Origin of the sequence: Archangium lipolyticum, assembly GCF_024623785.1 — a bacterium.
GTDB lineage: Bacteria > Myxococcota > Myxococcia > Myxococcales > Myxococcaceae > Archangium > Archangium lipolyticum.
Map to the genome: position 1 here is coordinate 171,487 of NZ_JANKBZ010000011.1, position 57,671 is coordinate 229,157.

Annotated in this window: 37 protein-coding genes (2 of these 37 only partly in view); 12 read left to right on the forward strand and 25 right to left on the reverse strand. The window is 70.0% G+C overall.

The features are described from left to right. The 11 genes from NR810_RS24110 to NR810_RS24165 all read right to left on the reverse strand — a co-directional run. On the reverse strand, positions 1 to 966 hold the 5' end (the start) of the coding sequence (locus NR810_RS24110; RefSeq protein WP_257455709.1) for an Ig-like domain-containing protein. 1,182 nt of this gene lie to the left of the window's left edge; 966 of the gene's 2,148 nt are visible here — the first part of the coding sequence; the start codon lies at positions 964 to 966; the stop codon falls past the left edge of the window. Between the two features lie 228 nt (positions 967 to 1,194). Further along, on the reverse strand, positions 1,195 to 2,307 hold the full coding sequence (locus tag NR810_RS24115) for an NAD(P)/FAD-dependent oxidoreductase (RefSeq protein WP_257455710.1): 1,113 nt from the start codon (positions 2,305 to 2,307) through the stop codon (positions 1,195 to 1,197). Then, entirely contained in the window at positions 2,304 to 4,595 is a 2,292-nt protein-coding gene (locus NR810_RS24120; RefSeq protein WP_257455711.1) for a lantibiotic dehydratase family protein, read from the reverse strand. Before NR810_RS24120 ends, NR810_RS24115 begins: the two co-directional genes overlap by 4 nt. After that, positions 4,592 to 6,100 carry a hypothetical protein gene (locus NR810_RS24125; protein ID WP_257455712.1) on the reverse strand — a complete coding sequence of 503 codons (1,509 nt, stop codon included), beginning with the start codon at positions 6,098 to 6,100 and terminating at the stop codon, positions 4,592 to 4,594. Before NR810_RS24125 ends, NR810_RS24120 begins: the two co-directional genes overlap by 4 nt. Beyond that, positions 6,097 to 8,406 carry a lantibiotic dehydratase gene (locus NR810_RS52200; protein WP_306818465.1) on the reverse strand — a complete coding sequence of 770 codons (2,310 nt, stop codon included), beginning with the start codon at positions 8,404 to 8,406 and terminating at the stop codon, positions 6,097 to 6,099. The genes NR810_RS24125 and NR810_RS52200 overlap by 4 nt, the downstream gene beginning before the upstream one ends. Positions 8,407 to 8,451: 45 nt before the next feature. Then, complete coding sequence (locus NR810_RS24140) at positions 8,452 to 11,691, reverse strand: serine/threonine protein kinase (protein WP_257455713.1); 3,240 nt, start codon at positions 11,689 to 11,691, stop codon at positions 8,452 to 8,454. 11 nt (positions 11,692 to 11,702) lie between these two features. Further along, positions 11,703 to 12,560, reverse strand: coding sequence for a hypothetical protein (locus NR810_RS24145; RefSeq protein ID WP_257455714.1), 858 nt, complete (start codon positions 12,558 to 12,560; stop codon positions 11,703 to 11,705). A gap of 16 nt (positions 12,561 to 12,576) precedes the next feature. Continuing rightward, the gene (locus tag NR810_RS24150) at positions 12,577 to 14,844 is read right to left on the reverse strand and encodes a TonB-dependent receptor plug domain-containing protein (RefSeq protein WP_257455715.1); all 2,268 of its coding nucleotides are present in this window, start codon (positions 14,842 to 14,844) and stop codon (positions 12,577 to 12,579) included. Positions 14,845 to 15,013: 169 nt separating this feature from the next. Next, entirely contained in the window at positions 15,014 to 15,919 is a 906-nt protein-coding gene (locus tag NR810_RS24155) for a phosphate/phosphite/phosphonate ABC transporter substrate-binding protein (RefSeq protein ID WP_257455716.1), read from the reverse strand. Further along, complete coding sequence (locus NR810_RS24160) at positions 15,916 to 18,447, reverse strand: tetratricopeptide repeat protein (RefSeq protein WP_257455718.1); 2,532 nt, start codon at positions 18,445 to 18,447, stop codon at positions 15,916 to 15,918. The genes NR810_RS24155 and NR810_RS24160 overlap by 4 nt, the downstream gene beginning before the upstream one ends. 5 nt (positions 18,448 to 18,452) lie before the next feature. Then, positions 18,453 to 20,063: a SpoIIE family protein phosphatase gene (locus NR810_RS24165; protein WP_257455878.1), complete on the reverse strand. Its 1,611-nt coding sequence runs from the start codon at positions 20,061 to 20,063 to the stop codon at positions 18,453 to 18,455. A 608-nt stretch (positions 20,064 to 20,671) separates the two neighbouring features. On the opposite strand from NR810_RS24165, the gene NR810_RS24170 reads away from it, so the two are divergent. The 3 genes from NR810_RS24170 to NR810_RS24180 all read left to right on the forward strand — a co-directional run bounded on the left by NR810_RS24170 (position 20,672) and on the right by NR810_RS24180 (position 23,338). After that, complete coding sequence (locus tag NR810_RS24170; protein ID WP_407653824.1) at positions 20,672 to 21,679, forward strand: thiamine pyrophosphate-dependent dehydrogenase E1 component subunit alpha; 1,008 nt, start codon at positions 20,672 to 20,674, stop codon at positions 21,677 to 21,679. A 3-nt stretch (positions 21,680 to 21,682) separates the two neighbouring features. Then, positions 21,683 to 22,738 carry an alpha-ketoacid dehydrogenase subunit beta gene (locus NR810_RS24175; RefSeq protein WP_257455720.1) on the forward strand — a complete coding sequence of 352 codons (1,056 nt, stop codon included), beginning with the start codon at positions 21,683 to 21,685 and terminating at the stop codon, positions 22,736 to 22,738. Between the two features lie 108 nt (positions 22,739 to 22,846). After that, positions 22,847 to 23,338: a GNAT family N-acetyltransferase gene (locus NR810_RS24180; RefSeq protein WP_257455722.1), complete on the forward strand. Its 492-nt coding sequence runs from the start codon at positions 22,847 to 22,849 to the stop codon at positions 23,336 to 23,338. A gap of 26 nt (positions 23,339 to 23,364) precedes the next feature. Here NR810_RS24180 and NR810_RS24185 read toward each other — a convergent pair whose 3' ends face one another. After that, complete coding sequence (locus NR810_RS24185) at positions 23,365 to 23,721, reverse strand: TIGR02266 family protein (protein WP_257455724.1); 357 nt, start codon at positions 23,719 to 23,721, stop codon at positions 23,365 to 23,367. 175 nt (positions 23,722 to 23,896) lie between these two features. Between NR810_RS24185 and NR810_RS24190 the strand changes: the two genes are divergently transcribed. Further along, on the forward strand, positions 23,897 to 24,799 hold the full coding sequence (locus NR810_RS24190) for a hypothetical protein (RefSeq protein WP_257455725.1): 903 nt from the start codon (positions 23,897 to 23,899) through the stop codon (positions 24,797 to 24,799). 277 nt (positions 24,800 to 25,076) lie between these two features. Then, on the forward strand, positions 25,077 to 26,147 hold the full coding sequence (locus NR810_RS24195) for a TauD/TfdA family dioxygenase (protein ID WP_257455728.1): 1,071 nt from the start codon (positions 25,077 to 25,079) through the stop codon (positions 26,145 to 26,147). Positions 26,148 to 26,154: 7 nt separating this feature from the next. Here NR810_RS24195 and NR810_RS24200 read toward each other — a convergent pair whose 3' ends face one another. The 3 genes from NR810_RS24200 to NR810_RS24210 form a co-directional block, all read right to left on the reverse strand. Further along, a complete protein-coding gene (locus NR810_RS24200; protein WP_257455729.1) occupies positions 26,155 to 27,051 on the reverse strand; it encodes a Uma2 family endonuclease in 897 nt (298 codons plus the stop codon). A gap of 97 nt (positions 27,052 to 27,148) precedes the next feature. Then, on the reverse strand, positions 27,149 to 29,821 hold the full coding sequence (locus NR810_RS24205) for a phosphoenolpyruvate carboxylase (protein WP_257455730.1): 2,673 nt from the start codon (positions 29,819 to 29,821) through the stop codon (positions 27,149 to 27,151). A 49-nt stretch (positions 29,822 to 29,870) separates the two neighbouring features. After that, a complete protein-coding gene (locus NR810_RS24210) occupies positions 29,871 to 32,429 on the reverse strand; it encodes a DEAD/DEAH box helicase (protein WP_257455732.1) in 2,559 nt (852 codons plus the stop codon). 161 nt (positions 32,430 to 32,590) lie between these two features. Between NR810_RS24210 and NR810_RS24215 the strand changes: the two genes are divergently transcribed. Beyond that, positions 32,591 to 33,955 carry a UbiA family prenyltransferase gene (locus tag NR810_RS24215; RefSeq protein ID WP_257455733.1) on the forward strand — a complete coding sequence of 455 codons (1,365 nt, stop codon included), beginning with the start codon at positions 32,591 to 32,593 and terminating at the stop codon, positions 33,953 to 33,955. Positions 33,956 to 34,167: 212 nt separating this feature from the next. Then, positions 34,168 to 34,800: a DUF2378 family protein gene (locus NR810_RS24220; protein WP_257455734.1), complete on the forward strand. Its 633-nt coding sequence runs from the start codon at positions 34,168 to 34,170 to the stop codon at positions 34,798 to 34,800. Positions 34,801 to 34,866: 66 nt separating this feature from the next. Here the strand turns inward: NR810_RS24220 and NR810_RS24225 are convergent, their stop codons facing one another. The 3 genes from NR810_RS24225 to NR810_RS24235 form a co-directional block, all read right to left on the reverse strand. After that, positions 34,867 to 35,715 carry a tRNA (5-methylaminomethyl-2-thiouridine)(34)-methyltransferase MnmD gene (locus NR810_RS24225; RefSeq protein ID WP_257455735.1) on the reverse strand — a complete coding sequence of 283 codons (849 nt, stop codon included), beginning with the start codon at positions 35,713 to 35,715 and terminating at the stop codon, positions 34,867 to 34,869. A 4-nt stretch (positions 35,716 to 35,719) separates the two neighbouring features. Continuing rightward, the gene (gene tgt / locus NR810_RS24230; protein ID WP_257455736.1) at positions 35,720 to 36,898 is read right to left on the reverse strand and encodes a tRNA guanosine(34) transglycosylase Tgt; all 1,179 of its coding nucleotides are present in this window, start codon (positions 36,896 to 36,898) and stop codon (positions 35,720 to 35,722) included. A gap of 229 nt (positions 36,899 to 37,127) precedes the next feature. Further along, entirely contained in the window at positions 37,128 to 41,093 is a 3,966-nt protein-coding gene (locus NR810_RS24235) for a bifunctional serine/threonine-protein kinase/formylglycine-generating enzyme family protein (protein WP_257455737.1), read from the reverse strand. A 99-nt stretch (positions 41,094 to 41,192) separates the two neighbouring features. Between NR810_RS24235 and NR810_RS24240 the strand changes: the two genes are divergently transcribed. After that, positions 41,193 to 42,119, forward strand: coding sequence for a sigma-70 family RNA polymerase sigma factor (locus NR810_RS24240; RefSeq protein ID WP_326522517.1), 927 nt, complete (start codon positions 41,193 to 41,195; stop codon positions 42,117 to 42,119). 26 nt (positions 42,120 to 42,145) lie between these two features. Here NR810_RS24240 and NR810_RS24245 read toward each other — a convergent pair whose 3' ends face one another. Together NR810_RS24245 and NR810_RS24250 are read right to left on the reverse strand one after the other, a co-directional pair. Beyond that, positions 42,146 to 43,180, reverse strand: coding sequence for an ADYC domain-containing protein (locus NR810_RS24245; protein ID WP_257455880.1), 1,035 nt, complete (start codon positions 43,178 to 43,180; stop codon positions 42,146 to 42,148). Positions 43,181 to 43,293: 113 nt separating this feature from the next. Beyond that, positions 43,294 to 44,811 (reverse strand): alkaline phosphatase D family protein, encoded by a 1,518-nt coding sequence (locus NR810_RS24250; protein WP_257455739.1) that lies wholly within the window; start codon positions 44,809 to 44,811, stop codon positions 43,294 to 43,296. On the opposite strand from NR810_RS24250, the gene NR810_RS24255 reads away from it, so the two are divergent. Both NR810_RS24255 and NR810_RS24260 read left to right on the forward strand, forming a co-directional pair. Continuing rightward, on the forward strand, positions 44,786 to 45,301 hold the full coding sequence (locus NR810_RS24255; RefSeq protein ID WP_257455740.1) for a hypothetical protein: 516 nt from the start codon (positions 44,786 to 44,788) through the stop codon (positions 45,299 to 45,301). The two genes, NR810_RS24250 and NR810_RS24255, sit on opposite strands and share 26 nt — an antisense overlap. A gap of 226 nt (positions 45,302 to 45,527) precedes the next feature. Continuing rightward, the gene (locus tag NR810_RS24260; RefSeq protein ID WP_257455742.1) at positions 45,528 to 47,126 is read left to right on the forward strand and encodes an ABC-F family ATP-binding cassette domain-containing protein; all 1,599 of its coding nucleotides are present in this window, start codon (positions 45,528 to 45,530) and stop codon (positions 47,124 to 47,126) included. Between the two features lie 49 nt (positions 47,127 to 47,175). On the opposite strand, the gene NR810_RS24265 is transcribed toward NR810_RS24260, so the two are convergent. The 5 genes from NR810_RS24265 to rfbA form a co-directional block, all read right to left on the reverse strand. After that, entirely contained in the window at positions 47,176 to 49,392 is a 2,217-nt protein-coding gene (locus tag NR810_RS24265) for a LamG domain-containing protein (protein WP_257455743.1), read from the reverse strand. 141 nt (positions 49,393 to 49,533) lie between these two features. Beyond that, complete coding sequence (locus tag NR810_RS24270) at positions 49,534 to 50,574, reverse strand: YihY/virulence factor BrkB family protein (protein WP_257455744.1); 1,041 nt, start codon at positions 50,572 to 50,574, stop codon at positions 49,534 to 49,536. 117 nt (positions 50,575 to 50,691) lie between these two features. Beyond that, a complete protein-coding gene (locus NR810_RS24275) occupies positions 50,692 to 51,804 on the reverse strand; it encodes an alpha/beta fold hydrolase (RefSeq protein WP_257455745.1) in 1,113 nt (370 codons plus the stop codon). Positions 51,805 to 51,926: 122 nt separating this feature from the next. Further along, positions 51,927 to 52,478, reverse strand: a complete 552-nt coding sequence (rfbC, locus tag NR810_RS24280) for a dTDP-4-dehydrorhamnose 3,5-epimerase (protein WP_257455746.1) — start codon at positions 52,476 to 52,478, stop codon at positions 51,927 to 51,929. Continuing rightward, a complete protein-coding gene (gene rfbA / locus NR810_RS24285) occupies positions 52,475 to 53,356 on the reverse strand; it encodes a glucose-1-phosphate thymidylyltransferase RfbA (protein WP_257455747.1) in 882 nt (293 codons plus the stop codon). The genes rfbC and rfbA overlap by 4 nt, the downstream gene beginning before the upstream one ends. 311 nt (positions 53,357 to 53,667) lie before the next feature. On the opposite strand from rfbA, the gene NR810_RS24290 reads away from it, so the two are divergent. Together NR810_RS24290 and NR810_RS24295 are read left to right on the forward strand one after the other, a co-directional pair. Further along, positions 53,668 to 56,394: a glycosyltransferase gene (locus tag NR810_RS24290; protein ID WP_257455748.1), complete on the forward strand. Its 2,727-nt coding sequence runs from the start codon at positions 53,668 to 53,670 to the stop codon at positions 56,392 to 56,394. 5 nt (positions 56,395 to 56,399) lie between these two features. Then, positions 56,400 to 57,671 carry the 5' portion of a glucosyltransferase domain-containing protein gene (locus NR810_RS24295; RefSeq protein WP_257455749.1) on the forward strand. Its footprint extends 279 nt past the window's final position, so 1,272 of the gene's 1,551 nt are visible here — the first part of the coding sequence; its start codon is at positions 56,400 to 56,402; the stop codon falls past the right edge of the window.

Sequence of the window (57,671 nt, forward strand, 5' to 3'; positions counted from 1 at the left end):
GCCCGCCAGGTCCGTCAGGGGCGCCGTGTCCATCCCCAGGGAGATGGTGACCGTACTCGGGACGGGCAGCGGCTCCGTCGGAGTCAGGGTCAGCGTCTTCCCATCCGTGGAGAGAGCGAGCGTCTTGGCGACGTTCGTCCCCCCCGCCCTCACCAGAATCGAGGAGTCGGTCACCGACGACGCCTTCAGCGCCTCGGAGAAGGTCACCTGGAACGCCTGGCGGGCGGAGACATTGTTGCTTCCAGCCTCCGGCGTACGCGTCTGCGCGACGGGCGCCGTGCGATCCACCGTGACGGTGATGGCCGGGCTCGTGAACGACGCGCCACCGCGGGTCGCACGTGCGGTGAGCTGATGGCTGCCCTCGGACTCCTGGGTCGTATCCCAGGTGTACTGGTACGGAGACCCGGTGAGCCGCGCCAGAACGGTCGCTCCCTTCAGCAACTCGACGAAATCCGCCGTCCCGCCCTCCACCGCCACCCGCAGCTGAACCGAGTCCTTCACGTACGCCTGTCCCTGGCTCGGGCTCTCCCACTTCACCAGGAGGTCTCCCTGCCGCACCACCGTGAGCGACACCGTGGTTTCCCGGGACAGCGAGCCAGCGGCCGCGCGCACCGTGAGCGTCGTGGTCCCGGGCGCCGCGTTCGCATCGACACTCACCGTCAGGGAGCCACTCGAGCTACCGGAGGCAATGGTGGCGGGCTGCGCCGAGATGCCCGCCGGGGGATTGACGAGGCTGACCGATACGTCGTCGCTGAAGCCATCCGTCCGGGAGAGGGAGAGTGGGAAGGTATGGCTGCCGCCCTGGAAGACGCTGGCCTGGGTGGACCCGGAGATGCTCAGCGAGAACCCTCCCTGAGGGTCAACGGTCCCCGAGTCGGGCTGCTGCCCATCGACATCGGGGACGTTGATGCAACCGAAGCAGGACAACAACACCACTGGAACGAGAAATTTGGTTCGTAGGGGCATGGTGCGCGGGCGGTGCATGGGGTGAGCCAGCGATTCAGCGCTGGAAGCCTGGATAGGGTTCCCTTGTGAATTCAGGAACTTCCAAGCCGCCCTCATGGCAGGGCGTTCCGTACCACGTCCTCGCTTCCGTCCAGGCGCATCCGCCTCGCTGGACGAACGTCCACGCAGCGAGACAGAAATGTCCGGCACACGGGACGCACCTGGAACAGGCGCGCCGACCCGGAAACCTCACGCGGATGGGCGCTCCGAGGCCGATGCGAGCACACGCGCCGGCTCGAAGGCGGCGGCCACTTCGCTGTGCCCGTGCTCGATGAGCTCGGCCACGGCGCGGCCCGTGAGCGCGCTCGTGAGGATGCCCTGCCCCGCGTGCCCGCTCGCGATCAGCACCGAGCTCGTCCCCGGATAGCGGCCGATGAGGGGCTTGCCCCCCGGCGTCACCGAGCGCAGTCCCGCCCAGGCCCGGACGAAGCGCGCCTCGCGCAGCCTCGGCGCCAGCTTCGCCACTGTCGCCCCCAGGTGCATCAATCCCGTGGGCGTCACGTGGCACGCGAAGCCCGCGTCCTCCTCCGTGGCTCCCACGACGATCTCCCCCGTGCGCCAGGGCGCCAGGTACGTGGGCCCCGACACCACCCGCGTCAGCCGCACTTCCGGGTGGAAGATCGTCAGCATCTGCCCTCGCACGGGTTTCACCGGCAACGCCGGCAGCCCGGCGATTCCCCCGGACCATGCCCCCGCGCACACCACCAGCATCCCGGCCCGGAGCGTCTCGTGCTCCGTCCGCACCTCGACGCCCCCGTCCACCTCGGCCACCGAGCGAGCGCTCTCGCCCAGGCGCACCCGCGCGCCCTTCCGGTGCACGTCGTGCAACAGCGCGTTGAGGTAGGCCTCCGTGTCCACCATGTAGCCCTGCTCGGTGACGAAGGCTCCGAGGATCGGCGTCCCCTCCAGCGCGGGCTCCAGCTCCACCACGTGCGCCGCGTCCGTCCACGTCCCCAGCCACTCGGGATGGCTCGCGGCCTTCTGACCGAGCGCGTCCCGGCCCTTCGCGTCCATCGCCACCCGGAGCACGCCCTGGCCGCGGCGCAGGTGCGGGCCTTCACCCAGTGAGGCGAGCTCCTCGGTCAGCGCACCGTGCGCCGCCCGCGTGAAGGCGAGCATGTCCGGATCGTCCAGCAGCCGCACCGAGGGAATCGCCACCCCCGCCGCCGCTCGCGAGCCCTGCCCTCCCGGCTCCACCGGGTCCAACACCGTCACCCGAGCCCCGAGCGCCGCCACCCGGCGCGCCACCGACAGGCCCATCACTCCCGCCCCGAGGACGAGGATGTCCTGGCTCCCACTCATCGGTCCGCCTCGCTCCAGCGCACCGCCTGCATCCGCATCTCGCAGGTGTAGCGGCCCCGCTCGTCCTTCAGCCACAGCTGCTCCGGTGCCGGGTACATCTCCTCCACCGAGAGCTGCTCCGCCGCTCGCGACAGGTACAGCAGCAGCTCCAGCGCGAACGGAGATGCCGTGTCGATCAGGTACGGCTTGCGCTCCGTGGTGCTGCGCATGAACACGAAGCGTGGCCAACCACTCGCGCGGCGCTCGCGCTCCACCGCCAGCAGCAGGTCCATCCCGCTCACCTGCGAAAACGTGGTGGTCGGCAGCTCCCACCGCTCGCGCTGATACACCGCGCCGCCGATGCTCAGCCTCGGCAGGTGGCGGCCGTGGGTGCGCAGCTTCGCGTGCAGCACCTGCGGGTGCGCCAACGCCGCGAACGGCGGGTACGTGTTGAAGTCGTCCAGCGGCATGTACAGCGAGAGCCTCTGCCCCTCACCGTCCACCAACACCGGGCCCTCCCGCGTGGGCAGCACCTTCACCTCGTGCGGCTTCAGCGCCCCCTGCTCCACGTCCAGCACGTCCGACACCGAGTACACCAGCCTCCGCCCAGGGTAGACGTAGAACCCCTTGTTGCGCCGGCGGATCGCGAGCCCCACCAGCCCTCGTGCCGCGGGCTCACGCTCCAACCACTGGCCGGCCACCGACTCGTAGCGCGCCCGGTCCGGATAGAAGGCGCTCAGCCAGCTCCACAGCATCAGGTGGTGGTGCACGCGGGCGCACATCACCTCGTAACCGTTCCCCGTCGCCGCGAGGCACACGTCCGGCAGCGCGTAACGGCCTCCCGGCTTTGAGGTGCCCAGGAAGTCCTCTGGCAGCGTCCGGGCCCGCGACATGTCCTCGTCGAGCAGGATCGGCGGCACCGGCGCGAAGCGGCTCCCCGCCACCTGGTCCGGACGCAGCCGCACCGCGTACTCCAGGAAGTCCAACGGGCGCTCCTCGGAGCCCAGTGCGTCGCGCACCTGCTCGCGGTAGCTGCCCTGCACCCGGTCTCCGTAGGCCGCCGAGAGCTCCAGTCCTCCCGACAGCTTCGCCGCCATCTCCTCGCTGAAGCGCCGGCCCAGCTTCAACCGGAAGGGCGAGGAGGCCTCCTCGTAGAGGATGAGCCGGTCCGAATACACCTGTCCCTCTCCCCGGCGCGCGGGCTTGCCCGTGTACTCGGTGAAGCGCGTCTCCAACGTCTGCAACAGCTCCCGGCGGCGTGCCAGCCCCGCCCCCTCGAACCCGGCGCGCAGCCGCTCCAGCTCGTCCAGCCGCGACAGCCAGCGCTCCCGGGTCTCGGACGCGGGCAACGCCACCACCGCCTCGCGCAGGCTCTCGAGCGTGGCGAAGTCGTTGGCCACGAAGGGCAGCCCCAGCAGCACCACCGCCGACTTCACCAGCGGCACCACCCACCGCTCCACCGTCTCCACCGGCACGCCCAGCTCGCGCGCGGCCGCGTCCAGCGTCGGCGCCGTGGGCAGCACCCCGAGCAGCCGCTCCGCCTCCGGCGACAGCGCCACCTCCAGCTTCAGCGGCGCACAGCCCGCCCGGCCCGCCTCCACCTTGAAGATCGGATTGATCCGCAGCGGCAGGTGCGGGCGCACCGCGCGCTCCCGGCCCACCGCCCGCGCCAGCTCGGTGACCGCCCAGAACGTGAGGAAGGTGCGCCGCCGCGTACTCCCGCTCGGCACCACGCGCACGTCCGTGCCGTCCTCGCCGTCGCACTCGCCGTAGGAGATGGGACCGAAGAAGCTCGTCGTCTCGTTCTTCGCGCAGAAGCGTTGCAGGTACGTGTAGACCTGCCGCTCCACCCGGCGCGCCTCCGAGTTGTCCGGCCGCGCTTCCCCCTCCAGGTAGCGCGACCAGACGTTCTCGTACATCGCCGGGTTGGAGAAGAAGACGGCCTCCTGGATGGCGGGCTCCGCCGCTCGCTCGCGCAGGCGCCTCCGCAGTTCCTGCCGCTCTCCGGTATACCGGGCCGACAGCGCCGCCCGGCGCGAGCGGTAGCGCTCCAGCGCCTGCTGGCACCCGGGCCCGTACTTCGGCTTGAGGGAGGGCTCCCTGCCCCGCTCCAACGCCTCGCGGGCCGAGCGCGCCGCGTCCTCGCCCCCCGCGCCGCGCACCGCCTCCACCAGGGCCCGCTCGTCCTCCAACAGCACCGCCACCTCGGACCGCAGCGACTCCGAGAAGCCCAGGCCCTCCAACCAGTCGAATGGGAAGCCCGCGTGACGAAGTACGAAGACGTCGCCCAGCGTCCAGCGCCCGCTCATGCCTGTACCCTCTCGAGGACCGCCCGGCCCACCAGCGTCTCTTCCACCCTGGCGCGCTGTGACTCCGGCAACGTCGCGAAGAGCTCTCCCGCCGTCACCGGGTGCTCGGCCCCGACGATCACCGGCACCAGCCGCGCGTCCACCGCCAGCACCCCTCCCGTGCGCAGGTTCGCCGCGTACCAGGACAGCTTCGCCACTCCGTCCAGCGTCGCCGGCAGTTGCACCAGCGCGCAGTCTCCATCCAGCCGCAACCGGTCTCCTCCGGAGGACAGGGTCCTCGGTGGGTGGAGCGAGGCCCAGGCCACCCGGCCAGGACTGAGCGGCGCACGTTGCAGCAGCTGCCCCGCCAGCGAGCCCATCAGCTCCGGGAGCCGGTCGCGAGGCACCGTCCCGGGGGCCTCGAAGGGCACGGTGCGCGCCAGATCCCAGCCCTCGGGCGATGGGAGGAAGCGCACCGGCACGCCCGCGAAGTCCTCGCCGGGACGCCCGCGCGTCCAGTGGAACCGCCTCACGCCCGAGACCCAATCGAACAAGGGCCGCTGGCCGAGCAGTTCGAGGGTCCGCTCGTGCGCGGGCTCGTCCACGCCGGGAGCCCCCACCCACCACTCCGCCACCACGCGCACTCCAGCGGAGCGCAGGCGCTCCACCGCGGCGGCCAGCGCCTCCAGCGGCACGTACCCACCATCGGTCCCCAGCACCCCGCGCTCGTCCACCGCGCAGAAGCCCACCACCACCGTGAGGCAGCCACTCGCCACGAGCAGCTCCGGCTCGAGCAGTGCCCTCAGCGCCACGTGGCCCGCCCAGGGCCCACCATCCGCGGGCGGACGCGCGTCCTCGGGGCACCAGGTGAGCGGCTCCCGTGCATCCAGATCCAATGACGCCACCCGCCAGCGCAGGGGCACCACGTCCTCGGGGAAGGAGGCCCGCTGGAAGGCAGGGAGCGTGGACAGCACGGCGCGGTGGGCGCTCGCGAACGGGCCCGCCACCTCCAGCGGTACCGAGGCCGGGCAGGCCCCCGCCAGCTTCACCGCCGCCGGGAGTTGCAGATCCTTCTCCAGCCACAGCCTCACCCGCTCCGCGGCCGAGAGGAAATCCGACGCATGGGCCAGATCCTCGTCGAAGATCGCGGATTGCTGGACGTTGCGCAGCACGTCCACCACGCGCTGGGTGGTGCCGCCCTCCAGCTCGATGTCATCCAGCCGCAGGCGCACGCCCGACGGGGGGCCGGAGAGCGCCGTCAACATCGCGCCCAGGGCCCGCAGGGGCCGGTGCGCATCCGCTCCACTGCGCTTCAGCAACACGCGCGCGGCGCGCAGGAGCAACAACTCCCGCATCGTCTGGGGGGTGGCGACAGCGCGCTCCCGGGCCTGCACCGCTCGCGAGAGCGTCTCCGGGGCCAGCACGCGCTGGCAGAAGGTACGTGCCACGTCGATCACGCACCAACCCTCGGGCGCGTCCGGCACGCACGTCACGTCACGGTGGGGAGGCAGGACGAGCAGCTTCATCCGCGCGCCTCCGTTCCCCAGAGGAAACAGCAACGCAGCTCCGCCGTGTGCCGCCCGCCGGCCGCGTCCAGCCACAGCTGTCCGGGAGCCGGAAGCATCTCCGAGACCATGACTTCCCCCTTTTGCTCGAGCAGGTTGACGAAGACGCGCAGCAGCGCCGGGCTCCGCACGTCGATGAGCACCGGCTTTCGCTCGCCCGGGAACTTCGCGAACACGTGGTCCGGCAGTCCCCTTCGCGCCCAGATGCCCACCGCCGTCTGGAGCCGGGCCCGGTCATCCTTGCACGCGAGGAGCGCGTCCCGGTCCTCCGCCTCCAGCCGCCACTGCTCGCGCTGAAGCACCGCGCCGCCCAGCACCACCCGGGGCGTGTGCGCGCCCAGGGACACCCGCAGGGGACGGATGCGCGGCAGGGCGAAGGCCGTCTGCACCAGGCTCTCCATCTCACCATTGTAGAGGCACACCTCCGAGCCCAGCCGCGTGGACAACAGCCGCGCCGTGCGCCCGTCGCTCTCCACCTGGAGGTCATCGAAGGGCAACCGCCACCCCGAGGCCCGGGCGCTCACTCCGCCCAGCTCCACCACGGGCCCGGGGAACTCCGAGGGCAGCAGTCCGGTGCGCCGCGAGGCCAGCACGGTGACGAACGGCACCGGCCGCCGCAGCGCACCGAGGGCCCGCACCATCTCGCTCTCCACCCGCCTCCGCTCCTCGTGGAACTGCAGCGCCCAGCCCCACACCAGGGCCGTGTCGTGCACGTCCCCCACCACCAGCTCGTAATCGCCGCGGCTCCAGGCCTCCACGTCCGAGGCCCCGATGAGCAGATCGATCGACGTGACGATCGGCAGGTCCACGTCCTCACGAGGCGTGGGGAGCGCCGAGGGCTCCAACTCCACGCGGGAGGCCGCCGGATCGGGGAGCGCCGCCGCGAGCGCCGCGGCCACCGTGGTGTCGTATGGCAGCGGCCGATCTCCGTACGCCGCCACCACCTTCCAGAACGGCACCGTGCGCGCCCCCACCAGGGCCGCCACGGCCGCCCGGGCCGCCTCACGCGTGCGCAGCGCCGCCTCGGCCATCAACCCGAGCGCTGGCTCCAGCTTCCGCGTCAGCTCCCGTGCACGCTCGCCGCCCACCGTGAGGCGCAGGTCTCCGCCGCACTCCTCCCGCATCGGAAGGCGGTCCTGGTAGAAGTTGTGGCTGTCCCCGCTCGACGCCGGAGCCGGTGGCGCCACGCTCCAGCGCTCCCGGGCGCGCTTCGCCATCTCCTCGTTGAGCGCCATCTTGCCCGCCGCGTCCGCCGCGCCGTAGCGGGCCATCAGCCGCAGCAGGCCCTCCAGCTCCCGCAGATGGTCGCGAGCCACCGGGCCGGGAATCCCGGCGAGGCGCTCGGTCAGGTCCTCCAGCGGGTGGTGCGAGGCCGCGGGCACCTCGAGCTGGTGGGTGAGCAGGTTGCGTTGGAGCCCGAAGTGGACGCACTCGAGCAACAGCGGCCACTCCACCCCGAGCGCCTCGCGCAGGGCCGACAGGGGCCGCGTCCCGTCCACCGCCTCCATCAGCCTCGGGAGCACATCCTCCACGCTCGCCGCCGGGGGCGCCGGCCCCTTGCGCGGGGGCAGCACGGCGAAGGACTTGCGGCGCAGGACGAGCCAGGGCGCCACCTCGGGGTCCGCCGCGATGGCGCGCACGAGGCCCAGCACCAGCCACGAGGCGGCGAAGGTGTTGCGCCCCACCAGCAGCTCCGGACCGGACCAGCGCACCGAGACGCCCGTGGGCGCGTCGGGCTCCACCCGGCCGTAGTTGATGGGACCGAAGAAGCTCATCGTCTCGTTCTTCGCGCACAGCCGCTGCAGGTAGCTGGCCACCTGCCGCTTCAGCCGCGCTCCCTCCCGGCCGGCGAGCAGATCCCTCGCCACCGGAGGGCTCGAGCTGGCCACCGCCTCCAGGAAACGCGGCTCGGTGCGCAGCGCCGCGAGCGACGCCTCCACCCCGGCCAACTCCCGGGTGAACGCCGTCTCGAAGGAGGACGCGGCCTCCTGCGCGGCCCGGGCCAGCGTGTTGTAGGCGGCGAAGGACTCGGGAGACTCCAGTCCCTCCACCTCCACCGGACGCCCCGCCTTCAACGCCGCCAATACCCCGGGCGGAGGACGGCGCAGGCGCGGACCGCTGGCCTTCAGCCCCTCCAGCTCACGCCGGGCAGCCCACAACTTCCGGGCGCTCGCCGCGGCCTCGGGACAACGCAGCCGCTCCAGCCGCTCGAACGAGAAGCCGGTGGTGCGCACGACGAGGTGAGGAAAGACGCTCCAACCCTTCATGGGTGACGCACCCCGGCCCATCTGCCTCTGGAAAGGCAAGGCTCCCTAGTTCTTCGGCAGCGGTACGGCCTCGATCTCCTGATCCGGCACCGCCATCACCCACCGGGACCACACCGGCAGGTTCGGGCAGGTGACGACGACCTCCAATTCCTTGCCAGCCTCGATGGGCGCCGTCACCGGCGTGGCGCCGGGCAGCATGTCCGCGCCCACCTTGACGAAGCAGCCCGGCTGCCCGCCCACGTGCAGCGTGCCCTTGCCGTCCGACTCCGACTTCGCCTCGGGCAGGGTGTGCACATCGATGAGATCCTTGCGCACCGGAATCCCGAAGCGGCGCAGGCGTCCGTTCATCGCCGTGGAGACGACGTTCTGGCGGGCCCCCTCCAGGCTGAGACTCGAGGTGTCCTCCACCCGGAGGCCCGCGATGTAGAGCTGCTCGCCCGGCGCGCGGTTGATCACCTCGACGCCTCCGCCGGAGAGCAGCTTCGGAGCCACCAGTCCCACCCCTCCCACGAGCAGCAGCGCGACGCCGCCGAGGAGGACCCACTTGAGCGGCGAGGACTTCGGGGCCGCGGCGGCGACAGGAGCGGCAGGGGCCACCGGGGCGGCCGGAGCGCGGGGAGGCGCGGCCATCGGAGCCGGAGCGGCCGGGGGAGCCGCCTGGGGCACAGGGCGGTTGGCCACCGGGACCGAGGGCTGCACCGCGGCTCCGGACGAGCGGGGCGGCACCGCGGGAGTGGAGATGGACGCACGCGGCGGGACGGATGCCGACGGACGTGCCGCCACGGTCGGCGGAGGCGGAAACGCCACGGGGGGCGCGGGCCGGCCCTGCACCGCGAGCGCCGGCTCGTTCTGCGTCGGAGGCTCGGGAGGCAGGGCGTTGGGGGCGATGAGTCCCTGGGTCGCCGGACGGTAGACCTCGGTGCGCTCGTCCGGAGGGAGCGCTCCCACGGGCAGAGGTTTCTGCGCCAGGCGAGGGGCCGCGACGGGGTGCTGGGGCACGGGCGGCGGGGCGCTATGCGACCCTGTACCCGTGCCCACCCCGGACCGCGCACCCGCGGCGGGCTTGACCGGCGCACTCGTGTCCGCGGGCGCCGCCATCTCCAGCGTGGGGCTCGGCGGAGGAGGCGCGGGAGGACGAGGCCCGCTGCCCGTGAGCCCTGGCGTCCCGCCCACGCCCGGGAACGAGCCGGACATCGGGCCGGCGATGGGACCGAACTCCGCGAGCCGCTCGCCCAGGGTGGCCTTGAAGAACTGGGCCACGGCCGCCGGCGACGAGTTGAGCCGGTGGTGGGCCATCACCGCCTCGATCTCCTCGCGCACGGCGGCGGCGGAGGGCGTGCGGCGCGCCGGGTCCTTCACCAGGGCGCGCAGGATGAGATCCGACACGTCCTGGGGGATGGTGGGCTTGAGCTGCGACGGCACGGGGGCCGGCTCGCGGACGATCGCGTTGAGCGTGGCCGCGTCATGGTCGCGCTTGAAGGGCAGCTGGCCGGTGAGCAGCTCGAAGAGCATCACGCCCAGGGCGAACACGTCGTTGCGTGCGTCCAGGGAGCGGCCCGCGGCGGCCTCCGGGGAGATATAGGAGATCTTCCCCTTGAGCACGCCCGCCTGGGTGTTCTCCTCGCCCTGCACCTTGGCGATGCCGAAGTCGCTCAGCTTGATGGCGCCATCGAGCGAGATGAGGACGTTGTGCGGGCTGACGTCGCGATGCACCACCGGGTGGGGCACACCGGCCGGGTCCACGTAGCTGTGCGCGTAGTGCAGGCCCGCGGCCGTCTCGGCGACGATGCGCAGCGCGTGCTCCATGGGCAGCGCGAGGCCCTTGCGCCGCAGCTCGTTCATCAGCTTCTTGAGATCCGGGCCGCGGACGTACTCCATGAGGATGTAGGCCACGCCATCGGACATGCCCACGTCGAACGTCTGCACGACGTTGGGGTGCGTGAGGCGCGCGTTGGCCCGCGCCTCGGCGAAGAGCATGTCGACGAACTCGGCGTTCTCCGCGAACTGCGGGAGAATCTTCTTCATCACCAGGAACTTCTCGAACCCCTTCACGCCCACCTGCTTGGCGAGGAACACCTCGGCCATGCCGCCCTGGCCCAGCCGGCGGATGACCTGCAGCTTGCTGGCGCTGATGGAGTTGCTGATGTCCGAGTTGCTGCCCTTGTTGCCGCTCGGCTCCACGTTGGTGGAGCCAAAGAGGTACTGGCTGAGGGCGCGCGGCTCGAGCGCCTCGATGTCCTCCAGCGGCTGGTCCACCAGCGACGAGCGGTTGAGCAGCGGCATCAGCTGGGGCACGGCGGGCAGGCGCGCGGTGCCGCCGCAGATGGGGCACTGGCGCTCCGGGCTGGCGTTGGCGCGCAGCTTGGCCAGGTACTCGGAGGCCAGGGCGCGCTGATGGTGCTCATGGCCGCAGTTGCGGCACTCGCACGGCAGCCACAGCGTGCCGATCTTCGCGGAGAGCGGCCTGGTGAAGCGCGCCAGGGCATTGAGCACCGGCGGTGGCACGCGGCACAGCACCACCTCCTTGGCGCCCTGCGCCGCCATGGCCAGCACCTGCTCCAGCTTGGGCACCGCCTCCGGCTCCACCTTGGTGACGTGGGCGAAGTCGAACGCGACGCGCCCCTCCAGGCCCGAGGCCAACCGGCGCACGTTCAGGTCACCCTTCAGCTCGCTGGCCAGGGTGACGTAGGTGATGTCGTCCTGGACGATCTTCAGGTGCGTGGTGAGCGACGTCGGCGCGCTGGGCGTGGTGGCGCGCAGGTAGCGCATCACCACCGGATCCACCGTGCCGAACTGCTGGCGCCTGGCGTAATCGAAGAACTCGCTCGGCAGGTCCGCGAACTCCAGCTTGCCCGCGCACACGGGGCAGGAGTGCTCCGGCGCACGGCCCTCGGCGATGACGGCCGACTCCGTCTGCAGGTCCACCAGCCGCAGCCGGTCCTCCCCACAGGCGCGGCACGTGTAGGGCGCGAGCACCGACAGCACCCGCGCCACGCCGACGAAGCCCTCCACCATGTTGAGCTGGTCCACCATCACCGGTGGCGCGTTGACCACGTACAGCGAGATGGCACCCGGAGGCAGCTTGCTGGCGAACTCGATCCACCGCCGCACGCCAAAGGAGCTGATGCGCTCCACCTGGCCCAGATCCACGATGAGCAGCCCACCGAGCTCTGGCGACGCGGACGTCAGCGGGAACGTCTCGTCGATGATGCCGGCGATGCGGACGTGGTTGATGGTACCCACGCGCACGCGGCTGATAGTGGCATTGGAACCCTGCGTCTCCACCGTCCCGCTCCTCATTCCGACTGGAAGTACAGCAACGACTTGGGAAGCGCCGCGCGGCGGCGCGCCTCCCCCAACCCGACCACGCCCAGCATCCGCGTCTCCTTGCCTGGTACCACGCGGACCGCGATCAGCTCACACGCCTCCAGGATGCGCCGCATCCCGAGCCCCGCTCCACCGCCCGAGGCATTCACCTGCATCCGCCCGCCCAGCGACGCCACCGCCCGCGCGATGGGCCCGGGAGTCAACCGCCCGAAGCGGTCCACCGCCTCCAGGTAGATGCCACCCTCCCCCACCGCGAAGGACACCTGACAGACGTGCTCCGGGGCCACCGCCTGCACGGACTCCCGCTGGTGGGCATAGAGCGGCGTCCCCTTCGCATCCACGGGCGCGTCCAGCAGCGCGTTGGCGGCCAGCTCGTGCATCACCTCGGCCGCCAGGCTCGCCGCGTTGCGGCTGCCCTTGGAGGCCTCCACCAGCGCGGCCGCCTCGGACGAGGCGCCCTTGAGATCCAACACCCGCTCCAACCACAGCTTCGCCACCGCCGCCCCGGGGGGCATCAGCGACTCGCCCCGCAGGAGCGAGGCCAGCACCCGCATCTCCCACGCGGACGGAGTCCCCCCCGGCTCGCGTGTGGCCAATAGCAGGGATGGTGGGGTCCTCTCGAGGTGCGCGGCATGAGACGGACCCAGACGGCCATCGAAGAGGACCAGCTCCCGAGCCGGAGCGCGCGTACTTCCCCCACCCTCCACCAGCGGTAGTCCACTGCGGACGAGCCCGGGCGTGGCCAGCTCCAGCGCGGCGGGAGCCAGGGAGGGGTCTGCGACCAGATGGAGGCCGGTAGCGGCCTCCGGGCGATGGGCGGCTCTCACGTGACGGCTCGGTGACTCAGTACTGGTATTTGATCTCGCTGAAGACGCTCAGCGGCGGTGCGGGGAAGCCGTGGGACTCCTCGTACCTCGCGTTGAAGAGGTTGGAGCCGAGCAGCGACACCGTCAGCCCCTTGGTGACGTTGGCCCCCACGCGCGCGGTGGCGGTGAAGTAGCCGGGCAGCTTCACCTGCTCGAGCTCGCCCGTCTGCGCGTTCGCCAGGAAGCCCGGGTCATACCGCTCACCCACGAACAGGGCGTACAGCTCGGCGAAGGCGAACTTGCCGAAGTTCGTCCGGCCCCGCGCGTACACGCGATGGGCGGGCGCGTAGTCCAGCGGCCGGTCCGGCCGGCCCTCGAAGGCAAGCGCGCGCGCATCCAGGAACTGGTACGCCACGTCGAAGGAGGAGTTGATGGACGCCACCTGCGCCGCGGCCTCCACCTCGAAGCCCCTCACGCGCGCGTCACCGACGTTCTTGAACTGCGACGTGGAGCCGAAGAGGAGCTCCTGGTTGATGAAGTTCTTCGCCAGGTTGTAGAAGCCCGTGCCCGTCACGCGCACCGTACGGTCGAACGGCCAGAAGTCGACCGACGCCTCGACGGTGTCCAGCGTCTCGGCGCGCAGGTTGCCGTTGCCGATCAGCGTGGCCGCGTACATCTGCTGGTTGATGGCCAGCTCCGCCAGCGTGGGGGCGCGGAAGGCGCGGCCGTAGTTGGCGCGGAAGGTCAGGTCCGGCCGGGCGTGGAAGACGACGCTGGCACGCGGGGAGAGCTGATCCGTGCGCGCCTGCCAGATCTTCTCGGGGATCATGTACTTGTCGTAGCGGGCACCCGCGCTGACCACGAGCTGGCTGAGGGGCCGGTACTCCGCGTCGACGAAGCCACCGGCGATGTCCTGGCGGGTCTCCTCCAGCGACAGGCCGGGCAGCACGTTGGGGTTGTTGACCAGGTCGTTCTTGTAGTCACCGCCGAAGGTGAGCGTGAGATCACCCAGGGTGAGCAGCGCGCGGGCCTCGGCACCCAGCCGGCGGCGCTTGCCGAGCGCCGTGTTGGGGGTGTCGTTGAAGGCGTTCTCCATCTGCACTTCGCGGCGCTTGAAGAGCGTGTAGCCCTGGGCGAACACGCGCAGGTTGTCCGTCACCTGCTGGTCCACCTGGGCGCTGGCGTTGAAGTTCTGCACGCGCTCGACGTCGTTGGGCGTGTAGTGGCAGCGGCCGCAGTTGCCCACGGTGGAGATCTGCTGGCCACCCGGGCGGCCGATGTCGGCGTCGGTGAAGGCGGCATCCAGCGCCACGCCCTTCACGTTCAGCTTGCCGCTCACCTGGTGCACCAGCGAGTCCTGGTTGGTGTCCACGCGGCCCGTCTTCGGATCATTGAAGAGCTGCGGGCCGTCCGAGCCGAAGCCGTAGTAGTTGACGAGCGCCTCCACGGGGCCGCCCCGGCCGGCCGCGGTGGCCTGCGCGCGCCAGGTGCGGTCCTGGCCCGCCATCAGCCGCGCGTCCACGCCCCAGTCGCGCCCGTCCTGCATCAGGTCCGACGGCTGGCGCTCGATGATGTTGATGACGCCGCTGAAGGCGTTGGAGCCGTACAGCGACGAACCGGGGCCGCGGATGACCTCGATCTGCTTGAGGTTGTTCAGCGGCGTGGTCTCGTCCGCGTAGAACTGGCCCGTCCACGGGTCCGTCAGCGGCCGGCCGTCCTTGAGCAGCAGGAGCCGGTTGGAGAGGTAGTTGGAGCCCAGGCCGCGCGCGCTCACCGCCGCCTTGCGCATGGAGCCCCGCCGGCACTCCATGCCGGGGAAGTACTGGATGGCCTCGCACAGGGTGAACTGGCCGGTGCCCTCCAGCTCCTCGGCGGGAATCCAGGACACCGTCATCGGCACGTCCGCGATGCGCTGGCTGCGCTTGGAGGCCGTGGACACCACCGCCTCGCTCAGCAGCTGCTGCACGGACTCCTCCAGGGAGTCGGTGCCGGGACCGGCGAGCGGATCCGGGATGTCCACGCCGGCCAGGGCGGACGGCGGGGGCAGCGGACGCGTGGTGGACGGCCCGGAGAAGGGCGCGCTCTTGGGGATGTTGGACGAGGACGGCGCCGGCAGCGGCAGCGGCTTGCGAGCCTTCGGAGCATCCGCGCCCTGAGAAGCCGGAGCCTCGGCCGCCGGTCCCTTCGCGGTGCTCGCGGAAGCAGCCGGGGAAGACTTCGTCTGCGCCGCCCCACCACTGCTGGCGGCGAGGCCACACACCAGCCCGACGAGGGCCGGGAGCCAAGCGATTCGAGTCGAGTGCATCGTTCTCTACGTCCCGCGAGTTGAAGAAGAAGCGTTCGAGGACACGTCCATGGTCGCCGACCGGTGCGCTCCCCACGCCGTCCCCGAGACGGCCGTCCCCAAACGCCCAGGTTGTTGAATGGTGGGTACTCTATCTTTTCGACGAGGAAAAAGTCGCCCCCCGCCCGGGTCAGTCATCCGGCTGCTCCGCCGACACGTCCAGGGCATCGGCGAAGGAAGGCAGCACGGGCTGGAGGGCCGCCGGCTCCATGAAGGCCTTCGTCTCCACGCGCAGTGCGGGGGCTTCCACCAGCACGGGCTGGCGGCGGGGCGGACCGCTCTGGAGGAGCTTGCGGAAGTCCTCCAGCTCCTTGCCCTGCACGGCCACGAAGGCGCCGAAGGGGGCCACCGCGTCGAGCTTCGGCAGGTTCTCCTTCAGGTCATCCACGTTGCCCTTCATGCCCACCAGGACGGCGCCCGGCACCCGGGTGCTGCGGAAGAGCACCTTGACCCCCTGTGGCACGTGCGTCAGCGGAACCAGGGCGGCCTCGGCGCCCTTGGCCTCGAGCATCTTGAGGGCGGACTCCACGTTGGGCACCGGGGTGAGCTTGAAGTGCTTCCTGGCGTCCAGGTCACCGGCCAGCACCACGTTGGTGACGAACTTGGGATCCGTCGCGCCCGCGCCCTTGACGATGGCGAGCCGCGCCCCGGCCAGCTCCTTCATCGAGCCCTTCGAGAGGGAGACGATGGCCCAGCGCTGGGACGTCTCACCGGAGAGCGGAGCGAGCGCCACCGGGGTGGCCTTGGCCAGCTGCACCGCGGCCCACGAGTCCACGACGGCGAAGTCGACGATGCCCTCGGAGACGGCCTTCGAGAAGTCCTCGTAGCGGGCGAAGCTCTTGGCGGCGGTGGGCCGGCCGGTGGCCGTCGACAGCTTCGCGGCGAGCGCCTCGGCGTACTGGAAGCGCTGCTGGCCGTCGGTGAGGGTGGTGGGCAGGAAGACGCCCAGGGTGGCCTTCTTGGGGGCCGCGCCAGCGGCGGGCGCCCACGCGCACACGAGCGCGAGACCCAGGATGAGCGAGCGAAGGAGGTTCATGGCGTGGTGTCGGAAGCGGTGGCGCTGGAGGACTCGGGGTTGGAGACCGGAGCGGAGTCGGAGAGGCCGTAGAGCATCTGCAGGCGATCCTTCCACTCGCGGACGGTGGCGGCGCGCGGCACGCTGCCCGAGGCGAGGTAGCGGCGGTAGGCATCCACGGCCTCGCCCATGCTGTTGCGGCGCTCCTGGGCGTCGATGCCGAGGTTGAGCGTGGCCTGGGGGACGGTGCCCTCCAGCTTGCGCCAGGTGGCCACGGCATCCGCGGCCTTGCCACCGCGGTAGGCCACGCAAGCCAGGTTGTGCTGAAGGGCGGCACTGTCCGGCGAGAGGGCCAGCGCGGCCTTGAGGGCCTTCTCCGCGGCCTTCATGTTGCCGGACGCGTAGGCGCGCTCGGCCTCGCGGCGGTGGAGGACGCTGGTGAGGGCGCTCGTCCACTGGGCCTGCTCGGGGATGGGGCGCTTGATGGCCGCCGCGAGCGCCTTGCGCGACTGGGGCAGCATGTCGCGGCGGTAGAGGACGTAGGCGTCGGTGAGCTGCCGGGTGTTGGGACGGGCCCACGAGGGCGTCGGGGAGAGCACGCGCTTGAGGAGCGTGGCCGCTTCCGCGAAGCGCCCCTCCTCCGTGTGGGAGAGCGCCTTGGCGAAGCCCGACAGGCGCCCCAGGTCGGACGAGTTGCCGCCGACACCGGCGCGCTCCGCGGACTCCACGTCCTGGCGGGCGCCCGCGCCGTCACCGGCCTCCAGCCGGGCGAAGGCGCGGCGCAGGTAGGCGCGTGAGAGGTTGGCGCGCGTCACCTCGAGGGCGCGCTTGGAGGTGCCGGGGTCCGTCAGCCGCTTGAGGGCCGCGTCCACCTGGCCCAGCTCCATCTCCGCCAGGGCCGAGCCCGCGGACACGTCGGAGATGGAGGCCACGTCCGGCGCCATCTTCTCGGCCTGGGCGAAGGCCTCGAGCGCTTCCTTCGGAGCACCCGCGCCCAGCCGCGCGTAGCCGAGCACCAGGTACTCGCGCCAGGCGGCCTCGGGCAGTTGGATGCCCTGCTCCATCACCTTGCGGGCCTCGGCGTGGGAGCCCTGCTGGATGAGGGCCGCGCCCAGGCGGCGCGCCATGGCGGAGGTGCGCTCCATGTCGAAGGCGCGGCGCAGATCCCGCACCGCGTCGTCCAGACGCCCGTTGCCGGCGCGATCCCGGGCGCGGTGGGCCAGGGCCCGGGCCAGCCACTTCTTCGCGCCGGCGTGCTCCGGCTCCAGCTTGAGGGCCTGGGTGTAGTCGTCGATGGTCAGGTCCCACTGGCCGGTGGAGAAGTGGTCCGCGCCCAGCAGCACGTAGCCGAACGCCTGCTTGGGAGCCATCTCCACCACGCGGCGGTGCACCTCCACGGCGCGCGCGTAGCGGCCGGCGCGGCGATTGACGCTGCCGAGCGTGGCCCAGAGCTCCAGGCTGTCGGCGCCCGACTGCACGGCGCCCTCCAGGAAGGAGATGGCCTCCTCGTTGCGGCCCTGCTTCTGCAGCGCCATGCCCACGGAGATCTGCGCGCCCACGTCACCGGGGGCCAGCTCCAACGCCTTGCGGAACTCGGTCTCCGCCTCGGCGGGGCGGCCCTGGGCCAGGCGCACGTCACCCATCAGCATGTGCGCCGGGGGCGTGCTGCCCAGCTTCAACAGGGCCAGCGCCTGCACCTCGGCGCGTGGCAGCTCCCTGGCGTCCAGCAGCAGCCGGCCCAGGCGCTCCTTGGGCTCGGGCACCTGGGGGAAGCGCCGGGTGAGGCCCTCCAGCAGGGCCATGGCCTCCGCCATCTTCCCTTCCATCTCCAGCACCGCGCCCAGTCCCATCTGGATGGAGACGGACTCGGCGCGGCCCACCTGGGCCCGCTGGAAGGACAAGCGCGCCGCCGCCGCGTCCCCCTTCAACAGGTGGCCCCGGCCGAGCAGCTCGTGGATCTGGTAGTCGTTGCCGGCGATCCTGTCCGGGCGCTGGGCCAGGTAGGCCTGAAGCTCGGCCACCGTCGCCTCGCCGTCCATGGCGATGAGGGCGTAGTAGTTGCCCAGGTAGTAGTGGACGAGCAGGTGCTCGGGCTGGTTGGCCACGGTCACCTTCTGAAGCACCGGCACCGCCTCGTCGTAGCGGCGCAGCTTGAAGAGCGAGATGCCCAGCGGATAGGCCAGATCCAGCGAGTCGGGGTTGGCCGCGTACACGGGCGTCAGCCGCTCGGCGACGCGGGTGTACTCCTGGAGGGCGAGCCCCACCGCGCCGAGGCCGGCGGCGGCCTGGACGGAGCCGGGCTCGGCATCGAGCGCCTTCTCGAAGAGCTCGAGGGCCTTGCGGTACTTGGCTTCCGCGCGCTTCTTGTCGCCGGAGGTGGCGGCGGCGCTCGCGTCCACCTGGGCCGCCTCACCTTCCCGGGCGAGCCGCTGGGACTCGGTCATGGGAGGAGGACGGTACTGGGCGAGCGCGCCCGTGCCGGCGAGCGAATGGGCGAGGACGAGTGCCGCGGCGAGGCGGCGGACGGAGGGACGAGAGGAGCGTCTCATGCGACTCATGGGGAGGCGGGGCTGAACTCGGCGACGACCACGGTGATGTCGTCCTGGGCGGGCAGACCGGCGCTGAAGGCGCGCGCGTCGGCCAGGATGGCATCACGCAGACCCTCGGCGGACAGATGCGCGTTGGCCTGGAGGGCGGCGGCCAGGCGCTGGGTGCCATACTGCTTCTGACTGGCGTCACGCGACTCGGTGAGACCGTCCGTGTACCAGACGATGACGTCACCGGGGCGCAGCTGGGCCTGGCGCGAGGCGTACTGGGAGCTGGCGGAGGCGCCCAGCAGCGCGCCGCGGGCGGGCAGCGAGGCCACCTGGCGCGAGAGGCGGTTGTAGACGATGGGGCTGGGGTGGCCACCGCTCGCGTAGTCGACGACGCCCGTCTGCACGTCGATGACGGCCAGCGCGCTCGACATCTGGTGCTCGCCCCGGCCCACGTGGGACATGGTGACGTTGAGCGAGGAGATGAGGACCTGGGCGGAGAGCTCCTCCGGCGAGCGCATCGTCATGGCGGCGGTGAAGCCGCTGGTGGCGCTGGTGGCCACCAGGGCGGTGGCGAGACCGTGGCCGGTGACGTCGCCGATGCCCACCACCACGCGCCGCTCGTCCAGGGAGGCGCGCATCCACCAGTCGCCGCCGCAGGCATCCGCGGTGACGACGAGGCCGGCGATGCGCAGGGGGCCGGCCTGGAAGCCCTCGCGGCCGGGCAGCAGCGTCTCCTGCACGGTGCGCGCGAGCGACACGTCGCGCTCCAGCTGGGCCTTGGTGCGCACGTCCTCGAGCAGCACCTTGATGCGCTCGGCCATGTGGTTGAACACCACGCCGAGCGTCGTCACCTCGCGTCCGGCGCCGCGGGCCTGCTCGGCGCGCGCGCCCAGGTCTCCGGCGGCCAGCTGCATCACCTTGCCGGTGAGCACGCCCAGCGGCCGGGTGATGCGGCGGCTCTGGAAGGCCACCAGCACGCCGGCCAGCAGCACGAAGCCCAGACCCAGGCCCGACATGGTGGTGGCGTTGCGGCGCAGCGACTCGCGCTTGGTCTCCTCCAGATCGCTCAGCTGCTTCTGCAGCACCTCCATCGAGTAGCTGATGACGACCAGCCCCTGGCCACTCTGCGAGCCGTAGTCGATGGGCTCCTGGTACACGATGATGGGCTTGCCCTGGAAGAGCCCGTTCTCCCAGTCGCGCTTCGGCTTGCGCGTGGTGGGGGTGCCCAGCTTCGCGTCCGGAGCGGAATCCGCGGCGAGCTGGCTGTCCGCGTCGTAGATCTGCACGCGCAGGATGTTGGGATTGTCGGTGATGATGGAGCGCGCCACCTCACTGAGGAAGGCGTAGTTGTTGTCGCGCAGCGAGGTGGCCGAGGTGAGCGACAGGGTGTGGCTGACCGTCTGGCCGAGCTCGCGGGCCTGCTGCTCGATCTGCGAGCGGAAGCGCGCGGAGGACTCCTCGAACTGGGCCTTGGTGGAGACCCAGGCCACGGAGGCGAGCAGGCCCACGATGACGCCCACCAGGATGCCGGTGGTGATGAAGAGGAGCTGATCCAACCGTGGGCCGCGGATGGCCGCCACATCGGGCAGCTCGCCGGCCTCCAGCGGGGCGACGATGGTCCCCGTCATCTCCGGATGGAGCGGGGAGAGCTTCGTCGACGTGAGGCCCGCGACACGGGTGGCCGTGAAGGTGGGCTCGTGCTGTTCGAACGACCCCTCGGGTGGGGGCTGGGAAGGCAGCGGGGCGTTGGACAAGGTGGAACTCTGTGGGGGGGCGCTGGGGGGCGCGACGGCGTTGAAACAGGGAGAGCGGAAGCGACTTTAGCGCACTTTTCCGATTAGGCGAGTACCCCTGTGAGCCCACCAAGTGAATCCTGAGAATCTGGGAGCCCCCTCTCCCACGGGTCCATCCTCTCTCGATACGGCCCCCCTGACACGTGGCGTATGTGCTCGCTCGCATGCCGCCGCGCGCGCACGTGGGCATGACCTGGCGGGTCCTGAAGCCGAGGCTCCCAGCCTGGGCTCCCCCATCAGCCGCCCTGCTGGCTGCCAACAGTCCCTTCCCATCTGGAAACGAGCATCTCACGCGGGCGGTGTGTTCACCGTAACGGGCCGTCCGTCTACGCCGCGGCGCGGCATGTTCGGCGGGCCCGTGACATCCACGGCGTGCTTGAGCGCCGGGGGCACCTTTGCGGTATAGGGGGCCCCGTCCTTTTCCCTCTGACAGAGAGACGCGCGTGCCAAAACCCCGCCTTCTCAACCGCGATGAAGATTCGCTCCCGCTCGATCGGGAGCTCCTGGTCCGGATGCACGACCTGATGGTGAAGGCGCGCGTCCTCGAAGAGCGCCTCATCCAGATGTACAAGCAGGGCCACGGGTACTTCTGGATTGGAGGCCCGGGTGAGGAGGCCTTCAACGTCCCCCTCGGCCTGCTGATGAAGAAGGGCCAGGGCCCGGCCTACGACTACCTGCACGCGCACTACCGCCAGTCGGCCACGATGATGGCCCTGGGCGAGGATCCCATCGGTGCGCTGCGGCAGATGAAGAACGTGGCCGCGGACCCCTACTCCGGCGGCCGCAACTTCGCGGGCCACTTCTCCAAGCGCGAGTGGAACATCGCCCCGGTCTCCTCCCCCATCGAGGTCCAGTACGCGATGGCCCCGGGCACCGCGCTGGCGCAGAAGCGCCACGGCGGCGACGGCATCTCCATCGTCACCGGCGGTGACGCGGGCACGGCCGAGGGCGATTTCGCCTCGTGCCTGGTGTGGAGCTCGCGCCCCGGCAACGAGCTGCCCATCCTCATCATCGTCACCAACAACAAGTGGGGCATCTCCACGCCGGGGGAGACCCAGCACGGAGAGACGCACATCGCGGATCGCGGCAAGGCATTCAACATCCGCACCAAGACGATCGACGGCAACGATCCGATCAACTCCTACCTCGAGCTGAAGGAGGCGATGGAGTACGTGCGCAAGGAGCGCAAGCCGTTCCTCCTGGAGGCGATGGTGTCGCGCCTGTACGGGCACTCGTCGGCGTCCGGCGCCAACTTCGTGGGCAACGAGCAGGACTGCCTGGCCGTCTTCGAGGAGCGCCTGGAGAAGCACGGCATCCTCACGCGCAAGGAGATGGACGAGCTGCGCAACCGCTACACCGAGGACATGGCCGCCATGGCCCGTCAGGTCCGCGAGGAGCCGCTGCCGGCCCCCGAGACCATCTGGAACCACATCTTCGCGGAGAGGAAGTAACCCATGGCCAACATGGCACAGGCCGTTCGCATGGCCCTGCACTACGCCGAGGAGCACCTCGGCGTCACCGACATCTTCGGCGAGGACGTGGGCGCCCCCCTGGGCGGCGTCTTCACCGCCACGCAGGGCCTCAAGACGGCGTGGAACTCGCCCCTGGACGAGCGCGGCATCATCGGCATGGCCATCGGTCTGGCCATGGCCGGCTCGAAGCCCGTCGCGGAGATCCAGTTCGCCGACTACATCTTCAACACCATCGACCTGTTGAAGATCGCCGGCAACACCTGCTGGGCCACCAACGGGGACTGGAACCTGCCCATGGTCGTGAAGACCCCGGTGGGCAGTGGCATCCGCGGGTCCATCTACCACTCGCACTCCTTCGACGCGACGGCCACGCACATCCCGGGCTGGAAGATCGTCATCCCCTCCAACCCGCTGGATGCGTACGGGCTGATGATCTCCGCCTGCCAGGAGATCAACCCCGTCATGTACCTGGAGCCCAAGGCGCTCTTGCGCATCAAGGGCGAGGAGCGGATTCCGGGCGAGCCCGAGGACGACAAGCTGCTGTCGAAGATGATCGACGCGCCGCTGGGAGACCGCTCGCAGTGGAAGCCGCAGTGGCCGCAGCTCGAGGCGTACGCGGTGCCCATCGGCAAGGGCAAGGTGGTGCGCGCGGGCTCGCAGGTGACGGTGGTGAGCTACGGCCGCACGCTGCCGCTGTGCAAGAAGGCCGCGGACGACCTGGCCGCCGAGGGCGTGGACGCCGAGGTCATCGACATGCGCACCCTGTGGCCCTACGACTGGGAGCTCATCAAGGGCTCCGTCGAGAAGACGGGCCGCGTGCTCTACGTGAACGAGGACACCGAGGTGACCAACTTCGGCGAGCACCTGGTGCGCCGCACGGTCGAGGAGCTCTTCTACAAGCTGATGGCGCCTCCTCGGCTGCTCGCTGGCAAGTTCGTTCCGGGCATCGGCCTGGCGGACACGCTGGAGATGGCCTCGGTGCCCCAGCAGGGCGACGTCACCGCCGCCATCCGCTCGCTGGCGTCCGAGCAGCCCTGATTCCCGTGTCACGGTAGGCGGAAGTGTGCGAGGGCGGCCCGGAGAAGAGTCCGGAGCCGCCCTCTACCTTTGCGAGGTCGCCCCCCCCTTGGATAGACTGTGCGAGCCGTGCAACCGATCCCCACAAGAACCCCCGCCCCGGACGCTCCCTCCTTCCGCATCCGCCGTGCTCGCCGCGGTGACGCCGAGAGCCTGGCCGCGCTCCTGCGAGAGATGGGTTACCCCCATGGCTCGGACGCCCAGACGGTCCACTGGGTCATCAGCCATCCGGAGATCGAGATCTTCGTGGCGGCGGATCTGCAGGATCGCCCCGTGGGCATGGTGTCGCTGTCCCACCGGCCGCAGTTGAGGCTGCGCGGGCGCGTGGCCACGGTGGACGAGCTGGTGGTGACCGAGAGCTGGCGGCGCCGCGGCGTGGGCCGGGCCCTCATGCAGCAGGTCATCGAGCGCTGTGGCGCGCGTGCGCTGAGCGTCAAGCGGCTCGAGGTGTGCTCCTACGGTCAGGAGGAGCTACGGGGCTTCTACGAGTCCTGCGGCTTCGTGAAGATGGACCGGCAGGTGCTGCGCTACGTCGAGCTGGAAGGCCAGCACGGCCAGTAGCGCGGCACCCGCGGCCGCGCCCCACTTCAGCGCTTGAAGCTGCCCACCACGCGCTGCAGGCGGGCCTGGTCCGCTTCGTTCACGTCGACGAAGCGCACGCCGATGGCCTCGGCGTCATCGCGGACCCACGAGATGATGCCCTCGAGCTCGAAGTCCTCTCCGCTCACGGTCATCTGAAGACGCACGCGCGAGCCCACGTCGTAGGAGCGCCGCGTGCGCAGGCACAGTCCTCCAGCCGACAGATTGAGCGAGTAGGCGCGCAGCGCCCGCGCCGCGTCCTGGGCTTCCTGAAAACGGACATCGAACGTCGCCGTCACCCTCTCATGGGCCCTCCGGTTGGAGTGCAGCACCGCCGGCGTCTCCGCGGCTTCGGACGTCTTCATGGTCATGCGCACTGATTCCTCGGGCTCTTGGGTGGATGGCACTGAGATGACGCACTCGGTCGGAGACCTCGTGGCGTCAACAAGTGTCCGCTGTACCCCAGGTCTTGTTCAAGGGGGGCCCGTTTCTCCACGGACGTCTTATTAGTCCTGTTCGTTACTCCAGACGGGGCAAGGAATGCGGGCGAAAGTTCTCCTGGTGTGCAGTGTCGTGCTGATGGGTGGATGGGTAGCCAGTGGCTGCCGCAACGGCAATGGGAGCGCGGGGAACGACTCCGGGACGCTGGCCGATGGTGGGCCGGGCGCGAAGAACGATGGGGGCGGAGGGTCGACGGACTCGGGCGGGGACGGGGACGCGGGAGAGCCGCTCCAGGGTTGTGACGTGGCGCGGCAACAGGGCTGTGACGCGGGCGCGCTGTGCCTGCGGGGCTTCCTGGAGGACGGTGGGCAGGGCAACCGCTGCTTCCCCGCGGACGAGTGCGACCCGGTGGCGCAGAACTGTCCGGAGGGGAACAAGTGCACCTACGTGCGCCAGGGCGGCACGACGCGCCGGCGCTGCGTGCCGGACGGGACGGTGACGGAAGGCGGGGCCTGTCAGAGCACGGCGAGCCCGGAGGGCCACTTCCACGACACGTGCAAGGCGGGGCTGCACTGCACGGACCAGACGGCGGCGGATGGGGGCACCACCTTCGCGTGCCAGAAGTTCTGTTACGGGAGCGCGCAGTGCACGGCCCCGCGCGATTGCATCGAGGTGCTGCGCTTCGAGGGCTCGGACGAGCTGCCCAGGGTGTGCGGAGAGCCAGGGCCGAAGTGCGACCTGCTGGCGCAGGGCTGCGCGAGCTCGCTGGGGTGCTACCCCTCGCCGAGGAGCGGGCCGGTGTGCGTGCCGGCGGGAGGCGCGGAGAACGGCTCGCCCTGCACGTATTCGAACGACTGCCGGCCGGGGAGCGCCTGCGTGAAGGAAGGAGCGGGCCTGGTGTGCCGCGCGCTGTGCCGGACGCCCTCGGGAACGCCGGGCTGCGCGAGCGGACGCTGCGAGCCCCTGCAGGACTTCCCAGGCGTGGGGGCCTGCGTGCCGTAGGGGTCGGGTTGATCTGTCCGCGACACGCCGTTAATCTGGCTACACGATGAGTGCAACGTGCGCCCGCTTCCTGACGACCGCCTGCAGCCCCTGTCGCTGCGGCGCGTGTTGTTAGTCGAGCAGCCACGTCCCTCCGACAGTACCGGCTGAGTACCCGCTGGCACGGCGCGAGGGAGCCCTCGTCTCTTCCCACCTGAGCGTCGCGTCTCGCCACGGAGCGTCTCCGGCGCCCCGCCGTGGGCGCGTGCTCGGGCCATTCCCGCCAGAGGAGTGTCCGATGCCCATTGCCCGATTCGAGCCCCACGACGATTTCCTGCGCGTCCACTTCGCCGCTGGAGAGAGCCCGCGCCACGCCGACTTCCACTGGTTCTGGTTGCGGCACAACTCCGAGCTGGACCGGCACCCCCTCACCCGCGAGCGCATCGTCTGCTCCTCCGAGCTGCCGCTCGAGCCCCACCCCCGCCTCGTGCGTCTCACCGAGGACGCGGCCGCCCTCGATATCGACTGGGGCGACCGCTCCGACGGGCAGGTGAGCCGCTACGCCGCCGACTGGCTCCGCGAGCACGCCTATGCGGCCGACCGGGTCCCCTCCCCCGCCCCTCCCTCCGACAGCGCGGCCATCACCGTGGAGGCCTCGCGTCTGGACGAGCCGCTCGGGCGCTTCACCGTGCGCACCGTCCAACGCACCGGAGCCCTCATCGTGCGCGGCTTCGGCACCGACACGGAGTCCCTCATCGACGCCATCGGCCGCGAGGGACTCTCCGTCATCGAGACCCACTTCGGGCGCATCGAGGATCTGCGCACCGACAACACGACGAACCGCAACACCGACCAGCTCGGCTACACGGACAGCGCCATCCAACTGCACACGGATCAGCCCTTCCTCGACAGGCCGCCGCGCTACCAGCTCCTGCACTGCCAGCAACCCGCGGACACGGGAGGCGACAACTTCGTGGTGGACGCGCTCGCGGCGGCGCACCACCTGGCCGATCTCGACCGGCCCGCCTTCGACCTGCTGCGCACGGTGCCGGTGACCTTCCACCGCAAGCAGAAGTCCTTCGAGCGCGTGCTCGTCTCGCCCATCCTCGACTTCGACGCGCCCGGCGGCTTCCGCATCCGCTACAGCTACTTCACCCTCGCACCCCACCGCCGGCCCTTCGCCGAGATGGAGGCGTGGTACCGCGCGTACAACCGCTTCGCGAGGCTCGTGCGGGACGAACGCCACCAGTACCGCTTCCGCCTCGAGAAGGGCGACTTCCTCATCTACGACAACTGGCGCATGCTCCACGCGCGCACGAACTTCACCGGCGCCCGCTGGGTGCGGGGCGTGTACTTCGACGCCGCGTAGCCCCCGGTCAGCTCCGGCCGCCGCGCAGCCGCTCCAGCTCGGCCAGCGCCTCGGCCAGCTTGCGCTCCGCTTCCTGTCTGCGGCTCGCCTCCTCCTCACGCAGGCGAGCTTCCTCGGCCAGCTTGCGCTCCGCTTCCTGTCTGCGGCTTGCCTCCTCCTCACGCAGGCGGGCTTCCTCCTCACGCAGGCGGGCTTCCTCCTCGCGCAGGCGGACCTCCTCGGCACGGCGCGCTTCCGCGCCCTCCACCATCCGCTCGAGCCGGGCGATCAACTCGTTCGCTTCCGGCAGCGCCGCTCCTCCGTGGAAGAAGCGCAACCGCTCGTCCTCGATTTGCAGCTCCAGCCCCAATACCTCGGAGGAGTAGAGGCCATGCTGGGGCAGGATGGGCCGGTAGACACGCCGGCCCTCCTCCAGCCGCCAGCCCGTCAGCCGCAAGCGTCCCCGATCGAAAAGGAAGTACTCGCGGATGCCGAGCCGGGCGAAACGCTCGACGTTCTTCTCCAGGTCCTTGCGGCGGTTGCCCGCCACATGGATCTCCAGCGCCAGATCGAGCCCCTTCCCCTCGGCGCTCACCGCCCAGCGCATGCGCGGATGGGGCTCCACGTCCACTACCGCAATGACGTCCGGGGCGAACATGGGCTCGCCCGGGTAGTACACGGGCAGCTCACATCCCAGGTACACCTTGCGGCCGATGCGCGCGAAGTAGCCCCCGAGCACCTCGCGCGCACGCGACTTGGCCTCGTAATGAGGGTCTCCCTCGGGCGTCGAGGCCTCGGAGACGGGAAATTCGGAGGGCAGGCTGTCGACGATGCGAGCGCGCTCCTCGGGCGTGAGCCGATCCCACTCCTCCTGGGACGGCGCGCGAGGATCGTCCGGGTCGACGCGATAGGGATGGACGCGCATGGGCCTGAGGACAGAGTAATGCCTCGTGGGGCAGGCACCAAGCCGGAGCGGGCGGAAGCGTCCTGCGGAAGGCGTCCGGCCGATCGGACCCCCCTCCTCACCCGGTGTTGCGCATGCCCGCGGCGATTCCGCTCAAGGTGAGCAACAGCGGCCGTTCGCAGTTCTCACACCCCGCCCGCTTGCGCCGCATCAGCTCCACCTGGAGGAAGGACATGGGGTCCACGTAGGGGTTGCGCAGGGCGATGCTCTGCCGCAACTGCTGGTTTCCCTCCAGGAGGCGCTCCTCGCCCGTCACCTGCTTCACCCAGCGGCGCGTGCGCGTGTACTCGGCACGGATGCTCTCCCACAGCGGACGCGTGGACTCGGGCGCCAGCGCCGCGTACCGCGAGGCGATGGCCATGTCCGCCTTCGCCAGCACCATGGCCACGTTGTCGATGACCGTGTGGAAGTAGGGCCACTGGCGGTACATGCGCCTCAACAACTCCCGGCCCCCGGGCCGTGAGCCCAGCTCCTCCAGCGCCGAGCCCACCCCATACCAACCCGGCACGATGGCGCGGTTCTGCGTCCACGCGAAGCTCCAGGGAATGGCGCGCAACGACTCCAGTCCTCCGGCGGAACGCTTGCTGGGCCGCGAGCCGATGGGCAACGCGGAGATCTGCTCGATGGGCGTGGCCGCCTGGAAGAACGGAACGAAGTTCGGGTCCTCCCACACGAGCGCGCGGTAGGCGCGGCGGCCGATCTCCGCCAGCTCGTCGAAGGTGGCGCGGAACGAGGCCTCCTCCTCGCGCGCCACGCGCGGCTGCGCATCCAGCGAGTGCAGCAACACCCCGCCGAGCACCAGCTCCAGCGTGCGCCGCGCCAGCTCGGGCCGGGCGTACTTGTGGTCCAACGCCTCGCCCTGCTCGGTGGCCTTGTACGTGCCGGCGACACTGCCGGGTGGGAGCGCGAGGATCGCCTCCTGCGCGGGACCACCACCCCGGGCCACCGTCTCGCCCCGGCCATGGAAGAGGCGCAGGCGCACGCCGGCCTCGTGGGCCACCTGGGTGAGCGCGGACTGGGCGCGGTAGAGCGCGGCGCTGGCGGCCAGCAGCCCCACCTCCTTGCCCGAGTCGCTGTACCCCACCATCACCTCCTGCACGCCTCGCGCTTGCAGGTGGCGGCGGTACTCGGGGTGGGTGAACAGCTCGCGCAGGATGCGCGGGCCATCATCGAGCGCCCCGAGCTGCTCGAACAGGGGCACCACGTCCACGGTGGCGCACCCCCGGGCCTCGTCCCACAGGCCGGCCCCCCGCGCGCACTGGAAGGCCGCGAGCACGTCCTCGGCGCTGGCGGCCATGGAGAGGATGAGCGTGCGGCAGCACCCCTCTCCCGACTCGGCCTGGGCCTCGCGCATGCGCTGCAGCACGGCCAACAACCTCGCTCCGCCCTCCGTGGGCGCGGGCCCTCCCGCCAACGACGCGGCGGCGCTGCGCGCGTCCTCGGCGGGCGTGCGCACCTCCAGCTCGGCCAGGTGGAAGCCCACCGCCCGCACCAGGGAGATGAGGCGGCGGACCTTGCTCACCCCGCCCTGCTTCGCCTTGGCCTCGATGAGGGAGCGCTCGATGATGCCCAGATCGCGCAGCAGATCCTCGGGCGAGCGGTAGGCCGCGGGAGGAAGTGGCTCGGTGCGGCCGGCGCGGCGGCCCTCGACATACGCCAGGGCGGCCTGGAGCCGGGCCTCGATGAAGCGCAGCTTGCGGCGCCAGGGCTCACCCGTGGTGCGCGAGCCATAACGGATCATCACCTCCGGCAGGGCCGCGGCGTCCTCGGCGAGCGAGGCCTTCAGCTCCTCCGAGACGAAGGCATGCCGCTCGGACTGGGTGAGCACCCAACCCAACCGGGCCACCTGCGTCATCAGGATGCGGAGCCCGCGGGCCCGGTGGGCACGCAGCGTGTCCGCCAGCACCTCCGGCGTCACCAGCGGGTTGCCATCCATGTCGCCGCCCACCCACGAGTGCAGGCGCACGGGCGTGGCGAGAACTCCCAGGGGCTCGCCATAGACACGCTCGAAGGCCCAGTCGAGCGTCTCCGGCATGAGCGCGAGCTGCTCGCCGAGCACCTCCTCCACGTACCAGAGGGCGTTCTTCACCTCGTCGCCCACGGTGGGCCGCTCGCGGCGCAGCTCGTCCGTCTGCCAGAGGGCGGTGATCTCCTCGCGCATGGACAGATGGGTGTCGGCCTTCTCGTGAGGGGTGAGATGGCAGCGGTCGCGGTTCTCCAGCAACCGGGCCAGGCGGTAGGTCTTCTCCAGCACCGTGCGGCGGGACGCCTGCGTGGGGTGCGCCGTCAGGGTGAGCGTCACCCGCATGGACATCAGCAGCTCGCGCACCTTCTGGGCGGGGACACCGGCCTGCCGCAGCGTCTGCATCACCGCCTCGAGCGAGCCCCGCTGCGGGCCCCCCTGGCCGCCGATGGCATGCTCACGGGTGCGGCGGATGCGGTGGTGCTGCTCGGCGAGGTTGACGAGACGGAAGTACGTGGAGAAGGCGCGCAGCACGGGCTCGGCCTGCTCCAGGGGCATCTCCCGGAGCAGCGCGGCCAGCTGCGTGGCGGCGGCCCGGCGGCCGGACTTCGGCCCGCGGCGGCGCTCGATGGAGAGGTGCCGGACACGCTCCTCCAGGTCGAAGAGGGCCTGTCCCTCCTGCTCGATGAGGACCTCACCGAGCAGGCGGCCGAGGAGCCGGACATCCCGGCGCAACTGCGAGTCGATGCGACGACGGATGGGAGCCATGCGGAGCTATCTACCTTGAGGAGGGACTTTCAACGGTGACACGACGCCGTCACGTTCCGATCCGGCGCAGGGTGAGCAGCGGACCGTCGTCCACCTTGCGCCCGGTCAGGTCGATGACGCAGTCGAGCATCCAATCGCCATGGCCCTCGGGGTCGAGGATGCGCTGCTGCGCCTCCCACTGCCGTGGACCCGTCTCCTTGAGGAAGGTGTTGGCCGGCCGGCGTGCCTGCGGGGTGAGCACCACGCTCCCGTTCGCCTCGAAGTAGGGGGCCATCGCCGCCTCCAGCTTCGCCACCGTCCAGTCCTCCCCTCCCGCATCCAGCCGCAGCAGCGCCAGCGCGTCCGCGTAGCGCCTCTGCCCGAGCGCCCGCAGCAGCCGGTGCAGCTCGTTGCGCACGTGCGCCGCGAAGGCGCGCGGGTCGTCCGTGAGATCCGTCGGACGGCGATCCGGAGCCTCCGCCCGGCGCACGACGACCTCGCCCGGGTTCTTCATCCGCTCCCACTCGTCCAGCAGGCTCTGGTCGACGTGGCGGATCATCGCCCGCATCCAGTCGATGATCTCGTTGACCTCCTGGTTGCGGTAGCGCTCGGGCACCGTCTGGGTGAGCGCCTTGTAGGCATCCCCCAGGTAGCGCATCAGCACGCCCTCGCTGCGCTGCAGGCCGTACTCGCGCACGTAGTCGTGGAAGGACATGTACCGCTCGTACATGTCACGCATGATGGACTTGGGCCGGATGTTCTCCGCGCCCACCCACGGGTGCTTCTCCGCGAAGGCGTTGAAGGTGGTGTAGATGAAGTCCCGGTTGGGCTTGGGCCACTCGAGCTTCTCCAGCTCCTCCATCCGCTGGTCGTACTCCATGCCCTGGGCCTTCAGCTCGTTGATCTTCTGGCCCTTGAGCTCGTGCAGCTGGGCGTAGAGCACCACCTCCGGGTTCTCCAGGATGGACTCCACCAGCGTCAGCACGTCCAGCGCGTACGTCTCCGCCTCGTGGTCCAGCTTGTTGAGCGTGTCCAGCAGGTACAGCGACAGCGTCTGGTTGAGCGAGAAGTCGCGCTGCAGCCCCGGCGCCACCGCCACCGTCGCGCCCGAGCCCCCCTGCCCCTTCTGGACGATCACCAGCCCCGCGTTGCGCAGGGTGCGGAAGCACGCCGCCGCCTCCTTCAGGTTGCGGCGCTTGATGTACTCCGAGCCGTGCGAGCGGAAGATGAGCCGTACCAGCCGCTGGTAGCCCTCGGCGCCGCCCACCATCTCGCTCTGGAGCAGGTTGAGCAGGAAGCCGTGCGTCACCTCGAAGCGGGACTCCAGCGGCTCGGGCAACCCGGTCTGAAGCCGCTCGAAGGTGTTCTTGTCGTAGTTGACGAAGCCCTTCTGCGGCGGAGGCTTGCGGGGCAGGCGCTTGCCACCCTTGGCCTCCTTCTGGGCGATCTTCACGTTCTCGATGACGTGCTCGGGCGCCTGCGCCACCACGCTGCCCTGGGTGTCGAAGCCCTTGCGGCCCGCGCGGCCGGCGATCTGCTGGAAGTCGCGCACGCTCAGCGTGGCCAGCTTCTCGCCGTTGAACTTGAACAGCTGCGTGAAGAGCACCGTGCGGATGGGGATGTTCACCCCCACGCCCAGCGTGTCCGTGCCGCTGATGACCTTGAGCAGCCCCGTCTGCGCCAGCTTCTCCACCAGCAGCCGGTACTTGGGCAGCAGGCCCGCGTGGTGCATGCCGATGCCGTGGCGCAGGAAACGCTGGAAGTCCTTGCCGTAGGGCGTGTCGAAGGGGGCCTCCAGCAGCGCCTGCCGGATGGCCTCCTTGTCCTCCTTGGTGGAGAAGTCCACGCTCATCAGGTTCTGCGCCTGCTCGGCCGCCGCGCGCTGCGAGAAGTTCACCAGGTAGATGGGCGCCTTGTTCTGGCGGATCAGCTCCTGGATGGTCTCGTGCAGCGGCGTCTCGCGGTACTCGAAGTCCAGCGGCACCGGGCGCTGCGCGCTGCGCACGCTGACCACCTCACGGCCGCTGAACTCCTGCAACCGCTCCTCGATGAGGTGCGTGTCGCCCAGCGTCGCCGACATCATCAGGAACGTGGTCGTCGGCAGGGTGATGAGCGGAATCTGCCAGGCGATGCCGCGCTCGCGGTCCGCGTAGTAGTGGAACTCGTCCATCACCACGTAGTCCGCGCGCAGCATGGCGTCGCGCAGGGCCAGGTTGGCGAGGATCTCCGCCGTGCAGCAGATGATGGGGGCCTCGCGGTTGATGGCCGCGTCGCCGGTGAGCAGGCCCACGTTCTCCGGACCGAAGGCCTCGCACAGGGCGAAGAACTTCTCGTTGACGAGCGCCTTGATGGGGCAGGTGTAGAAGGACACCTTCCCCTCGGCCATGGCCTTGAAGTGCAGCGCCATGGCCACCAGCGACTTGCCCGAGCCGGTGGGCGTCTTGAGGAACAGGTGCTTGCCCCCCAGCAGCTCGAGGATGGCCTCCTCCTGCGCCGGGTAGAGGGACAGGCCGGTGGACTCCACCCAGCCGACGAACCGGCTGAGGATCTCATCGGAGTCCAGGGGGCCCTGCGAGCGGTCGGGCAGCAGCGCCGCCAGCGGCGCGCGGGGGGTTTCGATCGTGACCATCGTGTGAGGACTCTAGGCGGGAGCGCGGGCAGCCAGCCCGGAAAAATGCAGGGCGGACTTCGAAGCCGCTCGGTGGGGAACGGATCGTTCCCTCCCCTGCATTCCAGAGAAGGCGTGTCGCCAGGGTCCCCCGGCCACGTTATCTTGCGCGGCCTCGCTCGATGCCTCCCTCCTCTCCCGTCACGCCGCCTCCCGCCGCTGGCCCTCCCGAGCCCCAGCGCGGCTCGCCGCCACTCGCGGTCGAGCTGGAGGGGGTCCTCACGCGCACGCACACCCTGCACGAGGGGCTGCTGCGGCTGCTCAAGCACCACCCGCTGCAGGCGCTCGCGTCCCTGGGATGGCGGCTCGAGGGCCGCGCCTTCGTGCGCGCCGAGGTCGCCCGGCGGGTGGAGCTGGACGTCGCGCGGCTGCCCTATGACGAGGTGCTCGTCGCGCACCTGGGCGAGGAGAAGGCCCGTGGCCGGCGGCTGGTGCTGGCCACGGCCGCCGATCAGAAGGTGGCCGAGGCGGTGGCCGCCCACCTGGGGCTCTTCGAGGCGGTGTTCGCGAGCGATGGCACCCGGGAGCTGACGGGGGCCCACCGGGAGGCCCGGCTGCGCGAGGCCCTTGGCGAACGGCCCGAGGAGGCCCGCCCCCGGGAGGCCACCATGTCCCGGCCCCGGGCGATCCGCAAGGCGCTCCGGGTGCACCAGTGGGCCAAGAACGTGCTCGTCTTCGTGCCCCTGCTGGCCGCGCACAAGGCGCTGAACCTGCCGATGCTGCTCCACGCCGTGCTGGGCTTCATCGCCTTCAGCCTCTGCGCCTCCAGCGTGTACGTGCTCAACGACCTGCTGGACCTGGACTCGGACCGGCGGCACCCCACCAAGCGCCAGCGTCCCTTCGCCTCGGGGGCGCTGTCGGTACGCGCCGGGTTGTGGCTCGCCCCGGTGCTGCTGGGCGCGGGAGCCGCCGTGGCGTCGCTGCTGCCTGGCGAGTTCCTGGCGCTGCTGGGCACCTACTACGGCATCACCCTGGCGTACTCCTTCCTCCTCAAACAGGTGGCGATGCTGGACGTGCTGGTGCTGGCCGGGCTTTACACGGTGCGCATCTTCGGAGGCTCACTCGCGGTGGGGGTGCCCACCTCCAGCTGGCTCCTCACCTTCTCCATGTTCCTCTTCCTCTCGCTGGCCCTGGTGAAGCGGCTGAGCGAGGTGCGCAGGCTGCGGCTGGCCAACGAGCCCGCCGCCCACGGGCGCGGGTACGTGGCCGGGGACTACGAGCAGCTCTCCATGCTCGGCGTGTCGAGCGGCTACCTGTCCGTGCTGGTGCTCGCGCTCTACATCACCAGCAAGGAAGTGACGGTCCTCTACGCCCACCCGGCGCGCCTGTGGCTGCTGTGCCCGGTGATGATGTACTGGGTGGGCCGCGTCTGGCTGCTCGCCCACCGCGGCGAGGTGAACGAGGATCCCCTCATCTTCGCCCTCAAGGACAAGGTCAGCTACGTGGTGGGGCTCATCGCGGCCTGTGTCCTCCTGGCCGCCACCTGAGGTTCCAAACGGTAGGATGGACACCCACGAGCACCGCTCGTGTACACCCGCATTCCCCTCGTTTGGGATGTCAGGCCGTCAACGGCAGTGGCTCCGCGCACATGTGCCCACCCTTTTTTGGGGTGGAAGAGTTCACCTGACGTGCATAACTGCACGCTCCCTGAACGGACATGTAGCGCGCGGACCCGCTGACCGGATATACCGACTACCCCATGAGCGACGAAAAGCTCGTATACGCAGGAACGATCGAGGCGCTGTTCCAGAGGGCACTCGAGAACCGTCTCACGCCGGCGTGCCGGATGCGCCTGCGCGAGGCTGGACTCGACCTCGACCAGAAGCTGGCTCCCACCTACACGAATGAGCAGTGGAGGCAGTTCCTCCGCGTGGCGGCGGATCACATCTACGCGGGAATGCCGGTCGAGGCGGCGTACTACTCGCTCGGCGAGCGGTTCATCGACGGGTATTTCTCCACGCTGTTCGGTCGCGCCCTGCTGGGGATGGTCCGGCTGGCGGGTCCGAGGAGGGCGCTGGCACAGGTCCGGCTCGGCTTCCGCAGCAGCACCAACTGCAGCGAGGTGCGGGTCGTGGAGCGCGAGTCCACCTCGATGGAGGTGTGGCTGAGCGACATCATGGCCGACCAGCCGACGTTCGCGGCGGGCGTGCTGGCCCGGGCGACCGAGCTGGCCGGCGGCCAGAGGGTCGTCGCCATCCCCGAGGGCTTCGACGGCCGGTCCGCCACCTACCACGTGCGCTGGTCCGAGCAGGCCGAGGCCGTGGTGGACGCGGAGCTCACCGCGCGGAGCGCCGCCGGGAGCAGCGCGTCCGCACCTCGTCCTCCCGCGTAGGGAGCCTGAATCCGGGTCTCGCCACTGGAGGGTCCCCCTCGAGAGAGGGGTGACCCTCTTGTCGTTTCAGGCCATTCGCCACTGGGGGTGGGCGAGCACCCGCGCCTCGAGCTCGGGCGTCAGCGGCTCGCCGTGGGGGGCGCGGGACGAGGAGCGGCGCCACCTGTCCAGCCAGCGCTCCCCGAGGGGCGCCACCAGGGACTCGCGGCGCGTGGCCGCCACCGTGGTCTCCCCCTTCGTCCCCGTGGAGAGCCCCGCCCCCACGTAGAAGCCCGCCAGCAGCAGCGTCACCCGCGTGGGCGTGGCCGCGCTGTACGTCAGCAGCAGCGCCCCCTCCCCGTCCTCCCGGCAGCACGCCCTCACCTGCGACAGCACCCGGGGCGTCCACATCTCCGGGTTGGACGCCGGCGAGAACGGGTCGAAGAACACCAGATCCGCCTTCGGCAGCCCCGCGCCGATCAGCCCCTGGGCATCTCCCAGGTGCAGCCGCCAGCGCAGGCCCTCCGCCTCCCAGACGCCGTCGCGCATGAGGGCCTCGGCCGCCTCGCGGAAGGGTTGCAGGAACGGGAAGCCCGCCGCGTCCGCCAGCGCGAGCCGCAGCGGCGCCAGGTCCACCTCGAAGCTCACCAGCTCCAACCCCCGCTTGCGCTCGGCCCCCAGCTCGCGCGCGCAGGTGAGCGCCGCCACCGCGTTGGTGGCCGCCCCCAGGCCCACGTCGTGGATGACGAGCGGCTCGCCCGGGGTGCGCAGACGCTCGGCCAGACGCGACTGCTCCACGTAGAGGCGCAGGGCCTCCTGCCACGGGCCCACCGAGGGGTGCATCACCTCCCCGTGCCCGAGGTGCCGCACCGCCCGCGAGCCGTTGCGCAACGTCACCAGCTCGAAGTCCCCATCCCGAGGGTTCTGTGCGTCCACGCGCTCAGCCCACTTCCTTCAGGGTGACGGCGCCGGGTCCCACCTCGAGCTTCGCGTCCTTGAGATCCTTGGGCGTCGCCACGGCCTGCTTCAGCTCGCGGTATGCCTGCGCGTAGGAGCCCCGGAGAATGGCATCGCGCATCTTCCAGGTGAGCTGCTGGTAGTGGTGCACGTTGTGCACGGACAGCATGCGCGAGCCCGTGTGGTGCTTGCCGCTCATCAGGTGCTGCAGATACCCGCGGCTGTAGCGCTTGCACACGTAGCAGTCGCACGTGGGATCCAACGGCTCGTCCGAGAGCCGGAACACCTGGCGCGTGATGCGAACGAGCCCCTGGAAGGTATAGGCGTAGCCCTGCTGCGCCATCTTCGTGGGGATGATGCAGTCGAACATGTCCACGCCGCGCAGCACCGCCTCCAGCAGGTCCGTGGGGGTGCCCACGCCCATGAGGTAGCGCGGCTTGTCCTGGGGCAGCGAGGCGGCGGCGCGGGCCGTCATGGCCTTGCGCTCCTCGTTCGTCTCGCCCACCGCGAGGCCGCCGATGGCGAAGCCGTCGAAGGGGTGCTGGGTGAGGAAGGCGGCGCTCTCGTCGCGCAGGTTCGGGTGCACCCCGCCCTGGACGATGGCGAAGAGGGCCTGGCCGGTGTCCACCTTGTTCTTGGCCGCGAGGCTGCGCAGCGCCCAGCGGTGGGTGCGCTCCATGGCCTCGCGAGTGCCCGCCTCGTCCGTGCGCGAGTCGATGCACACGTCCAGCACCATCATGATCTCCGAGTTGATCGCCTGCTGCATGGCGATGCTGGACTCGGGGCTGAGGAGCTGGCGGCTGTTGTCGTGGAAGCTGCGGAAGTGCGCGCCCTTCTCGGTGATGAGCCGGTCCTCGGGCAGCGAGAAGATCTGGAACCCGCCCGAGTCCGTCAGCACCGCCCCATCCCACTGCATGAAGGGATGGATGCCGCCGAAGCGCTGGAACACGTCGATGCCCGGCTTGAGCATCAGGTGGTACGTGTTGGACAGGAGGATCTTCGCCCCGGTGGCCTTCACCTCGTCCATGCCGAGGTGGCGGAAGGAGGCGTGGGTGCCCACCGGCATGAAGACGGGCGTGGGGATGGAGCCCCGCCGGGTATGAAGCACCCCGGCACGGGCCCCCGTGGGGTCTGTGGTGACGAGTTCGAAACGGACGGCCATTGGCTCCGCCTTATACCCGCGGCGGGCGCGGGACATGCCCGCTATCTGCTCGGCTGCCCCCCTGCCCGGGTCTCGAGCGTGTGTATCACGGCACGGAGTGCCCCCGGGCCCCTCCCCCCTTCCAGGACCCGGGGGACTCCACCCCCCCCCACGACAGAGGAGCCCATGAGCTGGAAGATCATGCAGGAAATCGGCGGATTATCGCTCCGGCGGCGCCCGGACACATGGGTCACGGAGAGAACGAGGCACAGACGCGCACGCCGATCGCTGCGTCGCGCGCCGTCGGATCGCCAACGGAAATGTTCGCGATGTGCGCGCCAAAGTCATCGTAGTACCAGGCCCCGCCCCGCAGGACGACGCGCCCGAACTCCGGTGTCACGGAGCGTGTGATCTCGAAGGCGTTGCCGGCCATGTCCTCCAGCCCGAAGGGGCTCACCGAGACCGGGTGGGAGCCGACCATGTCGGGTCCGAAGGCCGTGGGCCGCCGTTCATAGGTCGTGTCGATGTTGGCGTCGTCGGGCAGCAGCTGGTCGCCGTGGGGGTAGCGGCGGCCATCCGCACCGCGAGCGGCGTACTCCCACTCGTTCTGGGTGCACAGGCGCGCTCCCGGAAGACGTCCCGTATGGTCAAGCCAGTAGAAGTAGCCCGCCAGATCCTCGGCGGAGACGCCGGACAGGGGAAACTGGCGCCAGTCGGCGGTGTTCCGCCGGGTCCTCCCCGGATAGTGGAAGGTCTCCCCCTCTCTCGCCGTGAAGACGTCCTCGCGTGAACGGTAGAAGGAGAAGACCCAGCCCACGCCGGGTTGCTGCCGCAGCGAGACCGCCCCGGTGGCGCTGAAGCGCGGCTGCTCGAGGATCCGTCTCGCTGGCGCATCCGGGGACAGGTCGTCGAGGTAGGTCAGCCAGTCGCCGAACGTCACCTCTCTCTGTCCGATCAGATATCCCTCGTTGAGACAGAACCGGTGGAGCGGCGGGCTGAGCATGAAGCCCCGCACCTCCTCCGGCTCGGCACTGCCCAGCAGGAAGCACCCGGACGGGATGAAGACATAGCCGGCCGGCACCGTGGTGGGGAGCGTGAGGCGGATCCGCTCGCTGGCACCGTGCGTGAGGAGCAGCGGCAGCTCCATCGGCACGCGCCCTGGATGCGTGACGTGGAGGAGATAGGAGCCCTCGGGCAGCAGGACGCGGGAGAGGGGCGTCGGTCCCAGGGAGCCCGCCTCCGGAACGGGCACGCGGAGCCGCGTCCCCTGGACGTCGGTGTAGCGCTCGATCTCGACGCGGGCGCCGGGGGGCTCCGTCACCAGCTCGAGCTCGGCCGGAGCCAGGAACCGTCGCCGCCACTCCGCGCCCTCCTTCGCGGTATCGGTCACCTGCACCAGGTGCTGGACCCATTCGTCGCGCTCGCGCCGCTGGTGGAAGCGCTCGGCGAGGAGGAGCCGTTCATAGGTGACCTCCGCGATGAGCTGGCGCGTGCCCGCATGGCCACGATCGCGATCGAGGGCCTTCTCGAGGGTCCGGCTGGCCCAGGCGTAGGCCTCATGGGCCTGCTCGCGCAAGGTGAGTGCCTCGGTCCATTGCCGCTCGGCGGCTTTCCTGAGGTCATGGGGGCCCGGCAGGGTCTCGAGACCAGCGGACGGAGAAGGCCGGCCGTCGAACAGCGCCAGTGCATCCTCCTGGCGCAGGCCGGCCCGCTGCGCGAGGGCGCGCCCCTCGGCGAGCGCTTCCCTCGCCGTGGCGACCTGGGCGGCGACGAAGCGCGCGTCCTCGAGGTACGCCTGCAGGCGCAGGCCCCCGTAGGAGGCGGCGACGGCCAGCGCGAGGACGAGCGCGGCGAGCCATCGGCCCCAACGCTGGCGCACCACGGCGCGGTGGGAGGCGAGGAGGAAGGCACGCTCGCGCGCCCCCAGGGTAGAGGGCTCGAGCGCACGGGCCTCGTCGAGCTGACGCTGTCCCCAGAGGGCCTCCCTGGTGCGCATCAGGCGCTCCCACTCGGCGCTCGCCGCCTCGAGCCGTTTGCGCACCGCGCGATGGCCGATGTCATCGTCGAGCCAGTCGCGGAGCGTCTCCCAGCTCTGGATGAGCGAGTCATGGGCGATCTCGTAACGTGGCTGGCCACGAGCGGTGCGCGTGTGCAGGAGGCGGCCCTCGACGAGCGCGCGAAGGGCCGCGAGGGACGGCCCATCCGAGGCCTCGACGAGCTCCTCCTCACCCCGCTCGATGCGCGTCCCCTCCGCCGTCACGAGTTGGAGGAGGAGCCGCCGCGCTGCCTCGCGCTCGGCGGGACTCAGGCGCGCGAGCACCCCATCCGCGTGCCGTGACAGCGCTCCAGCCACTCCACCCATCTCGTCGAGCGCCGCCCGTGTGATGCGGCCTCGCGCCGGGTCTCGCCGCTCCCACAGCTCGGCGAGCGCGAACTGGAGCAGCGGCAAGCTGCCCACGCCGTGCGCCGTGGACGCGACGAGCATCTGGACGAGCTCGGCGGATTCGAAGACCACGCCACGGCCGCGCGCGGGGCCGACGATGGCCTCGCGCACGCCCTCGGGAGACATGGGGCGGAGGATGTAGAGCGCCCGCTCGGCCTCCTCGCCCAGGCCGGGCAGGGAGCACAGGCGCGTCAGGAAATCACCGCGCACCGCCAGCAGGACGCGCACCGCCTCCGACGGCAGGGCGAGCTCCCCGAGGATACGGGCGAAGTGCGCCGCCTGGACCGGCTCGGAGAGGGTGATGAGCTCCTCGAGCTGATCGATGAAGAGGAGCAGGCGCCGTCCGCCCTGGTGCGCCTCGCGCAGCGCCCGCCCGAGCCAGCCCGGCGAGTCCGCGAGCGCGGTGACGAGCTCCGCCTCCTTCCGTCCCAACAGGGGCGCGAGTGCGGCGGCCAGGGCCTCGAGTGGGCGGTGGCCGGGCCACAACGTGACGGGAATCCGCTCACGCGCCTCGTCCAGGGCCCCGGCGGCCACCTGGGGCAGCACACCGGCGCGGCACAGCGAGGACTTGCCGGCGCCTGAGTCCCCGGCGACGAGGACGAGGGGCCGGTGGCGGAGGCGCTCGAGCACGGCGCGGATGTCCGCGTCGCGTCCGAAGAAGAGCTCCCGGTGCTCGGCCTCGAAGGGCGCGAGGCCCCGGTAGGGATTTCCGGCGACCAGGGGCGCGGGGGCACTGCTGCGCTCGAGGCGTTCGAGGGCCTCGCAGAGCACCTCCGCCGAGGCGAAGCGCTCCATCGGGTCGGGCGCGAGGCACCGCGCGATGATCGCGGCGAAGTCCGGGTCGATCCCCTGCCCTGCTCCAACTGGTGGGGGCCCCTCCTCCGGACGCCGGGGTGTGCCCCGCGGCACCTCGCCCGTGCACAGCTCGTGGAGCACGAGGCCCAGCGCATGGAGATCGCTTCTCGGAGTCGCCGGAGCACGCTCCAGCAGCTCCGGCGCCATGTAGGGCCGCGTGCCGACGAGGAGGTGCGTGCTGGAGGCCGGTGAGTCCGCCCCCGGCTCGAAACGCTCGGCCAACCCGAAGTCGAGCAGCTTCACCTCGCCGTCCTCGGTGAGGAGGGCGTTGGACGGCTTGAGGTCGCGGTGGAGCACGCCCTGGCGATGCGCCGCCGCGAGCCCCCGGGCGAGACCGATGCCGAGCGTCAGGACCCGGCGCCACGGCACCGGCAGTGGCAGCTCCGCGAGGCTCTGGCCGACGACGTACTCGGAGACGATGTACGGGTGCCCGCCGACCTCACCGACGCGGAACACGTTGACGACGTTGGGGTGCTGCAGCCGGGCGATGGCACGGGCCTCGGTCTCGAAGTACGCGCGGACCCAGGGCTCGGGCTGACTCGAGGCGATGAACTTCACCGCCACGTGCCGGTCCAGCGAGGTGTCGTACGCCAGGTAGACGACGCCCATGCCGCCGCGGCCGAGCAGGCGCACGAGGCGGAACTCGTCGAACGCGTCGGGTGGCGTCCAGGGGACACCCGGCTCCTCCACGGTGACGGTGGCCGGAACTGGAACTTCCGGGACGCTCCGCTCCACCCCCAGACCCCCGCGCGAGACCGAGGCGAGGAGGAGCCGGCAGGCGTCGCACCCGGCGGAGTGACGATGGGCACGAGCCAGCGCCTCGTCCGGCAACCGGCCATCGAGGAGATCGACGAGGACATCGTCCGTCAGACAACCGGATGCGCTCGGCCCGCTGTCACTGGGAGTGGACTGACGCATGGAGTCGATGGGCTCAGGCTAGCCGCGTGCCGATCGCCGCTCAATGGCCCCCGTTGATGGCCCGAAGAAGCGCATGGTACAGGGACGAGAATGGAGCAGGTGCCAGGGTTGGCCGCGACGTTTCTCGCCCACGCGAAGGTGCGCTTCGTTCCACCCGCGGATGCCTCCGAGCTCGAAGGTCTGCTCGTCCGGACCTGGGAGACCGCCCGTGCGCAGTGGCCGGCCGTGAATCTTCCCGCCGAGCCATTCGTGAAACACCTCGCCGAGCGGCTGCCCGAGGCAAATCCAGACAGCCCCATCGAGCCGCTGCTCGCGCAGCTGTCCCTGGCGGAGCTCTACCTCGCATGCGCCTGTCTGAGGGGTCTTCCCGCCGCCATCGGGCTCTTCGAGCGGAACTACCTCGCGAAGCTGCCGGGGCTGCTCCGGGGTCCCAAGCAGCCCGAGGCGATGATCGACGACGTCTGCCAGCTGGCGCGCGTGAAGCTCCTGGTCCCCACTCCCGAAGGGGACCCGAAGATCGCCGAGTACACGGGACGAGGCGCGCTGCTGAGCTGGGTGCGTGTCACCGCCGTGCGCATCGCCATCAAGCTGCAGGCCGGCCAGAAGCCCGCTCCCGATCAAGACTCGGACACCGTGTTCGAGGCGTTGCCGGCGCCGGGAATGGACGCGGAGCTGGACCTCATCAAGCGGCGCTACCACAACGACTTCCGCCAGGCCGTGCGCGAGGCCTTCTCCGAGCTCCCGGCGGACGATCGCCACCTGCTGCGCCTCTACTTCGTCGATCAGCTCTCGATGTACGAGCTGGCCTCGCTCTTTCGCGTCAATCAATCGACGGTCTCCCGTTGGTTGAAGAGTGCCCGGCAGGAGATCTACGAGGACACCCGGCGCCGTCTGCAGGCGCGGCTGGGCCTCTCCACCGGTGACTTCAAGAGCTTCCTGGCCGTCCTCGACAGCCAGCTCGATCTGAACATCAGCCAGCTCCTGGGGAAGGCGGACGGAGGGAGCCGGACTCCAGGGAAGGACTGACGCGGAGGCACACGCCTCCGGGGGTCCTACGGGGCTCCATAGGACTGGTTGCGCAGCAGCGCCGTTCCGGGGCTCGCGTCCGCGCGGCGCACCATGCAGCGGTCCCCCCCACCCAGCTCGAGCGCCGCGCCCTTCTGGAAACGGTTGGGACACTCCTCGAGGATCGTCGCCAGTGCGCGGCCGTCGCGGGTCCGGGCCAGGCAGGTGGCGCCGTCGGGAGCCCACGCCGCTTCGAACGAGGCCCGCGCGGGATCCCAGCCGTCGACGGCCTCCGTCGTCCGCGCGAGCACGCCGAGCCGATCGTACATGTCGATGGCGGTGTCCTGGTACGTGTGGCTGCGGCCGTTGCCGCAGTAATCCGCGCGAGCCATGCGCGTGCAGGCCTGATGGAGGTCGGCCAGTGAATGCCCGTCGCGGCGCTCCCAGGGCTTGTAGCCCCAGCGGATGCACTTGGTGATGGCGCCGTTCTCACAGGCGAAGGTGAGCTTGCCCGGGACGTCCTGGCGTGCGCCGCTCGCGTCCCAGACGCCGCCCACCGCGAGCGCCCGGGGGTCGGGCACGCGATCCAGGGCGACGCAGGGGTTCTCCCACTCCTGGGCCACCGCGTTCCACGCCTCGATGCGGTACCAGACCATCCCGGGATCCTCGGGGGCGGGCTCGGCGCCGCAGATGGCCACCTCCACGGGCTTGCCGTCGCTCGCCGTGCCCTGGAGCACGGTGCCGACGACGCCCTTCCCCGAGGCCACCAGACGTCCGCCCTCGAGGGTCAGGGCCTTCGTCCCGGCATCCGCCTGGCGCAGGGGCGCGAGGTCCACCGAGACGAGCACGCTGCTCACCTCGGGAGCCGTCTTCTCGGTGTCCCAACTGCGCTTGGTGCCCCACAGCATCGTCCCCTGGGGCTTGACGGTGCGGTGAGGTGCCTGGGACTGGCACCGCCGCGCGTAGCGCTCGGCCTCGGACACCTGGACGGCCGTACGCTGGGGTTTCGCGGTGGCCGGAGTGGCGGCTTGAGCCAGCGCGGGAATCTGAAGGCACATCCAGGCGAGCAGGTACTTCTTCATCACGGTCACCGTTTTCCGTGGGTCGAGTTCACGAGGGGCTCGAACGACTGGCCCACATCCGTTCAGAGCCGGTGACTTGGAGAATCATGCGGAAAATTCGTGAGGGACCGCGCTCAGAGGGCCAGCAGCGTCTGCTCGATGGGGCGCTCCAGGCCCTCGGCGTAGTACCGGACGCGCAGGTTCTGGTCGGGATCCCACCCGGCCCTGCCGCTCGCGCCCGGGTCCAGCACGGCGAAGTTCCTCCGGAAGAGCACGCGTCCCTCCGGATTGCCCGGCAGCTCCAGCAGCCTCCCCGAGAAGAGGTCCTGGTACATGTCCACCGCCTCGGAGCCGAGGCCGAGCTCCACCACCTTGCGGATGAGGCCGTCCGGCGGCAGCGAGCCGATGCCACTGGACACCACCTGGGTGATCTCCGGCAGGTCGGAATCGGAGCGCTTGTGGAAGGGCACGCGCGAGCGCAACCGCGCCGTCGTCCCTACGTGGACGTCCCCGCTCAGCGATGTCACCTCCGTGCCGGGCGAGCGCTTGCGAAACTCGAAGAGGCGGTTGAGCAGCTTGCGCAGCTCCTCGGTGTTGTTGGGCGCCATCCACGAGTCGCGCACGTCGCACAGGAACGAGTCGAAACCGAGCTTCTCCAGCAGCTTGCTGGCCGCGGCCACCTTCGCGTGCAGCGGGGGCACGCCCGTGACGACGAAGAGCCGCTTGAGCCCGGCGGGCACCTGCGCCTCCAACCACGCATCCACCTCGGCCCACTGCTTCCGGCCGATGATGGTCTGGTCCTTCCAGCTCCGGTGCGTGCGCGCGTCGAGCACCAGGAACCCCAGTCCGTTGCTCACCCACCCGAAGCCATACGAGTGCTCGCTGAAGGCGGGCGGGTTCAGCCGTGCCTGGAACTCCTCGAACGTCGTCCGCGCGGCCTCGAAGAAGGCGCGATCCGCGGGGGTCACCTCGTCATGGGAGCCCCACCCATCGAAGATGTCGTGGTCGTCCCACATCATCATCGAGGGCACCGAGCCGAGCACCGAGGCGAGCTCGGGCCGCTGCCACGTGTCGCAATAGAGGACGCGGAAGGACTCCCGGAGCCGCTGCATCAGCGCCTCGTTCTCCGGCGTCAGGTGGTCGTCCAGGTCGTTGCGCTGCCAGGCCTCGCGGATGTGGTCCGCGTAGATCTGATCGCCCATGTGGAGGAGCAGGTCCACCTCCCCCGCCGCGACCACCTCGCCGAGCCGCTTCCACATGGCATGACGCCGGCCGTGATCGCTCACCACGTAGCCGCCATTGCAGCTCACCAGGCCGATCCGCAGGGGCTGACCGGGTGGAGGCAGCAGCCGGAAACGGCCGAGCCCACCGGACTGGGAGAGCTGTGTAAGGGAGGGCAACCCCTCGGGTGTGGCCGAGACGGCCACCGCGTATTCGACCGTGGAGGACCCGGCGAGGCCGTCGAGGTCGAACGTGCCATGGAGGAAGGTGGAGCCGGTGGGCTGGGAGAGCCGTGCCTCACGTGACTGGAACGCGCCCTCCCCCGAGCGGAAGACGAGCCGGGCGTGGGAGAGCCCGTCCTTCGCGGTGACGCAGATGCGGGCCGTGGTGCTGGTGCAGTACCCGATGGTGGTGATCAATGGCCTCGCCATGGCGCCATCATTCCACAATGAAGAATCAGGTTCCGGCAACCGGACTACTCAGGTGAGAGGGAAAAACGTGCGGTGCACCATCTACAGCCCGGTGGTTGATCATCAGGCCATCGAGTCCGTGAGGGATGTCCTCCCCGGGTGGTTGCTGCACTGGGACGGTGAACCTGAGCGCTGGAGTTCCGCGAGCTTCACGAGCGCTCAGGGGACGCTCAAGTTCAACTCCCTGGAGTTCACCGGACCGATGGATCCGTTTGGCAAGATCATCCTCGGTACCAGCAGTTTCTTCTGGCGACGTGAGGACCTTGATCAACCCACCAAGAAGGAACTGATTCGCTTCGTAGGAGGAACCAGGTGGTTGGTCGGTGTCGTGGGAACCTCGGAGGTCCTCTCCGAGGAGGTGTTCCTGAAGGCCGCGCTGGAGCTGGCGCGCCGCTTGAACGGAAGAGTCTTCAACGGCACGGACCTCCTCTCCCCCGGCTCACGGGACTGAGCATCCCGGCGGGGGCACTACCCTCACCCAGCCCGCCAGGCCGGCATCCAGGGGCCCGGTAGGTATCCCACATCGACGCCTACCCGGGAGCGGGCTTTCCCACCGCTTCGGCGGCATAGATCGCCGCCGCTCCGGGGTTAAAAGGGGTCCTCACCGTCGGTCTCGGTGAAATCCACCTGTCGCGCGCCTTCCGGCCGCCTACCCCTTCCGCTAGAAAGCGCCCCCCATGTTCACGATCGTCAACGTCTCCAAGGCCTACGGGCCCAAGAAGCTCTTCGAGGAGGTCAACGTCGCCTTCTCGCCCGGCCGCCGCTACGGCCTCACCGGTCCCAACGGGGCGGGCAAGTCCACGTTCATGAAGATCCTCGCTGGAGACGAGGAAGCGGACATGGGCACCATCTCCCGCCCCAAGAAGCTGGGCATCCTCCGCCAGGATCACTTCCGCTACGAGGACAACCGCGTCCTCGATGTCGTCCTCATGGGCAACAAGGCCCTCTGGGACGCCATGAAGGAGAAGGACGTCATCCTCGCCAAGCCCGACATCACCGAGGACGATGGCAACCGGCTGGGCGAGCTGGAGATGGTCATCGCCGAGGAGGACGGCTACAGCGCCGAGTCCGAGGCGGCCTCGCTGCTCGAGGGTCTCGGCATCCCCGCGGCCTCCCATGAAGGCCCCATGAAGCAGCTCACCGGCGGCCTCAAGCTGCGCGTGCTGCTCGCCCAGGCCCTCTTCGGCAAGCCCCAGGGGCTGCTGCTCGACGAGCCCACCAACAACCTCGACATCGACTCCATCCGCTGGCTGGAGAACTTCCTCCTGGCCTTCGAGGGTGTGCTCATCACCATCAGCCACGACCGGCACTTCCTCAATCAGATCTGCACGCACATCGCGGACATCGATTACGAGACCATCATCCAGTACACCGGTGGCTACGATGACATGGTGCGCCAGAAGGCCCAGGTGCGCAGCCGCATCGAGTCCGAGGTCTCCGAGAAGAAGAAGAAGATCGCCCAGCTGCAGGACTTCGTCGCCCGCTTCCATGCCGGCACGCGCGCCTCCCAGGTGCAGAGCCGCATCAAGCAGATCGACAAGCTGAAGACGGACGACCTCAAGCGCTCGAACATCGCGCGGCCCTTCATCCGCTTCGACGTGAAGCAGTCCAGCGGCAAGCAGACGATCATGGTGGAGGGCATCGCCAAGAGCTTCGATGGCCAGCCCGTCATCCGGCCCTTCAGCCCGCTGGTGCTCAAGGGCGAGAAGATCTGCGTCATCGGCCGCAACGGCGTGGGCAAGTCCACGCTGGTGAAGATGATCGCCGGGCAGCTCGAGCCGGACGCGGGGAAGATCACCTGGGGCCACCAGGCCTCCATGGCCTACCTGCCGCAGGACCACCATGGCACCATCCGCAAGGGCACCACCGCCTTCGAGTGGCTGCGCGACATCAACACCAAGCTCACCAACGAGGAGATCTCCGGTGTGATGGGCCGCATGCTCTTCTCCGGTGAGGAGCGCATGAAGCCCACGGACACGCTCTCCGGTGGTGAGACGGTGCGCCTGCTGCTGTGCAAGCTGATGCTCAACCAGGACAACGTGCTCGTCTTCGACGAGCCCACCAACCACCTGGACCTGGAGTCCATCAGCGCGCTGGCCGAGGGCCTCCAGAAGTACGAGGGCACCGCCATCATCGTGACGCACGACCAGGAGCTCATCTCCGAGGTGGCCACCCGCATCTGGAGCCTCGAGGAGGGCAAGCCGGTCAACGACTTCACCGGCACCTTCGCCGAGTTCCTCGAGAAGAACCCCTACCACGCCGCCCAGCGCCGCTAGGCGTCGGGCCGGAAGCCGCTGGACTCCCAGTGGCTTCCGGCCAGGGTGCTCACAGTCCGAAATGCCCCAGGACGTTGCGCAGCACGGTTCCCCAGCGCGCCTCGTCCTGCTTCAGCGCCAGACCCGCTCCGATGGTGCCGGCGAAGAAGACCTCCCCGCCCGCTGGCCGCTCCCAGTGGATCATCTGGCTGATGAGGATGTCGCCGTCCTGGAGATCGACTTCGTCCATGCCGTAGTTCCACACCTGGTCCGTGGCGGTGGCGTGGCTGTACGCCAGGGTCACGATGCCCTGGGGCAGCTCCGAGTCGGGGATCCCCGTGTCGCCCTGCTGCGGCAGATCCACGCGGATGTCCCACTCGTGCCCCACGGCGCCGTTGGCGAAGGTGTCGCCCCCCGTCAGACCGGTCCCGGCGAAGAAGGGGTGATCTGGCGCTTCGCAGACGTAATCGATGTGCGCGCTCTCATCCCGGACGAAGCCCACGCTCTCCATGCCGAGCAGCTTCCAGGCCGGGAAGCCACACTGGCGCATCAGCCCTCCGCGCCCGCCATCGTCGCTGTGGTAGCACTCCCCGAGGTAGGCCTTCCACAGCCCGCCCGCGATGCCGAGCACTTCGGACTTCCGGCACTCCATCGTCGTCAGATCCTCGTCGTAGCTCACGCGCCAGAAGAGGGTATTGCCCGACAGCGCGATGACCTTGCCGCCCTGGGCGAGATAGCGCTCCAGCCCCTTGTAGGCCGGCACCGACCAGTACTCGCTGTGTCCGTTGATGAGCACCACCGGGTAGTCCTCCAGCACGGAGGCGTCCGTGTGCAGGTCCAGGTCGGTGACGACATCGAAGTCGTAGCCGTTGGCCTCCAGCCAGCAGTGCAGGGCCCGCTCGGCGCGCACCAGGTGGCTGTAGTCGGCTCCCACGTGGTAGCGGACGTAGGGTGCGGCCACCGGCCAGGGGAGGTTCCAGCCCATGCGGTAGGTGGGCTGATCGCCCCGGTGGTTCACATAGAAGTTGTACTTCGGAGGCTCGGACCCGGCGGTATCGAGCCCCTGCACCACCGAGGAGCCTCCCACCCCACCCGGGTACCAGGCCGTACCGAGCGCGGTCTCCGGCGCGAAGGGGGTGGCACCATAGGCGAGCCAGGTATTCGTCGCGCACAGGACGAGCAGGGGCGCCCGGTCAGGGCTCTCCCGGGGCCGCTTGACCACGAATGTCACGTCGTAGATGGACCCGTTGCCGTAGTGGATGCGCCCGACGTAGATGCCCGGCTTCGCATGGGCGGGGAGATCGAAGCGGTGGTTCGCCAACCACTTGCAGTCGTACAGGTCGTCGGAGGCGAAGCGCAGGCCGTGTCCCCGGGTGGCATCCGTGGCGGGATCGTACCCGTCCGGGAAGCGCGACACGTCCTGGCTGTCGAAGCTGGGGCCCCCAATCATCCACGTGCCCCGGTTGATCACCGTGCCGTCGCGCCCGTGACCGCTGGAGTCATTCACCCGGGTTCCCCGCTCCTCGTTCAGGGGCCAGCAGGCCAGCACGCCTTGTAACCCGGGCGGATGCAGGCCCTTGTCCGCGAAGCGCTGGAGGATCTCCTCTTCCGGGAGCGCCCGGCCGTAGATGACGGGCATGGCCAGGTCCCCATCCAGGAAGTTCTGGGTCAGTCCCGAGTCCCCATAGGCCGCCAACCGGAGCGCCGCGGGCCCTGGCTGGACCGGCCCCTCCAGGGGAACCGGGCCCACCACCCGCTGACCGTCGATCCAGAGCGAGACCTGGGTCCCGTCCCACACCCCGGCCACGTGGTGCCACTCCCCCGGGGAAAGGCTCTCGGGACTGAGCAGGCACCTCGCCTCATCGAAGTCCCCCCCGGTTCCCAGGTAGAGGAGGATCTGCTTCTGGGGGGTGAGGAACAGTCCGATGCCACACTGATTGGGATAGGAGTGCTGCGAGAGCAGCCCCTGCCAATTCGCCAACTGCTCTCCGAAGGGCCGGACCCAGCACTCCAGCGTCACTGCCGCGAGGGGCTCGTCCGGCAGGGGAGTGACCACGTGGACGTAGGAGCCGGGGAAGATCGGCTGCGTCTGGGGTTTCGCCACCCGGCGGCGGGGGAACAGCTCCTGGTCCCCCGCCGGACCGTTCGCGTCCGGCCCCAACCGGGCGACGGTGATGGTGTACGGCACGTCACTGCTCACCCGGAAATGGATGGACTGCCCCGCGGTGATGGACTTCTCCGCGTACGCATGCACACCGGACAGCACGACTGCTGGCGACGGATCCATGGAGCGCCTCGTCTGGAATGAACCAGTGCGGGAAGCGCCGAGGATCTCGTCTGTCTTGTCACTCGAGGGCCCCCGGTTCCCCGCTGAGAGGAAAGACTACTCCATCGCCAACCGTGACGCGCAGGGCTCGAGCCCCATCTGTCATCGGGAAGAACGACGCAGCAGGAACAGCCCCAACCCGAAGCCCGTGGCCCAGGTGGTCGCCGCACCCAGAGGCGACATCCGGGCGGGCTCGGGCCGCGGTGGCGGCGTGGGACGCAGGCGCTCCTCGATCTCCTTGCGCTCCCTCTCCTTCTTCTCGCTCTTGGTCATGGGGGGGCCACCTCGCTCACCCGGACGCTTCTCACCCGGGGCCTTGCCCTCCGGCGACCTGTGCTCGAGGACGGAGTTGATCTCCGCGCCCAGCAGGATGACCTGCGAGGAGATCCACATCCACAGCAGCATGACGATGACACCACCGAGCGCGCCGTAGTTCGCGTCGTAGCTGCCGAAGTTGCGCACGTACACCGAGAAACCCCAGGACGCGACCAACCAGATGATGACGCCCACCACCGAGCCGGGCGAGATGAACTTGAAGGTCTGCTTCACGTCCGGGAGCACGTAGTAGATCATCGCCCACACCAGCATCATGATCAGGCCCGCCACGGGCAGGCGCAGCCACATCACCACGGTGCCGAGCGGCTCACCCAGCCATTTCGCGACGGCTGGCGTGCCCACCATGGCCAGCGAGGCGAGGATGGAGAGCACCGCGCCTCCCAGCGCCACCATGATGGCGATGCCACGCACCTTCCAGAAGGGCCGGGACTCCTTCACGTCATAGACGGTGTTGAGCGCGTCCATCAGCGCCACCACCCCGCCCGACGCGGCCCACACCGCGCCCAACGCACCCACCGACAGCAGCCCCACGTTGTTGCTGGCCGCCAAGTCGTGCAGACGCTGGCCCAATATCTGGGTCACCGCCTCTGGCGCCACCCGGCCCAGTTCCTTGATGAGCACCTCGGCCTGGGCGGGATCGATGATGACGCTCGCGAGCGCCACGAGGAACAGGATGAAGGGGAACAACGCCAGCACGCCGAAGAACGTCACGGCGCCGGCCACGTTGCTCACCTTGTCGTTCTGGTATTCGTTCTTCAGGTCGGTGAAGAACTCCTTCCAACTGATTCCCTTGCCCGGGAGCACCATCGCGTCTCCTCCTAGGTGACAGGCCAAGGATGTTCACTCCTCCTACCTGCCCCCACGCCCCGAAGCCGTGCTCGCCCGCCTCCTCTGGGAGCATGCGGAGCGGCGGCCTCCAGGCCGTCACTCGGAGACGCGGCCGGAGGCGGAGCGGTCCAGGAAATCGAGCAGGGGGGCCCAGACCTCGTAGGGCGCCCGGTCGCCGATGACCACGTCCACGTGCCCGTAGTCCGCGGCGAGCCCCGCGCGGGTGCCCAGCAGGCGCCAGGCCTTGGGTCCTCCCAGGGCGAGGTAGCCGTCGCGCACCGCGCTCTCGGTGGCGACCATGTCTCCCTCTCCCGCCATCACCATCACCGGCACGCGCACCCGGGAGAGGCCCGCCCGGTAGTCCCGGCGCCCGTCCGAGCTGGTGAAGCGCCCGGTGAGGATCATCCGGCACAGGTCCTTCGCCACGCCTCCGGAGAGCTGACCGAAGACGCTCCGGGCGAAGAGCTTCCAGCGCTCGCGCGGGGTGTTGCGCGTGTTGAGGGCGATGCGCTCCACCGGGTTGCCCCGCAGATGCGCCTGCACCGGGGCCGTCAGGGAGGAGAGGAAGCCCATGTCGAGCGTCTCGTCCCGCGAGACGACGCGGTCTCCCACCCGCGCGAGCCCCACCAGCCACGCCTCGCTGCGATCCAACCGCGTGGGCCCGGCCATGGCCACCGCCGCGGCGATGCCGTCCCCGTCCTCGGCCAGGTAGGCATAGAGCAGCAGCGCCCCCAGGCTGTAGGCGACGACGTCCACCCGGTCCTCGCCGGTGCGCTGGCGCACGGTGCTCAGGGCCGCGCGGAAGTCCTCCCGCCACAGGGTGTCGAAGCCATAGCCCGGCGCGCGTCCCATCGCCGCGTCCGCGCGATCCGACTCGCCGGTGCCCCGCAGCGCCACCGTCCACACCTCGCGCCCACGAGCCGCCAGCCAGTACGCGAGGCTGTGATCCTCATCCAGCAGCAGGCTCACGTCGCCCGAGGCCAGCCCCGGCACGAGCAGGATGGGACGCCCGCGCACCGGCCCCACGGCGGGCACGTGCCGCATCGACAGGCTCCAGCCGTCCTCCGTGCGGATGCGCAGGGATTCGAAAGCGGGCGCGCTCCGGACACCAGCGGCCGTGGTGGAACAGCCCGTGGCGAGCAGGACGGACAGCAGCAGCACTGGCGCGAGTGGGAGCGTGCGGGGCATCGCGAGAGCCAGCGGGAGCATCGACGCCCCCGGGCCCGGACGCCAAGGTTTCTCACATCGAAGAAGACGTGAACATGCTCGGGTGGGACTCCGCCGCTCGGCTGGGAGGCCGGTGGGCGCCCTTCCCGAGGACGCCCGGAGGGCTAACGCTCATACAGGGGCAGCACTGGCGCGTCCTTCAGACGCGGTGCGGCGGCGTCCTTGGGCGACAGCAACGGCGACGTCACGGGCCAGGGGATGGCCAGATCCGGGTCGTTCCAGAGCAGGCCCCGGTCGGCGGTGGGAACGTAGACATCCGTACACTTGTAGAAGAAGTCGGCGCGCTCGGAGAGGACGCAGAAGCCATGGGCGAAGCCCGGGGGGATCCACAGCTGGCGCCGGTTCTCCGCCGACAGCTCCAGGCCCAACCACCGGCCGAAGGCGGGCGAGCCCCGGCGGATGTCCACCACCACGTCGTAGACGGTGCCCGAGAGCACCTGCACCAGCTTGCCCTGGCCGTGGGGCTCCTGGAAATGCAGCCCGCGCAGCGTCCCCTTCACGGAGCGCGACAGGTTGTCCTGCACGAAGGCCGCCCGGATGCCCACCTCCGCGTACCTGCCCGCGTGGAACACCTCCATGAAGACGCCGCGCGCATCCTCGAAGGCGCGTGGCTCCAACAGCAGCACTCCGGGCAGCTCCGTCTCGAGGACCTTCACCCCCGCGCGCCCTTGTTCTCGATGAGCCGGAGCAGGTACTGCCCGTACTCGTTCTTGCGCATGGGCTCGGCCAGCCTCGCCACCTGCTCCGCGTCGATGTAGCCCATCCGCCAGGCGATCTCCTCCAGACAGGCCACCTTGAGCCCCTGCCGCTCCTCGATGATCTGGATGAAGCTGGAGGCCTGCATCAACGACTCGTGCGTGCCGGTGTCCAGCCACGCGTAGCCGCGGCCCATGAGCGCCACGTCCAGCTGCCCTCGCCGCAGGTACTCCGCGTTGACGTCGGTGATCTCCAGCTCGCCCCGCTTGGAGGGCTTGAGCGCCGCGGCGATGTCCAGCACCTGGTTGTCGTAGAAGTACAGGCCCGTCACCGCGTAGTTGGACTTGGGCTGGGCCGGCTTCTCCTCGATGCTCAACGCGCGGTTGTTCTCATCCAGCTCGACCACGCCGTAGCGCTCCGGATCCCTCACGTAGTAGCCGAAGACGGTCGCCCCCTTCTCCCGCGCCGCCGCCCGCCGCACCAGATCGACCAGGCCGTGCCCGTAGAAGATGTTGTCTCCGAGGATGAGAGAGACCGGCTCATTTCCCACGAACTGGCGGCCGATGATGAAGGCCTGCGCGAGCCCCTCCGGGCGTGGCTGCACGGCGTACTGGAAGCGCACGCCCCACTGTTCGCCGCTCCCCAACAGCTCCTCGAAGCGCGGCAGGTCCGCGGGCGTGGAGATGAGGAGGATGTCCCGGATGCCCGCCAGCATCAGCGTGGAGACCGGGTAGTACACCATCGGCTTGTCGTAGATGGGCAGCAGCTGCTTGCTGACGACGCGTGTCAGCGGGTAGAGCCGCGTTCCCGATCCTCCAGCCAGAACGATTCCCTTCATGGATGCGGCTATAGCCGGGGCTCGACGAAGGCAGCAAGTCCCGCGAGCCTCTCCGCCGCCAGGAGAGCAGACGGACGAGCGGCACCATTGCCGGGGCACTGGAGTTTGAGGTACGTACCTCGCCCCATTCAGCAAAGCGATCCAAGGTGGCCATGCCACCGTTCGACATCGACCATCACCGATGGCGCGCGGGGGCAAGCGCGATGTGGGCTCCAGGGTCCGAGGCCTGGAGCTGCCCGTGGCAGAACTCTGGCCGGAGAGAGGGCCACCCTCATGAAGCGCCGAGCTGGGAATGCAATGGAGAGCAGCACATGGTGAGCAAGCGCAACAGGATCTCGGTCGTGATCCCCTGCTACAACGACGGCAAGTACCTGCCGGAAACGCTGGAGAGCCTCGCGGCCCAGACGCGCCCGGCGGATGAGATCCTGGTGGTGAACGACGGCTCCACGGATCCGGCCACGCTCGCGCTGTTCGATCAATTGCCCAAGCACATCCGCGTCCACCACCAGCATAACCAGGGGCTGGGGTTCGCGCGCAACAACGGCATCCGCGAGACCACCGGCGACCTCATCCTCGCGCTCGACAGCGACGACCTCATCACTCCGGACACGCTGGAGAAGATGGAAGCCGCGCTCGACGCCAACCCGGAGGCGTCGTTCGTCTACAGCCAGATCGAGTCCTTCGGGGCCTGGCAGGACTTCATCCCCGTCCCCCGGTGGAACCCCTACCTGGAGCTGGACAACAACTACTGCGTGGTGATGTCGCTCATCCGCAAGTCTGTCTTCACCGAGAAGGGGCTCTACTACCCGAAGATGCTCGGCTACGAGGACTGGTCCTTCTGGCTGGGCTGCATCGAGGCCGGCCTGCATGGCGTGGTCATCGACGAGCCGCTCTTCAAGTACCGGCGCAAGGTGACGGGCTCGCTGCTGACCGCGTCCGACCGGGTGCGGCACGAGCTGAAGACGCTGCTGATGCAGCAGCACCCCAAGTTGTTCACGCCCGAGATGCGGGCGACGCTCAAGCTGCGGCACGCCCCGGGGCTGGAGCTGGTGTGGACGGGCCCTGCCACGGACGTGCCGCGCGTGCGCGCGTGGCTGGCGCGGCAGACGCTCACCGACGTGACGCTCACCGTGGGAGCGCCCGGCGACGCGCGGGGACTGCTGGAGGTCCTCAAGGGCAAGTACGCGGCGTTGCTGCGGCCCGAGCACCTGCCGCTGCTGGAGCGCGGCTCGCCCACCTTCCTGGAGCAGGTGGTGCGCGCCTCGGAGACGCGCTACGTGCCGGCCATCGTGGTGCCCACGGACGTGACGACGCTGACCACGTGGTCCACGCGCCACCGCGTGGAGAACTACCCCACGGAGCGCCTCGGGACGCACCCCGGGGACATCATCTTCCTGCGCACCTGGCTGGCCAGCCGCGCCACGGGGGCCGAGCTGCCGGCGGGCAAGCCCGCCATGGAGGTGTTCCACGAGGTGGTGCGGACCCAGGGCGCCCTCCTGTTCGCGCAGGACTTCTTCCATCAGGTCAAGCAGCTCCTCCCGGGGCAGGTGGGCGTCCACAACCAGGCGCCCCAGCGCTCTCCCATCGTGCAGAAGGCGCGCAAGGCCGTGTCCATCGCCCGCAGGGGCGTGGTGAAGGTGCTGGGCGAGGACCAGACGGCCCGCCTGCTGCACCCCATCAAGGTGGGGCTGCACGAGCGGCGCGAGGCACTCAAGCGCCTGGTCCCCAGCCAGATCCAGGCGCAGATCCAGCGGCAGGTGCGTCACTGGAGGCCCGACAACCAGCCGCTGCTGCGCGCCAGCCACATCCAGGAGCGGCTGCTGCTGGACGGAGTCCCGGTGGACTTCGAGCGGCCGATGCCGCTGGTCACCGCGGGAGACCAGAAGCGCGTGCTGCTGATGCTGCCGTGGGCCATGTGCGGCGGCGTGGACAAGGCCACCATCGACATGGCCGAGCTGCTGCGCGGCGCCGGGTACGAGCTGGCCCTGGCCACCAACATCCCCTCCACCAACGACTGGGCGCACAAGCTGGTGCCCCACGTGGACGACGTCTGGCACATGCAGAACTTCGTCCCGGCGGCGGATCAGGTGGGCGTGGTGACGGAGCTCGTCCGCAACCGGGGCTATGACGCCGTCTTCATGAGTCACTCGTGGCTCGGCTACGACACCGCCATGGCCGTGAAGCGGCGGCTGCCGGGTGTGCGCACCGTGGACTTCCTCCACATGCACAACGACTACACCCGCCAGTCGTGCAAGCGGTACGACCGGTTCCTGGACATGCACCTGGTGAGCAGCGAGTTCATCTCCCAGCGGGCGCAGCGCTACGGGGTGGATCCGTCCAAGCTCCGGGTGATCCGCCTCACCTGCGACGAGGAGAACCTCTTCAACCCGGACAAGGTGGCCGAGGGCTGGCTGTGCGAGCGGCTGCGGCTGCGGCGTGGCACTCCGGTGGTGGGCTTCGTGGGCCGGCTGCACCAAGACAAGGATCCGCTGTTCCTGGCCCGGGTCCACGAGAAGATGCGCTCGCGCTGGTCCCAGCCCAACCGGCCGCTGAACTTCGTCTTCATCGGCGACGGCCCGATGGAGCAGCCGCTGCGCACCCTCCTCCATGACACGGGGATGAACCGCTGCACGCACATCCTGCCCAGCGACACCCCCATCGCCATGGCCATGCGTGACATGTCCCTGCTGATGCTGGCCTCGCGCGTGGAGGGCCTGCCCATCGTCTTCTACGAGGCCCTCTCCATGGGCGTCCCCGTGGTGAGCACCGCCATCGAGGGCATCCCCGAGCTGGTCACCAGCGAGGTCGGGGCGTGCGTTCCCAACCTGAAGAATCCGGAGAAGCGGCTCGAGCGCGTGACCAGCGCCGCGCTCGACATCCTGGAGGACGAGAACCTCCGGGCCGACATGGGGCGGCGCGCGCGCCAGCGCATGCAGACGCACTTCTCGCTGGCCACCACCCACGCGGCCTACCTCAAGGCCTTCGAGGAGCTGCTGCGCACCGGCTCCACCCCGGTGGAACTGGCGGTCGCGGGATGATGCCCATGAAACCCCTCATCGCGGAGACCCAGGGGGAGCCTCCAGCACTCTCCACGGACAGCATGAACACCCCGGTACACACCCCGGGTGTGCTCACCCGGCGCGAGCTCACGATCCTCGGCGGGGTGTTCGTCCTGCTGCTGATGACCTGGTTCCCCAAGCTGTCACCGACGTTCTTCTCCACGGATGACTACTTCCTCATCCACAATCAGGATCCCCGGGAAGTCACCGACCTGATGCTGGGCCAGGGACGGTTCGGCTATGCGGTGCTGTTCACGGTGATGAACGCGCTCGGTGCACCGCATGCGAAGACCGTGACGCTCTACTCATGGCTGGCCATCGCCCTGCTCGCCTTCGCCTCGGTTCTCCTGGCGCGGATCTGGCGGATCACCCATGAGCGCTGGCTGCCCTTCGTCGTCGGGCCGCTCATCTTCACCCATCCCTACTTCGCGGAGCTGTGGACCTTTCGTGGAGTACCGGCCTACTTCTGCGTCTCGCTGATTCCCTCCCTTCTCGCGGTGGAGTGGACCCGGACGCGCGGGTGGCATGGGCTGTCGGTGGCGGTGCCGCTGCTCGTCTTCTCGTTGAGCATCTACCAGCTCAACTTCAACCCACTCGTCGCGACCATCTTCATTGGCCTGGCGCTCGACCTCGCTCGCACCACCGGAGAGAAGGGCACGACCAGCCGCACCGTGCGCGCATGGCTGCCCGTGCTGAGCCTGGTCCCCCTCGCGTGTGTCACGTACATGGTTGTCAACCGCGTGATCCAGAAGGCGCTCTCGGTGCCTCCGCTGGAACGCGCGCAGTTGCTGCCCCTGGCCGACATCCCACAACGCTGGGCGGAACTGAAGTGGTTGTACTCACAGACCCTGCTTCGGGATCAGGTGCTCAGCACGCCTCTGCTCACCCGGCTCGAGCTGGGAGTGCTGGGTGTGGCGCTCGTCCTGGTGGGTCTGCGGGCCTGGCGGCACCGTGCACCGGGCAAGGGGATGATGATGTGGCTCCTGTCCGGAGCGAGCCTCGCGTGCATCGCCGGCATCGTCATGGCGCTGAAGGTCTGGGGCACGGCGCCCCGGATATTGATCACCCTGGCCTTCGTCATCGGTGGCCACCTGGCCCTGGCCTACGTGCTCATGAGTGCCAGATTCCGCGGCGTGCTCCTGGGAGCGGCGGGCCTGCTGCTGGTGGGCTTCACCGGTCTGGATCAACAGGTCTCCGCGGGGCAGCTCCGGGTGAACCAGATCGACCGGGAGACCGCATCCCGGGTGCTGCAGCGG

Coding starts and splice junctions, on each gene's coding strand:
- NR810_RS24235 (WP_257455737.1), bottom strand. CDS start 41,093: ATGCGTCAGTCCACTCCCAGTGACAGCGGGCCGAGCGCATCCGGTTGT.
- NR810_RS24120 (WP_257455711.1), bottom strand. CDS start 4,595: ATGAGCGGGCGCTGGACGCTGGGCGACGTCTTCGTACTTCGTCACGCG.
- NR810_RS24165 (WP_257455878.1), bottom strand. CDS start 20,063: ATGACGGGGACCATCGTCGCCCCGCTGGAGGCCGGCGAGCTGCCCGAT.
- NR810_RS24255 (WP_257455740.1), top strand. CDS start 44,786: ATGGTGGTGATCAATGGCCTCGCCATGGCGCCATCATTCCACAATGAA.
- NR810_RS24290 (WP_257455748.1), top strand. CDS start 53,668: ATGGTGAGCAAGCGCAACAGGATCTCGGTCGTGATCCCCTGCTACAAC.
- rfbA (WP_257455747.1), bottom strand. CDS start 53,356: ATGAAGGGAATCGTTCTGGCTGGAGGATCGGGAACGCGGCTCTACCCG.
- NR810_RS24260 (WP_257455742.1), top strand. CDS start 45,528: ATGTTCACGATCGTCAACGTCTCCAAGGCCTACGGGCCCAAGAAGCTC.
- NR810_RS24115 (WP_257455710.1), bottom strand. CDS start 2,307: ATGAGTGGGAGCCAGGACATCCTCGTCCTCGGGGCGGGAGTGATGGGC.
- NR810_RS24175 (WP_257455720.1), top strand. CDS start 21,683: ATGGCCAACATGGCACAGGCCGTTCGCATGGCCCTGCACTACGCCGAG.
- NR810_RS24185 (WP_257455724.1), bottom strand. CDS start 23,721: ATGAAGACGTCCGAAGCCGCGGAGACGCCGGCGGTGCTGCACTCCAAC.
- NR810_RS24155 (WP_257455716.1), bottom strand. CDS start 15,919: ATGAACCTCCTTCGCTCGCTCATCCTGGGTCTCGCGCTCGTGTGCGCG.
- NR810_RS24125 (WP_257455712.1), bottom strand. CDS start 6,100: ATGAAGCTGCTCGTCCTGCCTCCCCACCGTGACGTGACGTGCGTGCCG.
- NR810_RS52200 (WP_306818465.1), bottom strand. CDS start 8,406: ATGAAGGGTTGGAGCGTCTTTCCTCACCTCGTCGTGCGCACCACCGGC.
- NR810_RS24150 (WP_257455715.1), bottom strand. CDS start 14,844: ATGCACTCGACTCGAATCGCTTGGCTCCCGGCCCTCGTCGGGCTGGTG.
- NR810_RS24265 (WP_257455743.1), bottom strand. CDS start 49,392: ATGGATCCGTCGCCAGCAGTCGTGCTGTCCGGTGTGCATGCGTACGCG.
- NR810_RS24190 (WP_257455725.1), top strand. CDS start 23,897: ATGCGGGCGAAAGTTCTCCTGGTGTGCAGTGTCGTGCTGATGGGTGGA.
- NR810_RS24160 (WP_257455718.1), bottom strand. CDS start 18,447: ATGAGACGCTCCTCTCGTCCCTCCGTCCGCCGCCTCGCCGCGGCACTC.
- NR810_RS24275 (WP_257455745.1), bottom strand. CDS start 51,804: ATGCTCCCGCTGGCTCTCGCGATGCCCCGCACGCTCCCACTCGCGCCA.
- NR810_RS24270 (WP_257455744.1), bottom strand. CDS start 50,574: ATGGTGCTCCCGGGCAAGGGAATCAGTTGGAAGGAGTTCTTCACCGAC.
- NR810_RS24245 (WP_257455880.1), bottom strand. CDS start 43,180: ATGAAGAAGTACCTGCTCGCCTGGATGTGCCTTCAGATTCCCGCGCTG.
- NR810_RS24250 (WP_257455739.1), bottom strand. CDS start 44,811: ATGGCGAGGCCATTGATCACCACCATCGGGTACTGCACCAGCACCACG.
- NR810_RS24195 (WP_257455728.1), top strand. CDS start 25,077: ATGCCCATTGCCCGATTCGAGCCCCACGACGATTTCCTGCGCGTCCAC.
- NR810_RS24205 (WP_257455730.1), bottom strand. CDS start 29,821: ATGGCTCCCATCCGTCGTCGCATCGACTCGCAGTTGCGCCGGGATGTC.
- NR810_RS24220 (WP_257455734.1), top strand. CDS start 34,168: ATGAGCGACGAAAAGCTCGTATACGCAGGAACGATCGAGGCGCTGTTC.
- NR810_RS24210 (WP_257455732.1), bottom strand. CDS start 32,429: ATGGTCACGATCGAAACCCCCCGCGCGCCGCTGGCGGCGCTGCTGCCC.
- NR810_RS24200 (WP_257455729.1), bottom strand. CDS start 27,051: ATGCGCGTCCATCCCTATCGCGTCGACCCGGACGATCCTCGCGCGCCG.
- tgt (WP_257455736.1), bottom strand. CDS start 36,898: ATGGCCGTCCGTTTCGAACTCGTCACCACAGACCCCACGGGGGCCCGT.
- NR810_RS24215 (WP_257455733.1), top strand. CDS start 32,591: ATGCCTCCCTCCTCTCCCGTCACGCCGCCTCCCGCCGCTGGCCCTCCC.